Origin of the sequence: Prosthecobacter sp. (assembly GCF_044232965.1) — a bacterium.
In the GTDB taxonomy this organism is placed as follows: domain Bacteria; phylum Verrucomicrobiota; class Verrucomicrobiia; order Verrucomicrobiales; family Verrucomicrobiaceae; genus Prosthecobacter.
This window is the reverse complement of the sequence record NZ_JBIIKX010000044.1, coordinates 1-50934: the sequence shown is the minus strand read 5'-3', so window position 1 is coordinate 50934 and position 50934 is coordinate 1. Positions and strand designations below refer to the sequence as shown.

Here is a 50934-nt window from a genome sequence, read left to right as displayed (position 1 = left end):
GCATGGGGTTGGCGGGAAAGAGATCTGGGAGGTCCATGAATGGAGGCCTCGTCACCGTGACTTCGGGATTCCATCCGTTTGCATCACCAAATGATGCCGTGAGGTTTGAGTAGGTCGCAGGGTTTGGGAGGTGCCGTAGGGTGCGTCAATCGAGTTGCCACTTGTCCGCTAACTGCGTAGCTCTCCCCCATGTCCATGAAACTTCCCAAAGGGGTGACTCCTCGAAAATTCGCCCGTGCTCTCCAAGAGTGGCGTGAACGCAAGGCGTTCAGCCAGCGGGATGCGGCGGAGTTCCTCGGCATCAGCAAGCGCACGCTGGAAAACTGGGAGCAGGAGCGCGCCACGCCGCGTGGCTATGCCGTGGTGGCGCTCATTCGACTCATCGACCCGATCGCCAAACTTTCACCGTCCACGAATCGGGAAAAGCGATGAAAGTTGCATCTCGTTGCGCAACGAAGTCTCAACCCAAAATGGCATCGACGAGTTTTCTCGGACGACGGGGCATGGCTTTTGGCTTCTTGGGCTCAGGAGGACTCCATCCCTTGGCGGGCATGATGGCGAACCATTCCTTGGCTTCCGGTTCCGTGACTAATTCGCGGTAGTGCTTGAAGATGATGTCTGGCGAGTTGCCCGCTTCCAAAGCCACTTTGGCGGCATCTTTGACGACGGCCAGACGGTAACTGATGTAGGAGTGTCGAAGCGCATTTCGAGGCCATTCCATGCCGAGCGTTTCTGCCAACTTGGTGAGATCAGGCGCAGTCTTTCCAACCACCTTGCCTTCTCGCGGCAATAGCTCAATCCATGCCGCCAGATTATCACTGATCGGCACGATTCGCCGCGACGCTGTCTTGGCCTGATCCGCCCTCAACGTGATGATTCGTCGGGCCAGATCTACCGCCTGCCAGTCCAAACGCTTGATCTCGGCCATGCGCAACCCGGCAAATCCGCCAATAGCCAGAAGCGCCAACTCTTCCGATGAAGCTGCGGCAAGAAGCTTGATCATCTCCGCTGGTTGGAAGATTTCCGTCTTCGTCTCACCCTCCTTGGCAATGGGCACCAGTTCTGCCGCGGTGGCTTCCGATTGCGGTAGATAGCCGCGTGACTTGGCGAAAGAGAAGAACACCTTGATGCAGCGGTGCAGAGAATTGCGAGTCACCGGAGTGTGATTGAGGCTGCGAAGCCAGCGGTCAATGTCACCAGACTTGAGGGTCAAAATCTCGCCGGGAAAAGCGACCGCAAAGCGCTTCACACTTCCAGATAGTTGGAACCGATAGATGCGGCTGAGATTGTCTTCCGCCTTGGCCTTCACAAACTCATCAATCAGGTCCGGCACTTTCACCCCGAGTTGCACGCCCCGATTGCGCCGTACGAACTCCTGGATGGCTGCCATCAGTGGCACGTCACCGAGCAACTCTCGGCAGCGAGCGTATTCCTCCACCGCAGCCACCAGCGGCATTTTGAAGGGAGCCATCAGACGTTCGGCAGCGAGATGGTTTTCTCGCTGGGCAGAAGTCAGGTCGTTGTTGGAGGATTTACCTTCCTGAATCTGGCGGGCCATCAACTGAGCCTCAGCTTTGGCCTTTTCGAGACTGCCGAAATTGCGCCGCACGCGCTTGCCGTTCATGTGATAGGCCACGGTGTAGCAATCCCATCTGCGGACACGGCCCTTGTAGATCGGCACCACTGCGCTGCCATGCTTGATCTTCATGAAAGGCCGCCCCCGTTTCCGAGCGCCCTCCGAGCTTGTCATAATTGTGTCCTGCATACCGCCGGGTGAGGCGTCAACCTCTGGCGATATGCCCTCTATAACCCCTTGATTATGTAGGCTTTGAGAGTTTTCTTCTTCGAGAAAAAGAGGCTCGGCGGCATAAGATTGGCAATCGAATCTACTTCAGCCGCTCAATCGGAATCACCGCCATCTCGGCACTGTTGAGATTGCCCTTTCGGCCGCCGTTGTTGGAGAAGCCAACGTAGAGCTTGCCATCGTGCTCGGTGGCACAGGGATAGCTCAAGGAGGACTTCGGATTCGACTCGCCGGGACCGTTGTGCTCGGCGTGGCGGATGACGAAGACTTGGCTGAAGACCCCTTTGCCCGGCTCACTGATCGCGATTGTCAGCGGGGCACGTCGGCCACCATTGTTGGCGGCATTGGTGCAGACGAGGTAGCGGCGGCCGTTGCTCAACATGCCTGCGGCTGGCTTGCTGGTGGTCATGGGCAGGTTGCTTTCTCCCATGGTGCTCCAGGTGCGGCCGAAGTCGGCGCTCTTCGCGGTCAAGGCGAGCGGTTTGGCTCCGTAGCGGGCGATGTTGAGCACATTCGGACCGTCCACGACGATGGATGACTCACCCCACATCTTCATTCCGTCATGCACGGGGATGCTGACGAAGTCCCACTTCGTGAAGTCATCGCCATGACTGATGGCGACGGCGGCGGGAAAGGTGCCGTTGTTTGAATAAGGCCCCGCGCTGATGCCGGGCATGATCCAGCTTCCATCGCCCATCTTCACTGGCTGGTTCAGCGCCCAGAAGCCGTTGTCGAGCACGACGCCGTGTTTCACCCATTGGCCGGTGGCTTCATCGAGCGAGTAAGCACGCGTGTGGATGTGCTCCATGTGGTTGTAGTAAGCGCCGTGGAAGGCCCACAGCTTCCCGGCATGGGACAGGAACACGCCATGACTCACCGCGAGGTTCTGCTCCTCCCCTGCGTCAATGACGCGAAGCTCGCTCCACGTCATCCCGCCATCTTCGCTCACGCGATACTGCGCCTCTTCAGTCACAGTGTTCTCATTGCCTTGGTTGTGGCCGATGGAGGCGTAGAGCTTCCCCTTGTGCCAGCAAAGGCCGACGCCATGGAGAAAGGTGTAGCCGTCCGCTGCCTTGTCCCATTTCTTGATGACGTGAAACTCCACGCCATCGAGCACAGGTTGGTCCTTGGCTTCCGCGAGCTTCTGCGAGTCGTCCCACAATGGAAAATCCGCCGTTTTGGGCTTTGGCAGCTCATGCGTGGCGGTAATGGGCTGATAAGTCGCGGCGATCTCCTCCGCAGTCATCACGCGGGGCTCGAATCGCACCTCATCAAGAGCTCCGTGGAATGACTGACGCGGCCTGCCATCGTCCAAAATGCCTCCGAGCGTGATGGATGCCTGGGTGGCGGGCAGCGTCTTTTTCAACTTCACCGCGCCCACGGGCTTGCCATTCAAAAAGAGCGCCGCTTTGCCAGAATCAACCGTCAGTGTTGCCAGATGCCAATGACCGGCTTTCAATGCCTCGGAGCAGGCAATCTCACTCCACCCATCCTGCCGCAGATGTGCCTTCAATTTGCCATTCGGCTCGATGCTGATGCCCCACTGGCGTTCGCCGAGTGAGTAACGATTTTTGCCGATGAGCATCTGCTGTGAGCCTTCGAGCACATATGGATTGAACCAAAGCAAGACGGTGAAGCTGCCATTGAGCTGCGCGGTGTTCTGCAATTCGATGACGGAGCTGCCATCCAGCACGAGGCTTTGGCCGATAGCGCCTGCGGCAGTCTTGACACTGCCGTGAACTTGAATGGACTCTTTTGCGTCATCCAGTTTCCACCCTTCTGCATGGGCAGTGATGAGCGGAACCAGCGACAGCAGCAAGGCAGAAACAGATTTCATGGCTCACGAGAAACGTGGCGACTTGTGCCAATCGTGAGCCAACGGCGCAATTCGACGTGATATGTTAACATCCTGCCAACGGCTCGCCCAAGCTCTTGGAGGTGATCACACCGCCCGCTCCAGCTTCTCATCGATGCGGGCGACGAGGGTATCGAGGAGTTCGCTGTTGCCGAAGCGCTCCACCACACCGGCGAGGAAGCCTTCGATGATGAGCTTGCGGCTTTCGCTGTCGCTGATGCCGCGAGCTTTGAGGTAAAAGAGTTCTTCATCGCTGATGGGGCCGCTGGTGGCTCCGTGGCTGCACTTGACCTGGTCGGCGTTGATTTCGAGGCCGGGGAGGCTGGTGGCTTCGGCTTCGTTGCTGTTGAGCAGGTTGCGGCAGGTCTGGTAGGCGTCGGTGTAGTGGGCACCTTCATCGACGATGATGAGGCCGCTGAAAATGCTGCGGGACTGGCCGTAGAGGGCGTTTTTGTAGAGCAGGTCGCTCGTGGCGTGTGGGGCTTTGTGACGCTGAAGCGTGCGCTGATCGACGATTTGATCGCCGATGGGCAAGGAGACGCTGAGCATGTCGCTGCGAGCGCCCTGGCCGACGAGGTCGCTGACGCTTTCGCTGCGGCTGAAGGCGGCACCGAGCTGCACCTGGAAGCTTTTCACGCTGGCATCGCGTCCGGCGGTGATGCTGGAAAGATGCAGCGCCTGGGCGTCATCGGCCAGTTCCTGGCAGGCGGCATAAGTGATCTTGCTGCCGCTGCCGCCGACGAGATCGGCGATGGCGATGCTGAGGCCGCCTTCCCCTTCGAGACTGCGGTAATGATCGACGACGCTGACCTCGGCGTGATCGCCCGTGACTATCAGCGTGTGCGGAAAGATGGCCGCGTGATCACCGACGACCCAATGGAAGACCTCGACGGGCTTTTCGATGACAACGTTCTTCGGCACGATGATGACTGTGCCTGCCTTCACATGCGCAAGATGCAGCGCCGCGAATTTGCCGGACCCGAGCGCCTGCTCGCCTTTCATGAAGTGCTGCTGAAGCACGTCAGCGTGTGTTTTGAGCGCTTCCGAGAAGCTGACGCACACGACACCAGCAGGAAGGCCTGTGATATCAGACTCGACGAGCGTGTCGTTCACGAACACAAAACGTGCCGCGCGTTCTTTGAGGCCTTCGGTGGCAGCGAGAGCAGCCTGGATGTTCGCAGCAGTCGGTGAGGCGGCAGGCGAGTGATCGGCGAGTTCGATCTTCTTCGCGCTGGAGTAGCGCCAGTTTTCGTCCTTGAGGCCGGGAAGCGGCAGTGATTGGAATTCAGTCCACGCGGCTTCGCTGCGGGCATGGAACCAGCCGGGGGCGGAGGATTCGTCGCGTGTTGGAGCGATGATTTCGAGGCCGGAGGGAGCGGGAGAATCGGGAGTTTGAGACACAGTGACAGATGTGTTTTTGGAAGCAGTAACAAGTGCGGCGGACATGGCGAACAAAGTGTGCGGGTGCTCTTGATCAGCCGACGCTGCCTTCCATTTCGAGGTCGATGAGGCGTTTGAGCTCCACGCTGTATTCCATCGGGAATTCCTTCACGAGGTCGTTGATGAAGCCGTTGACGGACAAGCTCATCGCCTCGGCTTCGGTCAGGCCGCGCTGCATGAGGTAGAATATTTGGTCAGCGCTGACCTGGCTGACGCTGGCTTCGTGCTGGGTGCTGTGCTGATTGCCACGGACACTGATGGCGGGGTACGTGTCGGTGTGGCTGTTGCTGTTGATGAGCAGGGCGTCGCACTCGGTGTTGTTTTTGCAGCCTTTGAGGTGCTTCGGGATGTGGACGAGGCCGCGATAGGTCGAGCGGCCCTGGCCGATGGAGATGGATTTGCTGATGACGTTGCTGGTGGTGTCATCGGCGGCGTGGACCATTTTGGCACCGGTATCCTGATGCTGGCCGCTGTTGGCCAAGGCGATGCTGATGACCTCGCCACGGGCGCGTTTGCCTTTCATGATGACGCCGGGGTATTTCATGGTGAGGCGGCTGCCGATGTTGCAGTCGATCCAGCGTACTTCCGCGTCTTCATGCGCGATGCCGCGCTTGGTGACGAGGTTGAAGACATTGCTGCTCCAGTTTTGCACGGTGACATACTGGATCTTCGCGCCTTTCATGGCGACGAGTTCGACGACGGCGCTGTGCAGCGTGGCGGTCTCAAACTTCGGCGCGGTGCAGCCTTCCATGTACATGACCTCGCTGCCTTCATCGCAGATGATGAGCGTGCGCTCGAACTGGCCGAACTGCTCGCTGTTGATGCGGAAATAGGCCTGGAGCGGGTGTTTTACCTTCACGCCCGGTGGGACGTAGATGAATGAGCCGCCGCTGAACACGGCGCTGTTGAGCGCGGAGAATTTGTTGTCGCCAGTCGGGATGACTTTGCCGAACCACTTTTTGAAGATCTCGGGGTGTTCTTTGAGACCTTCGCTGCTGTTCACAAAGATGACGCCCTGCTCGGCGACGGCGGCTTTGATGTTCGAGTAAGCGGCTTCGCTGTCATACTGAGCTTCGACACCGGCGAGGAATTTGCGTTCCTGCTCAGGGATGCCGAGGCGATCAAAGGTCTTCTTCACGTCCTCGGGCACGTCGTCCCAGGAGCGCTTCGGCTTCTGGCCGTCGCTGAGGTAGTAGCGGAATTCGTCGAAGTGGATGTTTTCGAGGTCCTTCGTGGCCCAATGCGTGGGCATGGGTTTGTCCTGGAAGATCTTGAGCGCCTTATGACGAAACTCGCGGATCCAGTCGGGATCGCCCTTCACGTCGCTGATGTAATCGACAGTCTTCGACGTGATGCCAAAGCCGGAGTCGAATTTGTTGCGCTCGGGGAAGGTGAAATCGCCGACGCTATCGACCTTGATGTCGGAGATGTCGTTTTCGACGGGTTCTGGGGCGGTGACCATAAAGTTAAAGTTTGGCGGGTTTCAGGTTTAAAGTTTCAGGTTCCAAGTTGGGAGCGCTTTAGGGTGGCAAGGATGCAAGCCGTAGAGTGACCGCTGCTTTCTTTGATGGGTGTCATGGAAACCAGTTCCCAACCTTGAGCCCCGAGGTCGTTCAGCTTCGATCTAACGAGTTGCTCGTCGATCTGAGGGCCGCTGAAGACGCCGTTTTTGAGGTCAAAGCGAGCTGTGATGTATTCCCAATTGGATTTCATAGTCGTTACGCCGCTTTCGCCAGCATCTCCTCATGGACCCAGTCGTAGCCGCGTTCTTCGAGTTCGAGGGAGAGCTCTTTGCCGCCGGTTTTGACGATGCGGCCGTCTTTGAGGACGTGGACGATGTCGGGCTGGATGTAATTAAGGAGGCGCTGGTAGTGGGTGATGACGAGGAAGCCGCGGTTCTCGCTGCGCATGGCGTTCACGCCGCGGGAGACGATCTTGAGGGCGTCGATGTCGAGACCGGAGTCGGTTTCGTCGAGGATGGCGTATTTCGGCTCCAGCATCATGAGCTGGAGGATCTCGTTGCGCTTCTTTTCGCCGCCAGAGAAGCCTTCATTGACGCTGCGGCTGGTGAAGCTGCGGTCCATTTCGAGCTGATCCATGCGGGCGTAGAGCTGCTTGTAGAACTTCACGGCGTCGATGTCCTCGCCCTTCGGCAGGCGGGCTTTCAAGGAGGCGCGGAGGAAGTTCGCGTTGCTGACGCCGGGGATTTCGTGCGGGTATTGGAAGGCGAGGAAGAGACCCGCGCGGCTGCGGGCATCGACAGCCATGTCGAGGATGTTTTCCCCATCGAGGAGGACCTCGCCGCTGGTGACTTCATAGTCTTCGTGGCCGCAGAGGACCTTGCTCAGCGTGCTCTTGCCGCTGCCGTTCGGGCCCATGATAGCGTGGACTTCACCGGACTTGATGGTGAGGTTCAGGCCTTTGAGGATTTCGCGGCCGGGGATCTGGGCGTGGAGGTCTTTGATCTCGAGTGACATGTCGTGGGTGTTGGCGGGGGGGAATGACGAATTCAGAATGACGAATGACGAACTACTTCGCCGCGCAGGCGTCGCAGGTGCCGTGGATGGCGAGGTCGGTGCGGGTGACGCGGGTGCCTTTGGGGAGGTTCCAGAACTTGGCGGGGTCGAAGTCGGCGTTGGGATGCGCGTCGATGACCTTGCCACAGGTTTCGCAGTGGAAATGGACGTGCTCGTGCAGATTCGCGCAGTAGCGGGACTGGCCGCGCTCGAGGTGGACGAGCTTGATGAGTCCGGCCGAGGTGAGGTGGTCGAGGCAGTTGTAAACCGTGGCCAGGGAGATGTGCGGGGAGCGGCTTTTCACCCGGTCCAGGATCTCGTAGGCGGTCGGGTGGTCCGTTGAGCCCGCAAGCACGTCAAAAACCTCGCGACGGTGCGGGGTGAGCCTTACATCCGAACCCAGCACGGCGAGACGGCAGTCCAGACCAGAAGGCTTGGCAGGAGTGCGTGAGGAAGAAGGAGGCATGCGGTTTAGAATTAGAATGATTCTAACTGCATTGAAAACGTCTCTTTGGCAAGCGACGGATGCCTTTCCCTCGAAAATTCTTCCGCCACCCGCGCCAAATCGCTCCCGACATGCTACTTCTCCCGCCATGACCCGAGCCCAAGCCGACGACCTCCCCTGGACCCAGCAAAACTCCCCCAAAGGCACTTTCGGCCTCGCTCGCCGGTCACTTTCCATCGCCGCTGGCGGCCAGAAGGACATCGGCACCTGGGGCGGTGGGCACCCCTTCGACCTCGAAATCCAGCGCCTCCCGGCTGGGAAGATCAATTTTCCGCTGCATGAGCACTCCGCCCAATGGGAGGCCTATTACATCCTTAGCGGCAGCGGTAAGGTGCGTACCCCGAAGGGCAAGGAGGCGATCAAGGCCGGCGACTACCTCGTCTTCCCGCCCGGCGAGGCGCATCAGCTCATCAACACCGGCACCGAAGACCTCACCTACCTCGTCATCGCCGACCAGCCACAGGCGGACGTGATCCATTACCCCGATTCCGGTAAATGGATGGTCAAACCGCAGCGCAAGGTCTTCGAGACGGTCGAGGCGGACTACTTCAAGGGCGAGGAGTGAGCCAATCCGCGCACAAGCATTCTGATTTCACGATCACGAAATGCAGGCATGCTGCGCCATGAAAAAATCCATCCTCGCCTGCTGCGCTCTGTTAGCCACGCTCGCCAGTTGCCGCACCGCTCCCATGAACCCTGCGGAAGAGCACGCTTTCGCCCCGGTTCGTGTCGTGCTCGAAACCAACTGCGTCCACTGCCACGGGGACAACCGCCTCTCTACCATGCCGCCGATCAACGACACGCATGCGTTGACGAAGCTGGTCGGCACAAGCTGGATCGTGCCAGGTAAACCCGAAGTGAGCCGCTTCTTCCAAGTCGTCATCTTCCCAGACACCGTCCCCGGAGCCATGCCGCCCAGCGGCCATGCCATTTCCAAACGCGATGTGCAGATCCTGCGGGACTGGATCAAAGCCGGTGCCAAGGTGCCCGCGCGCAACATCACCCTGCATCCTCAGGGCCCGCTGCCGCGTTCGATCTGAGTCACGCGCTAGTCTGGCCGCGCCCACGTCCGTGTGCCAGTTCGCGCAGCAGTTCGAGCTGGATCTGCTGCACCTCCATCAGGCTCGTCACATGTTGGTGCAGCAGGTAGTCCATCTTTTCGTGTAAATGGCGGATTTCGAGCTCCGCCTTGAGATTCACCTTGTAGTCGCCCTCCGCCCGCTGCCGGTCACGCGCCTCCTGGCGGTTCTGGCTCATCATGATCACCGGGGCCTGGAGCGAGGCCAAAAAGGACAGCATCAGGTTCAAAAGGATGAAGGGATACGGGTCAAACGGCCGCGCCAGCAGCAGCCCCGCGTTCACCACGATCCACAGCGCCAGGAATCCGCAAAAGGTGAGGATGAATGTCCAGCTCCCGCCGAAATCCGCGATCTTGTCCGCCAGCCGCTGGCCGAAGGTGAGCTGCTGAATCTCCTCTGACTCCGAAAGAGGGCGCTCGCTCAGCACCTCCTGCTTGTGCAGGCTTTCCACGACTTCCTCATCCAGCTTCGTGAGGTCGCCGACCTGTTTCTCCAGCAGCGTGCGCACATACTCCAGCCGCGCCGCGTTCACCGCCTCCATGCTCAGCAGTGAGTCTTCGTTCAGGGCCGGGTGCCGCTCCCGCAGCACCTGGGCAATGCCCGGCTGCAGCTCCCACAGCTGCTTTAACTGGGAACTGGCATGCGACTTCCCGGTGACGGCGCAGGTGGCGTGCGATTGCTTGTGTGACGATTCCATCGCCAACCATACGTCACCGGCACAATCGTCATTCGGAATTCGTCATTCGCCAATTTCCGCCTACCCTCCGCGCCCGCTTCGCCCACATGCCGCACATCAGTTATCCGCCCGATCTCCCCATCACGCCTCGTCGTGAGGAAATCATCGCGGCCATTCGGCAGAATCAGGTCGTCATCCTCGCGGGAGAAACCGGCTCGGGAAAGACCACGCAGTTGCCGAAGATGTGCCTGGAGGCCCTGCACGATGTGCGCGGCCAGATCGGCTGCACGCAGCCGCGGCGTGTCGCGGCCATGAGCGTGTCGAAACGTGTCGCGGAGGAGTTGAATGTGCCGTGGGGCCGCGAAGTCGGCTGCAAGATGCGTTTCAGCGATGACACGAGCCGCGAGACTCGCGTGAAGTTCATGACGGACGGCATCCTGCTGGCCGAGATCCAGAGCGATCCCATGCTGCGGAACTATTCCGTGCTCATCCTCGACGAAGCGCACGAACGCTCGCTGAATATCGACTTCCTGCTCGGTTATCTCGTCGGTTTGCTGAAAAAGCGGCCCGATCTCAAACTGCTCGTTACCTCCGCCACCATCGACACCGAAGCCTTTTCGGCCGCGTTCGGCGGTGCGCCGATCATTGAGGTCTCGGGGCGGCTTTATCCGGTCGAGATTCGTTACGCGCCGCTCGTCACCGAGGAAGACGACTTCGGTTTCATCGACGGAGCTGTCTCCGCCGTCGAAAATGCACTCATCGAGACCGATGACGGCGATGTGCTCGTCTTCATGCCCACCGAGCGCGACATCCGCGACACACGCGATCTGCTTGATGGTCGCCTCGGCGCGGGCTTCGAAGTGCTCGCGCTTTATGGCCGCATGGCCTCCGCCGAGCAGCAGCGCATCTTCTCACCGGGGCGCAAGCGCCGCGTCGTCATCGCCACCAACGTCGCCGAAACGTCCATCACCATCCCGCGCATCCGCTACGTCGTCGATACCGGCCTCGCGCGCATCAGCCGCTACAATCCGCGCACACGCACGAAGCGTCTGCCCGTCGAGGCTGTGTCACAAAGCAGCGCGAACCAACGCGCTGGCCGCGCCGGACGTGTGCAGGACGGCATCTGCATCCGCCTTTACTCGCAGGAGGATTTTGAGAAGCGCGACCGCTTCACCATGCCGGAAATTCAGCGCGCGAATCTCGCCGAGGTCATCCTGCGCATGAAGGCCTTCAAGCTCGGCGAGATCGAAGACTTCCCTTTCATCAATCCGCCCGTCAGCGCCGCCATCCGCGCCGGTTACGAGCTGCTGCACGAACTCGGCTCGCTCAACGAAACGCACGAGCTCACGCCGCTCGGCCGCGAACTCGCCCGCCTGCCGCTCGATCCCACACTCGGCCGCATGCTGTTGCAGGCACGCACGGAGAAAGCGTTGCCCGAAATGCTCGTCATCGCCGCCGGACTCAGCATACCCGATCCACGCGAGCGCCCCGAAGAAAAGCGCGAGCTTGCCAACGCCGCGCACAAAGCGTTCGCCGCACCCGAATCCGACTTCCTCACGCTCCTCAAGATCTGGAACGCCTGCCCCGACGCCACCGGCAAGTCACGCAACGCGCTGCGCAAGTTCTGCAAATCCAACTTCCTCTCCTTCACCCGCATGCAGGAGTGGCGCGACGTTTGGAACCAGCTTTGCGATTCCTTCAGCAACGATCTCCGCACTCCCACGCCTCCGGCAAACGACGACGCCATCCACCGCTGCATCCTCGCCGCGCAGCTCGGCCACATCGCCATCAAGGAAGAGCGCAACCTCTACAAGGCCGCGGGCAATCGCGAAGTGACCGTCTTCCCTGGCTCGAATCTCTACGAGCGCCGCGAGAAGAACAGCAAAGGCAAACCTGGCCAGGACAAAGGCCGCCAGCCGCTGTGGATCGTCGCGGGCGAGATCGTGCAGACCACGCAGCTCTTCGCACGCACGCTGGCGAAGATTGATCCGAACTGGATCGCCGAACTCGGCGCGCATCTTTGCACGCACAAATACAGCGAGCCGCATTGGAACCTCAAATCCGGCCGGGTCCTCGTCACGCAGCGCACGCTCATTCACGGACTCGAAGTCAAACGCCAGCACATCGACTTCCTCAAAATTGATGCCGTCGCCGCCACGCAGATGTTCATCCGCGCCGCGCTCATCGACAGCCAGGAGGTGCCAATCACGCTACGCTTTTACGCGCACAACAACCTCCTGCGTCAGCGCATCGAGACCATGCTCACTCGCGTGCGCAACAACCGCGTCTATGCCATCGAGGAGCGCCTGTTCCGCTTCTACGACCAGCGCATCAAGAACGTCTCGTCCATTCACGACCTCAACCGCTTCGTCAAAGAGCACCTCGACGAGCAGCCGAACTTCCTCTGCGCCACCGAGGCCGATCTCACCGCCGGTGAGGACTTCGAGTGCGACCTGCAGCAATTCCCCGACAAAGTCTCGCTCGGCAACACCGCGCTGCCCGTCACCTACAACTACAAACCCGGCGAGGAGCACGACGGCGTGACCGTGCAAGTGCCCGCGCAGCTCGCCGGACATCTCACCAGCGGCCAGGTGCAGTGGATGGTGCCCGGCAACCGCGAAGAACTCGCGAACGTCATGCTGCGCGCGCTTCCCAAAGTCATCCGCCGTCAGTTGATGCCCATCGACCCCAAAGGACGCGAAATCGCCGCCGCCTTCGATCCCGGACGCGATGACTTCCTCACCGCACTCGCCGATTTCATCACGCGCCGCTACCGCATCCACGTCCGCGCCGAAGATTGGCCACCGCAAAGCCTGCCCGCGCATTTGCAGCCACGCGTTGAAGTTCTCGACCCAAAAAACAACAGCGTCATCGCCTCCAGCCGCGATCTCGATGCCATCCGCAGCAGCGTCCAAAAACAGGACCTGCGCTCCGATGCTTGGGAGAAGCTCCTCCCGCGTGTCGAACGCTTCGCCCTCAAATCCTGGTCCTTCGGCGACCTTCCCGAGACCATCCTCGTCGAAGAACTCAACGGCACGCCCATCCTCGGCTACCTCGGCCTCGTTCTACGCGACGGCGAGATCGACGTCCGCCTCTTCCGCACGCAAGCCGAAGCCACACGCTCCACGCCGGCCGCCATTCGCAAGCTCGCCGAGAACACGCTCGCCAAGGACCTCGCCTGGCTGCCCAAAGAACTCCGCAGCATCAGCGCGCCCGCTTCCAAGCCGCAGCAACCCGCCAGCTTTCAAGCCGCCCTCTCTCAGCTCGCCGCTCCCGCTGCCACGCCTGTCTCAAACCTCGCCCAACAAGCGCACGAGCACATCCTCGCTCACATGCTGCGCTTGCAGCCCTTGTTCCCGCTCACCGAGAAACGCTTCTTCACCCTCTGCGAAACCGTCCGCCGCGATCTCCCTGCCGTCACCCATCGCGTGAAGACGCTCTTCACGCAGATCCACGACCAGCGCGCCAAGCTCCTTGCGGCCACCAAACGCTACCCCGGCCTCGAACACGACCTCGCCCGCCTCATTCCCGCCGACCTCCTCGCCACCACACCCCACGAGCAGCTCCAGCACCTGCCCCGCTATTTAAAAGCCATTCAAGTCCGCAACGAGCGCTACCTCGCCAATCCCGCCAAAGACGCCGACAAATCCCTCTTCATCACCGACTTCGACCACTGGCAATCCCACGTCCCCAAATCCCAACACGAAACCTTCCGCTGGATGATGGAAGAATACCGCGTGCAGGTCTTCGCTCAGGAACTCGGCACCGCCCAGCCCGTGAGCGTGAAGCGGCTGGAGGCGTTGTGGGTGTGATTCAAGCTACTTAAAAACGAGCAAACTTTAGTAACGATAAATTCATCGAGCGTGGCACTCTCCCCACACTCCTGTTACCCGCCGCTCCCTCACCTCGCTTTCTGGAACTCCCAGAGCAGTTTCGGACCTTCCGCAGGCCAAATCCGAATCCAGCAGTTTGACGCCGAATTGCCTGCACACTCGACATGGCGCGAAACGAGGGCACTGTGCGCGCCCCTTTCCCCATGCTCTCCGTTTCCAATGTCAGCAAAACTTACGCCGGCCGCACTTTGTTCAGCCAGGTGTCGTTTCACATCAACCGTGGCGAAAAAATCGGCCTGATCGGCCCGAACGGAGCTGGCAAATCGACGTTGTTCTCGCTCTTGCTGCAGGACACCACGCCGGATGATGGTCAGGTGGTGATGGAGCGCGGCATCAGCTTCGGCTTCCTGCCGCAGGAAAGTGCGCCGATTGACGACGTGACGGTGCTGGAACTGGCGACCGGTCATGTGGATGAGGATCATCGCTGGGAAATCGAGCCGAAGGCCAAGCGCATCCTCAGCGGCCTCGCGTTTCGCGAATCCGACTTCGAGCGCAACGCTCGCACGCTCAGCGGCGGCTGGGTCATGCGCGCGCATTTGGCACGACTGCTCGTGCAGGAGCCGGATCTGCTGCTGCTGGACGAACCGACAAACCATCTCGACCTCGAATCGCTCATCTGGTTCCAAAATTACCTCCAGGGCTATCCGGGCGCCATCCTCATGATCTCGCATGACCGCGAGTTCCTCAATGCGCTCACCGACAGCATTCTCGAGATCGCCCACAGCAAGATCACCCGCTACGTCGGCAACTACGACAACTACCTGCGGGAGAAAGCAGCGCGCGCCGAGCAGCTTCAAGGTGCCTACGACAATCAGCAGCGCGAACTCGCCAAGATGCAGGCCTGGGTGGACAAGTTCAAAGCGAAGGCCAACTTCGCCTCCCGTGCGCAGGACAAGGCGAAGATGATCGACCGCATCGAAAAAGTCGATGCGCCCGTGGCCGATGCCAAAACGGTGAAGTTCCGCTTTCCGCAGCCGATTCGCAGCGGCCAGCGCGTCATCCGCGTGAAGGACGTTGATTTCGCCTATGGCACGCAGCCCGTTTACAGCGGCCTCAATCTCGAAATGGAGCGCGGCGAGCGCACCGTGCTCGTCGGCCCGAATGGCGCGGGCAAATCCACGCTGCTCAAACTGCTCGCCGGAGCCCTCACACCGCAGGCAGGTGCCTGCGAACTCGGCCACAATGTCAAACTCGGCTACTTTGCCCAGTATCGCGGTGACGTGCTCAACATGCGTCACACCGTTCTCGAGTCCGCCATGGACCTGCCGAGCCGTCCCGGCGAAAACATGTGCCGCACCTTGCTCGGCTCGTTTCTTTTCCACGGGGATGACGTCTTCAAGCCCGTCGGCGTGCTCAGCGGCGGTGAAAAGAGCCGCCTCGTGCTCGTGCGCCTGCTGCTCGATCCGCCGAACTTCCTGCTCATGGACGAGCCCACGACGCATCTCGACATGGGCAGCATCGACGCCCTCATCGGCGCATTGGAGCAATACGAAGGCACGCTCGTCTTCATCAGCCATGACGTTCACTTCATCCGCCAGATGGCCAAGCAAGTCCTGCACGTCAGCGCCGGCGTCATCACGCCTTACGCCGGGGATTACCAATACTACCTCGACAAAACCAAGTCCGGCTCCGCCCGCGAAGCCCTCACCGCCACGCTGCACAACGCCCAGCCCACCACCTGGGCCGCTCCCGCTGTGCGTGAACCGCCCAAAAGCAAACAGCAACGTCGTGCCGAGGCCGATGCACGCAATGCCTACAGCAAAGCCAAGAAGGAACTCGACCTGCGCATTTTCAAGATCGAGCAGGAACTCGCCACGCTCGACAAGCGCAAGCACGAGATCGTCAATCTCCTCCAAGAAGAAGCCACCTACGCTGACGCCGCCCAGTTCCGCGTCCTCAGCGCCGAACTGGAAGCCGTGGAGACCAATATCCCCAAATTCACCAGCGAGTGGGAAAAGGCGGCGGAAGAGCTGGAGAAGCTGGTGCCCGTGCCTGCTTGAGAGCGTCAAACTTCAGACTCTGACATTTGGGGCAGCCAAATGAAAGACCTGACCGGTTTTCTTTCATTCCTAGCCACAAAACGATAGAAACTTTCGATCTTCCGGCCCAAATTAAAGGAAACACACCATTTCTTTAATTGATGAACCGAGGACTCACCGGCCATTTCGTTCCTGTCTCCACCTTGGGGGAGGAATGTCGTGCGTTTGTGCCAGCGCCGCTCCCACCGATGCCCGCAATCGTCCTAGATGAGTCGCTGCATGAGCAGCTCCAGGACGCCTCGCTCGCCATCGGGCGGTTGGACGGCCAGATCGATGTTCTGCCGGACCGGCAGGTGTTTCTGTATTCCTATGTGCGGAAGGAGGCGGTGTTGTCCTCGCAGATCGAGGGGACACAGTCCTCGCTCAATGACCTGCTGACTCATGAGATGGATCTCGCCCCAGGAGTGCCCTTGGATGATGTGGCGGAGGTTTCCTGCTATGTCGCAGCCTTGGAGCTGGGCATGCAGCGTCTCGCCGAGGGGCTGCCGATTTCTCTGCGGCTCATCACCGAACTGCACGGCCAACTCCATTCCTCGGGACGCGGCAGCACCAAGCAACCAGGCGAGTTTCGACGCTCGCAAAACTGGATCGGCGGCACGCGGCCCGGCAACGCCCGCCATGTGCCTCCCCCGCCGGACATGGTGCTCGATTGCATGGGATCGCTGGAGAAATTCATCCACAACGATCCGGTGAAGACCGGCACGCTCATCAAAGCGGCGCTCGCGCATGTGCAGTTCGAGACGATCCACCCGTTTCTCGATGGCAACGGTCGTCTCGGACGCCTGCTCATCGCGCTGATCCTCAGCGCGGAGGGCATGCTGCGGCAGCCGATGCTCTATCTAAGCTTGTACTTCAAACAGCACCGCTCCGACTACTACGCGCACCTCCAGAACATCCGGGAGACGGGCGATTGGGAAGCGTGGCTGTCCTATTTCCTGCGCGGTGTGAAGGAAACGGCGGACGATGCTGCTCTGACCGCACGTCGCCTGTGGACGATCTTTCGTGAAGACCGTGAGAAGCTCGTGGTGCTGCCAGGAGCCACCGGTTCGCTGCTCCAGGCACACGAACAACTTCAACGCGTGCCACTGCTCTCCGCCAGCAAAGCCGCCGGAAAGATGAACGTCTCGCTGCCCACGGCGACGAAGGCGCTGCAACGCCTCCAGACCCTCGGCATCGTTCGCGAGATCACCGGCGGCAAGTACGGCCGCCTGTATGCCTACGACGCCTATCTCTCGATCTTCAGCGAGGGCACGGAGCCGCTGCGGTGAGTTGGAGACTCAGCGCCGGATTGGACAATGGAGGGAAACCATGCCGGAAATCCCAGCCCCGCTACGCTGCACTTCACGATGATTTTGAGGTCATTGGGAGGAGCAGAGGCGAATCATTCGCGAGTTCGTCACCCAAAAGTTGCGGGTAAAACACGGCCGCATAACCGCTCTTGATACCTTGAAGCTCATGAATCAGCGCATGGATCAGAAATGAATCGGACGAGATCCACGCATCAATTATGCCCTCCGCACAATCCTGAACTGCTTCATCTTCGTCGTAATTCACCTCAAGGCTGTCCATCACAGCGGATAACGAAACAGCGGCGCTCGTCACAGGCACGCTGTGTAGCGCAGCATATTGAGCTGTGTAACCTTCTTCATAGGTCAGCTCGGCAAAATGATCCGCGTCCTTCTCGTCCGAGAAAAAGAAGCGACTTCTTACGTCGGAAACAACCTTCTCCACCAAGCTGTGAAACGCTTTATCGTAGCGTCCTAGAGCCAACGACACACGCATAATTGTGTCAGCCGTAGCAGGCAAGTAATCAGAGGCCCGACGAAATAGAACGACTTTATCTGGATCGCCCAAGACCGTGCGGTTGTGAGAGATCACAACCGCTTTACGAGCACTGCGGAGCACTGATAACATTGACTGCAATTGTTCGCGGACGTCAGACGTAAGGCGCACGCCAAAGTTAAAAAGCAACACGCCATCTACCGTTTCCGCAAAACTCTCCAGATCTTCGACCAACGGTGTAAGAGCCTGTAAATCGATGTGGTCTGGATGGCACGATTTGCCCATGGCGTGGCGAATCGCTTCCCGCAAATGTGATTCCGCAACCTTGGTATCAATACGATCAACTCGATGCCTGATGTCCGACAAAACCTTTTCAACCCTCTCTTGTGATTCCTGAACTTTTTTGAGTCCTGCCGCAATTTTTCGACACTCGTCTAGTGTTTGGGCTTGGATGCCAAGCGACACAATCGAACTTGCGAGCGCTAATCCGGATACACCAAGTTCCTGTCCAAACGGAAGGTCCAGAATCTCAGATGAAACATCTCCAGGCGACAAATATGAGATGTTCGTGGGATTAAAAATGGGACCGCCCTTCCCGAGTATCTGAACAACAGTTCGCGCCAACTGACTTGGGCCAATTTTATTGAACGGTATGGACATATTCGGGCAGGTTGATAGTGGCTCTTTGAGAATGCAACCTACTAGAACAATAAGTCACAGGATTTGATCATCCCACCGTGCAGATCTGCACGCCCTGCTTGAGCGAGGCGAGCTTGTCGGGGCGATTGGGGATGAATTCCTGGCCGAGGTAGCCGGTGTAACCGGTTTCCTGGATGGCTTTGATGATGGCGGGGTAGTTCAGCTCCTGCGTCTCGTCGATCTCCGCACGGCCCGGAACGCCGCCGGTGTGGTAGTGGGCGAAGGATTCGTGATCGCGGCGGATGGTGGCGATGACATCGCCTTCCATGATCTGCATGTGGTAGATGTCGTAGAGCAGCTTGAAGTGCGGTGAGCCGAGCTTTTTGCACAGCGCGACGCCCCAGGCGCTGTGATCGCACATGTAGTCGGGGTGGTTCACCTTGCTGTTGAGCAGTTCCATCACCAGCGTGATGCCGAGCTTCTCGCAAAGCGGCAGCATGCGTTGGAGGCCCCTGGCGGAGTTTTCGAGGCCCTGTTCATCGCTCATACCATCGCGGTTGCCGCTGAAGCAGATGACTTGTTTGAATCCGGCTTCGGCAGACTCCTTCAAGAGTGGTTCGTAAGCCTGCACGAGCAAATCGTGGTGCTCGATGCGGTTCCAGCCCTTCGGGATCGGCCCGATTTTCACGCCGCCAGGGCCTTCGATGGTGGGATAGCTGACCATGGCGCAATGCAGGCCGTGTTTCTTCACCGTGGCAAAATCTTTCGGATCGAGCAGCTCGACAGACTCCAGGCCGATCTCCTTCGCGGCGAGGCAGAAATCCTCCAGCGGGATGTCCTTGTAGCACCACTTGCACGCGGAGTGACGCACCTTGCCGCCTGCGGCCTTGTCAGCGGCTTCGATCTGCGATTGCAACATCGCCGCAATGGCGCTGACACTGGCGAGAGTTCCGAACTGACGGCGGGAGAGGTTTTGCGGAGTCATGAGCGGAGCCTACACGGATGGCATGTGGGATTCCAAGCAGAGAATCGTGGGGGACGCGAATCGACGGGCAGGAGTGCCCATCGTACTTTTCAGAGGCGCACCGGCACACCGCGTGCGCCGAGATACTTCTTCACATCTCCCACGGTGTATTCGCCGAAGTGGAAGATGCTGGCGGCGAGGACAGCGTCGGCTTTGCCATCGCGAAGTACATCGACCATGTGGTCGAGATTGCCCGCACCGCCGCTGGCTATGACGGGGATGGTGACGGCTTCGCTCACGGCACGGGTCAAAGCGATGTCGTAACCGGCCTTGGTGCCGTCGGAGTCCATGCTGGTGAGCAGGATCTCGCCTGCGCCGCGTCGGCAGACTTCAGCGGCCCATTCGACGGCGTCGAGTTCGGTGGCGTTGCGGCCACCATGCGTGAAGACGGTCCACGAGCCACGGTCGTTGCGTTTGGCGTCGATGGCGACGACGAGACACTGGCAGCCGAAGGCGTTGGCGGCTTCGTCGATGACATCCGGTGTTTTGACGGCGGCGGTGTTGATGCCGACCTTGTCCGCGCCGGCGAGAAGCATCTCACGCATGTCCGCCACGGTGCGGATGCCGCCACCGACGGTCAGCGGCATGAAGCAGCTCGCAGCGGTACGGGCGACGACATCCACCATCGTTTTGCGCTCTTCATGACTCGCGGTGATGTCGAGGAAGACGAGTTCATCGGCTCCCTGAGCATTGTAAACCATGGCGCACTCCACCGGATCGCCCGCATCACGAAGCTGCAGGAATTTCGTGCCTTTGACGACACGGCCTTCCTTCACGTCGAGACAGGGGATGATGCGTTTGGTGAGCATGGGAGCAGAACAGTCAAGAAGTGGTCAAGGTATCGTCAAGAGGGTCAAGCGTCGCGCCTTGCATGGCTTGACTAGTTCTTGACCTCTTGACTCCTTGACGCTTGGGCCTCAGCCCAGAGCCGCCTTCACCATCGTTTCGAGCTTCACGATGTCCTTGGCGAAATTGCGGATGCCTTCGGCGGTCTTTTCAGTCGCCATGGCGTCTTCGTTGAACAACCAGCGGAAGGTTTTCTCATCGCTGCCGATGCGCTCGATCTTGAGGGATTTGGCGTTGGCGGCGTTGAGCTTCGGCGTGATCGGGTCTTCGCTCGCGGCGAGTTCGCCGAGCAAGCCGGGGCTGATGGTGAGGAGGTCGCAGCCGGTGAGTTCGGTGATTTCGCCCTTGTTGCGGAAGCTGGCGCCCATAACCTCGGTCGTGTAGCCGAAGTGCTTGTAGTAGTTGTAGATCTGGGTCACGGAGATCACGCCGGGATCTTCGGTCGGGGCGAAATCCTTGCCGGTGCTCTTCTTGTGCCAGTCGAGGATGCGACCGACGAACGGCGAGATGAGCTTGATGCCGCCTTCGGCGCACACAACCGCCTGAGTGAGGCTGAAGAGCAGCGTCAGGTTGCAGTTGATGCCTTCCTTTTGCAGCACTTCGGCCGCTTTGATGCCTTCCCAGGTGGAGGCGATCTTGATCAGGATGCGCTCACGGGAGATGCCAGCCTTCTCATACTGGCCGATGATCTGGCGGGCCTTGTCGATATTCGCCTGCGTGTCGAAAGACAGGCGGGCATCGACTTCCGTCGAAACGCGGCCCGGAACGATCTTCAAAATCTCGAGACCAAAAGCGACGACGAGCTTGTCCATCACCGCGTCCACACCGCCGGATTTGCCATCCGTGACGGCCTTGTCGAAAATCGCTTTGTACTCGGCCTTCTGAGCAGCCTGGAGGATGAGGGAGGGATTGGTCGTGGCGTCCTGAGGCTTGTAGGCCTTCATGGCTTCGAAATCGCCGGTGTCGGCGACCACCACGGTGTGCTGCTTGAGCTGATCGAGCTGGGTCATAGTCTTGGGGGTTTGGGGGCGGCCAGAGTAAGGGCAAAGAGGGGCTTCGCAAGCCATCAAATCCTCGCTACAAGGCCCCCTGATCTCCAAAAAATCCCACTTGGCAAATCACCCATTTTGGCCTGCGACGGGTGTGCGGTTGAACATAGGCGCCATTCTTTGTGTAATACCCGCACACAGAAACGGTCTTTGGCGCACTGCCTGCGGGTCGCGTGCAGCCATAACCTCATCTGCCGCTGCGCCTATCCGATGCAGTTGCACCCGCAGGTGACGGCGCTGCCGTGGTTTTGCGTGTGAATGAATCACTCCCCTCTCAAATCCAAACAGATCACCCGCTCCCCCGTCTTCTGCATCAGATCCTTCTGCTGCTGACGCACATAAAGCAGGCCGTGGCTGAGGGCTGGCAGGCTCCAGGTGTTCAGCGCGTAAAACGGCTGCGCTTGGGCGATCACTTTGGCTCCGGCGGGGCTAAGATCGAGCCAGTGCAGGGAACCGATCTCACCGAGGCAGAGGAAGTCTCCATCGACCTTGAGGAGGCTCGCGCGGAGGATGCTGAGGCGGGTGGGATTGGCGCGGCCGGTTTGTTTGCTGAATTCGGCGTCGTCCCATTCGATTTTTTGCTCCCACACTTCCGCGCCGGTGTCGGCGTTCACGCAGACGAGGCGGGACTTTGGCTCCGTCTCGCCGTCGATGGCGTAGAGATGGCCTTCGTGATACACCGGGTTCATCCAGTGCACGCCGAGCTTTTTGGACTGCCACACCTCCTTCGGCTGAAACTCGGCGTCATACTCCACCATCACGCCGCCGAGCGGCCGACCCTTCGGATACGCGGTGGTGATGAAGGCGCGGTTCTTCTCCGGAATGACCACCGGTGAGGTGCCGATGGCCTGGATGTATTCATCGTCACGCCAGGCGAACTTGGAATGCAGCTTTCCACTCGTTGGATCGATGCACATGAGGCCGCCGGTGGCTGGATCGCTCTCGCCGCCGGCATAAACGAGTACTTTGAGCTGACCGTGCATCCTGGCAGGAATGGGAGACGCGTAACTCGCGCCCCACGCGTCCTCGACCTTCCAAACCACCTCGCCGCTCTTCAGATCAAAGGCCGCCACGCTCACGCCCGCCTCGGCGAGGCGTTCTTTACGATCGCGCAGGCCTTCCGAGTCCTCAATTGACGCCTTTTTGCCGCCCACGTTCACAATGACGCGTCCATCGAGAATCAGCGGCGTGCCGCCTGCGCCGAAGAAATCCTGCGGCACATGCATTTCGGCCCGCAGATCGCGCTTCCACAGCAGCTTGCCCGTTTTCAGCTCCAACGCCCGCAATTCACATGTCACGCCATAAGTCACCACCACGCCATCGGCGATCACGGGGCTGCCGCGCGGCCCGTTGCCGAATCCGTAGCGATCCTGATACGAGATCGGGTAATCATGCGACCAGAAGCGTTTTCCATTCTCGCGCTGCAGGCACTCGATGATCTCCTTCCCCTCCAGCGCGTGGAAGATCACGCAGGAGTCGCCGCTGATCGCAGGCGAGTTGTAGCCTTCGCCCATCGCCACTTCCCACACGGTTTTCGGCTCGCCTGCGGCCCACTTTTTCGACAAATGCGTCTCCGGCGAGATCGCGTCGTCCGTGGGGCCTAGCACGCGCGGCCAGTCGCTCGTCTTCGCGTCCTTCGCGAGTGGTTTCGGTGCCGCCTGGAAGGTCAGGCGGTCAAACACCTCCTGCGCGGAGCATGCGGTGAAGGCGAAAAGGAGCAGAAACAGTCTCGACGGATTTTTCATGTTGTGTCAGGCTACTGAACGCCATGAAGAACGCCACTCTCATCCTCACCGCCGCTGTTTCGCTGTTTTTGAGTTCCTGCACCACCTGCCCGTTTGGCTGCAAGACGACGCCCAAGGGCAAGGTCGAGCACATCGTGCTCGTCTGGCTGAAACGTCCCGGCAACGCCGCTGACCGCGCCACGCTCATCGCCTGTGCGAAAAGGTTCCAGGCGGAGATCAAAGAGATCCAGCACCTCAGCGTCGGCCCAGCTGTGCCGAGCGAGCGCCCGATCGTGGATGACAGCTTCGACGTAGGTTTTGTGATGCGCTTTGCCAGCAAGGCCGACATGGACGCTTATGAAAGGCATCCTGTGCACCAAAAGGCCGTGAAGGAGACGCTCATGCCGCTGGCCAAGAAGGTGCAGGTGTATGACATCGGCTGTGAGTGAATGATCATCCCGGCGGGATTTCAGTCCGGCCAGCGATACGCGGGGAGGGCAGCAGGGCGGCTACTTTTTCGCCTCTGCTTCCACCCCGAACAGCGGCAGGGATTTTTTCACGGACTGGGTGACACCCCAAAGGAGCGGGGTGGAGACAATGATCCAGATGAGGACGGCTTTCATGGCGTGAAATCAGGCGGAGGGCGTGTCTTTGACGTGGTATTTGGGATCAACCGGGCGGACGAGTAGGTTTGCGATGAGACCGATGCCGAGCAGGCCGCACATGAGGTAAAAGGTGCCGTTGTAGGCCTGCGCCTTCGGCACACCGGCGGCGACGCGGCTGTCGTAAAATCCATTGATGAGCGAGGGGCCGATGACGGCGGCCATGCTCCAGGCGGTGATGAGGCGGCCATGAATCGCGCCGACCTGGTAGGTGCCGAACATGTCCTTCAAGTAAGCCGGGATCGTAGCGAAGCCACCGCCATACATGCTGATGATGAGCGCGGTGCAGATGACGAAGAGCGTGCGGTTCTGCGTCTCCTGCGTGTAGGGCAGGATGGCGTAGAGCGCGGCGCCGAGGATGAAGTAGATGCAATAGACCGCCTTCCGCCCGATGAGGTCGGAGGTGGAGGACCAGACAAAACGTCCGCCCATGTTGAAAATGCTCAGCAGGCCGGTGAAACCCGCGCCGATGGCGACGCTGACGCCAAACATGTCCATGCACATGTCCGCCGCGCGACCGAGCACGCCGATGCCGGCGCTGACGTTCATGCACAGCACGGTCCAGAGCAGCCAGAACTGCGGAGTCTTCCACGCGGTATCGACCGAGACGCTGGCGGTGGTGATCATGCCATGCGAGGCGGCCACTTTCGGCTCGTAGCCTTCCGGTTTCCATCCTGGGGCGGGAACACGGACAATGAAGGCACCAAACAGCATGAAGCAGGCATAAATCCCCGCCATGGTGATGAGCGCCTGCATCGCCCCCGTGTTGGTGCCGGAGGCCAACGCATTGAGCGGCTCTTTCAAAGGCCCGATGAGACTGGCGAACAAGCGCTGATCAAAACTGGGAGCGATACCTGCGGCGGCACCTGCGCCTGCGGTGAACAATTTCATCAACTCCTGCGCCAGTGGCGAACCGATGAGCGCCCCGCCGCCAAAGCCCATGATCGCCATTCCAGTCGCCATGCCGGGACGGTCGGGGAACCATTTCACCAGAGTCGAAACGGGCGCGATGTAGCCGAGTCCCAGGCCGATGCCGCCGACGAAGCCGTAGCCAAACCAAATCAACCAGAGCATTTTCAGCTTCACCCCGAGCGCGGCGAGCAACAGGCCGCCGCAGAAGCAGCAGCACGAGGCCAGCATGGTTTTGCGCGGGCCGTTGCGTTCCACCCATTTGCCGAAAGTCGCCGCAGAAAGGCCCAGCATGACCAGTGCGATCATGTAGGCCACATTCACCTGCGACACCGTCGCGCCGAGTTCCGTGCTGAGCGGCTTGTTGAACACGCTGAAGGCATACACCTGCCCGATGCACATGTGGACCGCGACGGCGGCGGGAGGGACAAGCCAGCGGCTGAATCCAGGCTGGGCGACGGTGGCTTCGCGGGAGAGGAAACTCATGGTGGGTCGGGACTATCGGTTAAGCCGCGTGTTTTAGGGGGTTCGTGGGCGGAATGGCAAGTAAAAGATAAGAATCGACAACAAACGCGGGATTTCATACGTTCATCCACCTGCCTGGCAATCCTGCCGGGCTCTTAACCAAACACACATACCTAACTCAATTGATGAAAACTCTGCTCTCCATCATTGCCCTCTCCTTCGCATCCGCCGGTCTGGCGGCCGCGGCTGACAAATGCCCCATCAGCGGCAAGCCCGCTGATTCCAGCATCACCAGCAAAGGCAAAGACGGCAAAACCGTCGCCTTCTGCTGCGAGAAGTGCAAAGCCAAGTTCGACGCCAAGAACAAGTAACGGCCACGCGCTGAATCATTCAGCGTTTGAAAGGCGGAACCGGGAAACCGGTTCCGCTTTTTTCATCGCTTCTTGCCGGCGCGTTCCTGGAGGAACTTCTGGAAACCGATTTTCACAAACTCAGGGTCACGAGCCCGGATCATCGCATCATCCAGGCTGATGAAGCCGTAGCTGGCCAGATGCATGAGACTGTCATCAATCGTGTGCATGCCGTCGATGCCGCCGATTTGGATCAGGTTGCCGAGCTGCGACAGACGGCGTGAGCGGATGCTGGAGGCGATGCCCTGGTTGACTACCATGATCTCAGAGGCCATCACGCGACCGGGCTGATCATGGCGGCCGATAAGCGACTGGCAGATCACGCCTTTGAGCGAACTGGCGAGCTGTGAGGCCACGAAGTCCTGCTGCTCGTCCGGGAAAGCGTCGAGGATGCGCAGCACGGTGCTGGGCGCGTCATGGGTGTGCAGGGTGCTGATGACGAGATGGCCCGTCTCGGCGGCGGTGAGCGCGGTGCGCATGGTCTCCAGATCGCGCAATTCGCTGACGACGATGACATCCGCGTCCTGGCGCAGGGCGCTTTTGATGGCGGCGGCAAAGTTGTGCGTGTCCGCGCCGACCTGACGCTGGCGCACGAGGCTTTTCTCATGGGAGAACAAATACTCAATGGGATCCTCAATGCTGACGATGTTCACCTGCCGAGTGCGGGTGATGTGCTGCGTCAACGAGGCAAGCGTGGTCGTCTTGCCGCTGTTGCTGGTGCCGGTGACGAGGATCAGCCCGTCACGCAACTCGGTGAAGCCCTCAACAGCGGGACCGTGCCCCAGATCGCGCAGCTCCGGGATCTGCGCCGGGATGTAGCGGAAGGAGGCTTCAATGCGGCCCAGGACATAGCAGGCGTTGCCACGGAAGCGGCCCAGATTCTCCACCTGGATGGCAAAGTCGAGCTCCCACTTCTGCTCCAGCTCCGCGCGCTGGTTTTCCTTCAGTACGCCAAAGATCAGCTCTCGCAGGTCGTTGATTTCCAAAACTTCATCGGCCACCGGCGTGAGCACGCCGTTGATACGGCCCATCGGCGGCGAGTTCGCGCTGATGTGCAAGTCAGAGCCGCCACGCTCGATGACCATGAAGAGATATTCGATAAGATCGTGGTTACGCATGGCTGGGGAAGTTGACGGTGGTTGGCAGTTGTTTGCAGTCGTTGGCGGTAGTTTTCAGAAAGCGGAGAGCTGTTTTTGGATTGGAAACCATGGCAAAAAATCGTCAACCACCGCAAACAATCGCAAACTCCTCACGAAATGCCCCGTGCCGCACGGCGGAACTCGGCCTCGTTGCCGGCGGCGGCGATGGCGGTCACCTCGTCGATGACACCGGCTCCGAAGGCGGCCACGATGGACTGTAGGAAAGTGCGGCAGTTGGGGTCACCGGCGCGGGTCATGTACTCCGCGATGTCGGACACAGCGCGTCGTGCGATCCAGTCGCGCACCGCGCCCCCATTTTGCAGATGCTCCACCATCAGGGTGAGCCTGCCCGTCACATCCGGCACCAGTTTCTGGCACAGCACACCGAGGAGCTGGTGGGAGAGCAGATGCAGGCCGATGCCGACCTGGTCGGCGGGGAAGAGGTTCACAAAGCGTTCCATCGTGTCCGCCACGGTGGCGGAGTGCATGGAGGCGATGACGAGATGCCCCGTCTCGCAGGCTTGCAGCGCGGTGAAGGCGGTGTCGTGGTCACGAATTTCCCCCACGAAAATCACATCCGGCGCCTGACGCATGGCGGCGCGCAGGCCGCGGGTGAAGCTCGGCGTGTCGCGCCCCACCTCGCGTTGGGTGAACATGCTGCGGTTATTGGTGAAGATGTACTCCACCGGATCTTCGATCGTCACGATGTGGCGGGCCACGTTCGTGTTCATCCAGTGCAGCAGCCCGGCCAGCGTGGTGGATTTCCCCTGGCCGGTGGAGCCCGTGACCAGCACCATGCCGTGCTCCTGCTGCCCCCAGCGCGTCAGCAGCCACTCGGGCGCGCCGAGCGCGCCCAGGGACGGCATGTCCGTGCGGATGCGCCGCAGCGTGGCGGCCAGCCTGCCCAGCACCTTGTGCAGATTCACACGGAAGCGGATGCCGGAGCGCGAGACCATGCCCGTGTCCACATCCATGTCCTTCAACGTGTCTCCGCCGCAGGCCTGCCAGAGCCCGGCCACATGCGGCAGCAGCAGAGGCTCGTCGCCGAAGATCATGAGCTGCTCGTTGATCTTCATGCGCGGCACCTCGCCTTCTTGGATGAAAATGTCGCTCGCCTGATGCTCTTCGGCGGCTTGCAGGATGTCATCAACGGAAATAGCCATGGGAGAAAACGCTAGCGGTGGCTTGCACGCGCCTCAACCCCGCAGTGCGTTTTTCGTTACTCGAAATCTGGCTGCGCCGGTCAAGCAGTCGTCAAAGAGTCAAGGAATGGTCAAGTGTCGTGCCGTGACGTGCTTGACCACCCTTTGACAATCTTGACCGGCGCAGCCTTGACCTTTCAACCACTCACTCACCCGCCAGCAACTGCCCGCAATACCACAGCATGCGCGGCAGATGAAACGGCCCCTTCCATAGGTTGCCCTTCAAAGTCACCGATGGCGTGCCGTCGCGGTGCAAATAACCAAACCACTCGCCGTGCTCCGGGTCCGGGAAGTGCGCGAAGCTCCAGTCATGCACCTGCTTGTGCCACTGCGCATACTTGGCGTCTCCCGTGATGTGCCAGGCCAGCAGCGTGGCGATGATGGCCTCGTTGTGCGGCCACCAGAATTTCATGTCGTGCCAGTATTCCTGCACCGGTTTGTGGAAGACATCGCGGAAGTAGAAAATGCCGCCGTGCTCCGTGTCCCAGCCGCGCTGCCACATGCCGTCGAGGATCGACAGACCGAGCTTGATGTAACTCTGCTCCCCGCGCCAGCGGCCCTCATGCAGGATGAACCACGCGCATTCCAGCGCATGACCCGGATTCAGCGTGCGACCGTCAAAATGGTCGATCATTGATCCATCGGGCGAAACGACCTCCATCAGCGCCCCGAGGTCTGGTTTGAAGAAAAACCGCTGAATCTCCAAAATGAAGCGATCCGCCCACTCCGAACACGAATGACCGGAGATTTTCACATCGCCGAGGTTCACGCGCAGTTCCTGCGCGGTCGCGATGCCGATCATCAGCGCGCCGATGCCCATCATCGGTCGCGTGTTCGGCTCGATCTTCGGCTGCATCATCCCTTTCTCGAAGGAGTGCTTCAAATACGTCGCGAAGTCCTTCTTAGCCCCTTCCGCATAGCTTTCATCCCCAGTCGCCTTCGCATACGCCGCATGCGCGATGGCGGAGAACGCCTCGCTGAACACATAACGCCGCATCCGCAGCGGCTTCCCTTCCCGTGTCACGCTGAAGAAGAGCTTCCCATCCGTCGCGTAGCCGTGCCGCTGGAGGAAGGCCAGACACGATCCCGCCGCCTCGATCCAGTCGCTGCGTTGCTCCACCGTGTTGTAGAGCGTCGCGAAGGTCCAGGCCGCCCGGCCCTGGAACCAGAGGCTCTTGTCCGTGTCCAAAATCGACCCATCGCGGTCCAGCGACGTGATGATGCCGTCAAACTCACGGTCCATGCCGTGCTTCAGCCAGAACGGCATCACATCGTGGAGCAACGTGTCGCGGTAGAGCTTCCGCAGTTCCTCTCGATACCCTGGGGCGGTCAGATCGTGGTTCATCGTCAGACTTTTGAACCACTCATGCCCACTAATCCAACACTGATGGATCTGATTCAGGCATCAGTGTTCCATGGGAGTAAAAATCAGGAATTCGCCCATACTGGTCGCTACGCCTCAAAGGGCATGCGTTCCTTCATCAAGTTATCCATAGTACGTCTAGCTCATCCACGGCGGGCGGGAAGCCGAATTCAAAGAAGGACGTTGCACGCCGTTGGATGCAGCGTCTTGATAGGCTTCTGGATTACCACGCGACTGCATCGAAATAGACGAAACCGTCCTCCCATCCAACCAAAATCCGGTAGCCTTGCTCCTGATGAAAATACAGCGGTGGTGCCTTTGGTGACCACCAGTCAGGTCCTCCCGTCCACGATAAGTAGTCCTTCCCCGCGTTGCCCTGTTCCTCGTTGGAAGCTCCCACCCTCAATGCGTAAGGCTGGACCTGATCTCTCGGAATTCGGGCCTTGAGTAAGCGAGAAAAGTCCCCAGTGATACCAAAGTCCTTGTAATATTCATGGATCTCAGTCGCACCATCAGGAAGATCTCGGACAGCCTTCGATGGAACGATCTTGTCGATCACGAGAATAACAAGAATGGCAGTGCACAGCACTCCAAGTATCCAAAGGCAGCCTCGCGATGGTTTCTTCATTCTATGCCTATCGTTTTTTGTGGTTTTCGGCCTCGGTTCAACCGGCATGCGCCCACGCGGGCCGCTCGGCCTCGAATGTCACGCATTCCTTCGTCAAAGGATGCTGGAACGTGATCTTCCAGGCATGTAGGCACAATGGCGGATCGTCCACGGCGAGGGTTTGCGTTTCACCGATCTCGCCATCAGCCAGATAGGCGGCGTCACCGATGATCGGGTAGCCGAGATGCCAGAGGTGGATGCGGATTTGATTGGTGCGGCCGGTGATGGGCCTTGCTTCGATCAAGGCGGTGCCGTCGGCATCGCGCTGGAGCACGCGGAACTCGGTGCGTGCCTCCAAACCGGCCGCATCGACGTTACGTCCGCCGAGTTTGCCTGCTTCGGCGCTGACGGGGGCATCGCAGACAAATTCATCCTGCGGCGGATGGCCTTTCACTCGGGCTAGATAGAGCTTTTCGACCTCGCCACGCTCAAACTGCGGCTGCACGAGGCGGGCGAAGTGCCGCGTCTTGCACAGCACCATCACGCCGGTCGTGTTCGCGTCCAGCCGATGCACCGTGCGTGGCCGCAGCGGATGCCAGACGACATCGACGATGAATTGCAGCGTGTTGCGATTGAAGCGACCGCCGACATGCACGGGCAGCGGCGCGGGTTTGTTCACCACGAGGATGGCCTCGTCTTCAAACAGCACGCGGATGTCCGCGTTCACGTCCGGCTCGCGCTGCGCGGGCGTGAGGTGCAGATAGTGCTCGCCGGCGCGGACGATTTGATCCGCCGTGACGCGCTGACCGTCTTTGTCAGCGAGACGGCCCGCTTCGGCGGCCGCGAGCCAGGTTTCGCGACCGATGTGCGGCATCACATGGCAGAGCGTGTCGAGCAAGGTTTGGTGATCGCAGGCTGCCGGGACATGCAGTGGGCGTTCGTGCTCGTAGGGCACGCTGCCGGGAAGTGGAGTCGCGGCGGCACGAATAGCCGCATGGCGTTTCTCGATCTGCTCGCGCTGCTGCTGCTCGGTGGTTTTGAAGCAGTAGGGGCAGGAGACATGCTCCACATAGCGCGGATCGGCCTGCTCCTCGGCTGTCAGTGGCGTCTGGCAGGCGAAACACTGCGAGGAGGCCGTCTCATGCAGCCCAGGGTCCACGCCCACACGCTGATCGAACACAAACAGCTCGCCGTCATAATGCGCGCTGCCGCATTCCTCAAAGTACTTCAAAATGCCGCCCTCAAGCTGCCACACATGCTCAAAGCCCTCGCGCTCCATGAACGGCGCCGCCTTCTCACAGCGAATGCCGCCGGTGCAGAAGGACACGATCTCGGCTTTCTTCATCTCCGCAGGCAATCGGGCCACCGCCGCAGGGAAATCGCGGAAGGAATCAATCCCCGCCACCACCGCGCCTTTGAAGGTGCCGAGCTTCACCTCGTAGTCGTTGCGGGTGTCGTAGAGAATGACGGGGCGGCCTTCGTCGAGCCATTGCTTCAGCTCTTTCGGCTCCAATCGCGGCGAGGTGTACTTTGCGGGCTCGATGCCCTCCACGCCAAAGGCGATGATCTCCTTCTTGATGCGCACCAGCATGCGCCGGAACGGCTGCTCGGCGCTTTCGCTGTACTTCGGCCTGAGGCCCTCCAGCCCCGGAATGCCGCGCAATTCATCCACGAGCGCGTCCACATCTTCGCGAAGGCCGGCGATGAACATGTTGATGCCCTCCGTGCTCAGCAAGATCGTGCCCTTCAGTCCGCGCTCCTTGCAGAGGTCCAACAACCGCTGGCGCAGCTCTTTCAAGCCGGAGAGCGCGGCGAATTGATAGCAGGAGATGTTGGTGATCGTGGCGGTGGCGGACATTGGGAGGCGGGCAAAAAGCACATGAAGCCGGTGACGGCGAGTGCAATTCATCACCCTCCTTTGCCGTTCGTTTCTCATGCGCCTCATACTTACCTTCCTCCTGATCTCCACCTTCGTCCAAGCCCAGCAGCCCGCCGCGCCGAAACCGAAGGCTTACACGGACCCGGCTCACACGGACGACGATTTTGCGATTCAGGGCGAGTACACCGGCCAGCTCGATGGCAAAAGCTACGGCGTGCAGATCTGGGCGCAAGGCGACGGGAAATTTGAGGCGGTGAGTTATCCGGGCGGACTTCCTGGGGCCGGTTGGGATGGTGATCGCTCCACGGTGACGAAAACTCCCGGTCAGCGTGGCGAACGGGAAAAAACAGCGCTCTTCACGGTTAAAGACGGCACTTTGAAGGCCGAAGTGAACGGTCAGAACATTCTCGTGAGCAACACGGACGGCGTGCGTGTGATGGAACTCAACCGCACCGACCGCAGTTCGCCCACGTTGGGGGCGCAGCCGCCGGAAAATGCCGTCGTGCTCTTCGATGGCAAAGGCGTGAACCGGTTTCCGAATTCCCGTGTCGATGCAGCCATCGGTGCGCTCATGGAGGGCATCACGAGCGAGGACACCTTTGGCGATTGCAGCCTGCATGTGGAATTCCTGCTGCCCTACATGCCCGAAGCACGCGGCCAAGGCCGCGGCAACAGCGGTCTTTACCTGCAAGGCCGCTACGAAGTCCAGATGCTCGACAGCTTCGCGCTTGACGGGAAGGACAACGAGTGCGGCGGCCTTTACAGGATCGCTTCTCCGAAGGTGAATATGTGCCTGCCGCCGCTCACCTGGCAGACCTACGATGTCGATTTCACCGCCGCGAAATACGATGCCGAAGGTAAGAAGACTGCGAACCCTCGAATCACCGTGAGGCACAATGGCGTCGTGATTCACGAGAACCAAGAACTGCCGGGTTCGACCACTTCCGCGCCGAAAAAGGAGGAGAACACGCCGGGACCGATCTACCTCCAGAACCATGGCAACCCGGTGCGCTACCGGAACATCTGGGTGGTACGGAAGTAGTGGAGAAGGATCAGCACCCCTCAGGGATGTGAACAACCGCCCCGGTTGTGAATATAGCCCCCGCAATTTTCCGCGAATAATTATGGCAATCGGACTGGCAATCCATTATTTAAGGCCCATTAAATACCGCGATTCGCCAGCCTGTGCCGCTGGTTGCTGTGTCCTCCCGCCATGTCCGCCGCGAAGAAAGGTTCCAAAAAGACCGCCAAGCGCTCCACCCGGAAGCGCCGGGATTCGGACACGCATGTCATCGACTACCAGCCGGAATCCCCGGTGATCCGTGAGCATGAGGCCGTGGAGCGCCGCCGTCGTGGCTTCCGCACCGCCATGTGGATGATCGCCGCGATGATCATCATCGGCCTCGGCTGGGTGACGTGGCATGAGGCGCTGGAAAAGAATTCCCAATTTCTGCTCAAGGCGGTGGAGGTGAACACCGAGGGCACGCTTACGCGCGAGCAGATCGTCGCCGCCACCGGACTGACCACGGCCACAAACCTGCTCACGATGAACCTGCGCGAGGTGCGTGCCAGGATCGAACGCCTGCCGCAGGTGAAGTCCGCCGTGATCCACCGCGACTACCACGGCCAACTGACGCTCGATGTGGTGCAGCGCCTGCCGGTCGCTTGGATTGAGTGTGCGAAATGGAAGCTGATGGAGCCACTGAGCGGCAAAGGCTGCCTGATGGATGCCGAGGGCGCACCGGTGCCGTGCGATGTGATCACGAAGCAAAGCCTCGCGATGCCGCGCATCCAGTTTCCCGCTCTCAGCGAGGCGGTGCCGGGCAAGGCGGTGCCGGATTTGCAGGTCCACGCGGCGCTGCGCCTGATGCAGGAACTGCAAAAGCGCGACGAAGGTGGCCGCGCCAAACTGGAACGCATCGAGATCCCGAACGCGTGGTCGCTCGTCGCTCATTTTGCCGGCGAGGCCAAAATCATCTTCGGTGTGGACGATCTGGAGCCCCAGCTCGCCCGCTTTGACCGTTTCATCCACGAAGCTCGTGCCAGAAAGTGGCGCGTGGCCACGCTGAACCTCCTCGCGCGGGTGAACACGCCCGCCACCTTTCACGAGCCGCCGGATGTCACCGGGCTGAACCTGGCGGACACAGCCGCCACCACCCCAACCGCACGCTGAACCCCATGGCCAAAAGCACGATCTACGCAGGACTCGAAATCGGAACGCACAAAATCTGTGTCGTCGTCGGCGAGGCGAAGCGTGACGGGGCCATCAAAATTCTCGGCGTTGGCCAGGCGCCCTCGCGTGGCGTGCGCAAAGGCGAGATCGTCGATTTTGAAAAGGTGCAGACCTGCGTGAACGACGCGCTCGTACGAGCTGAAGACCGCAGCGATGTGATGATCCGCAATGTCTTCCTCGGCGTGACCGGCGCGCACATCGAGAGCCTGAACAATCGTGGCCGCCACCGCCTCGCGGACGATCAAACTGAGATCACCGAAGATGATGTCGAGGAGGCGAAGGAGATCGCCCGCAGCGTGTCCATCCCGCAGTCGAACGTGTTCCTGCACAGCGTCACGCGGCAGTACATCGTTGACGGTGTTGAGGCCGTGCGGCAGCCAATCGGCCGAGAGGGCCGCGTGCTGGAGGCAGACTATCACATCATCCACGGCATCCGTGGCCGGGTGCAAAACGCCATCCGCTGCGTGCGTGAGATTCCGCTGGAGGTGGAGGACGTGGTTTTCAATCCCGTCGCCGCGGCGCAGGTCGTGCTGACGCGTGAGGCGAAAATGCAAGGCGCGCTCATGATCGACTTTGGCGCAGGCACCTGTGACTACGTTTTGTACGAGGACGGCATGATCACCGCCTCCGGCTGCGTGCCGCTGGGCGGCGACCACATCACGAACGACGTGGCGATGGCCCTGCAAATCCCGAACGGCCGCGCTGAGCGGCTGAAAGTCGAGGAGGGCAGTGTTTTGTATGATGAGGTGCCTGATGGCGAGATGCTCAGCATTGAGGACGACACCGGTTTGGTCCTCGGCGAGGTCGAGCGGGCTTTCCTCAACGAGGTCATGAACCTGCGCACGAAGGAAATTCTCATCCAGGTACGCGTGCGCGTGGAGGAGCATCTCGGTCGCCTCGGCGCGGGCATTTACCTCACCGGCGGCGTGAGCCTGATGAAAGGCGTTGACGCCGTGGCGCGTGAGGTGTTTGGCATCAAGGTCACACGCGCTGGCTCCGCTCCCGTCAGCGGCATCACCGCCACCTTCGAGAACCCGCAGTATTCCGCGCCCATCGGCCTCATTCGCTATGCGCAGATCCTCGACAGCGAAAAACCTTTTCTCTCGCCCTTGAAGCGCCTCGGCAGGCGCATGCAGGAGCTTCTTTCCTCCGTCACTCTTTAAACCAGCAGCCAGTTCATCCTCAACCACCCACGATTATGGTAGAATATGACCGTTCCCAGTCACGCGAAGGCACCAGCCAGACTGGGCCTCGGATCTGCATCGTCGGCATCGGCGGCGCCGGCTCCAACGTCGTTGATCGCATCACTCTCGACCGCATCGTCGAAGCCACGCTCATCTGCGCCCACACCGATGTGCGTGTGCTCGGCCACTCGATGGCCCCGGTGAAGATTCAGCTTGGCGCGGAGCTGATGAAAGGCATCGGTGCCGGTGGCGATCCCGATCTCGGGCGCGAGGCCGCATTGTTCTCCCGCGAGCAGATTCGTCAGGCGGTCGAAAACCACGACATCATCTTCATCAGCGCCGGTCTCGGCGGCGGCACCGGCAGCGGCGCGGCCCCCGTCATCGCCGAAATCGCGAAAGGCACCGGGGCGCTCGTTTTGGTCGTCGCCACCATGCCATTCAGCTTTGAGGGCCGCCGCCGCCTCGCCCAGGCGGAAGAAGCGCTCGAACTGCTGCAAAAACGCGCCGACGCGCTCGTGCTGTTTGAGAACAATCGCATGGGCGAGCTCATCCTGCCGAAGGATGGCATCCAAAAAGCCTTCAACCAGGCCGATCAGCTCATCGCGCAGAGTCTGCGCGCCGTTTCCACCATCACCACCACGCCTGGGCTGGTGAAACTCGGCCTGGATGACCTCACCGCAGCGCTCGCCACCGCGAACGGTCGCTGCCTGTTCGGCTTTGGCGAGGCTCGTGGGCAAAACCGTGGCACCGAAGCACTCAAAAAGGCGCTCAAGAGCCCGCTCATCGACCAGGGCCGTCTGCTGCATCAAACGCAGACGCTGCTTGTCCACGTTGCTGGCGGCGAATCGCTCACACTGGTCGAAGTCGAGGGCGTCATGAAGCAGCTCGGCCGCCATGTGCCCGACCAGACGCACATTCTCTTTGGCCTCGGTGTCGATGCAAAACTCGGCGATGCGGTCGCCATCACGCTCATCAGTTCTCTCGGCCTGAGCCAGCTCAACGCTCATGCCACCGCCGCGCCACCGTCGGAAATGCTCCAGCCGCGCTCCGAAGCGCCACCTGAGCCAAGGCGCGAAGTCCCGGTGAGAAAAGCCGTGATACCACCGCCGCCGCCCGTGTTTGCGGAGCCTGTGGCGGATCTGCTCTTCAAAACCGAGGAAATCATCACCTCTGCTCCAGCCCCCGCTGCTGTCGAAACCGCGAAGGAAAGCGCGCCTGTGGAAGTCGAAGAACCGGAGTTCATGGATGAACCGGAGCCGGTGGTGGCCGAAGAGCCTTCCGCCCCCGTCATCGAAGCCTCGCCGGAAACAGCCCGCATCCCCGTGCGCACTCCCGCCGCCAAGGAACTCGCAGATGCCGCTCGTTCCAAAGAATCCACTCTGGCCACCGTCGTCGCCCGCAGCGTCACGCTGCAAACCGAATCTGCTGCGCCGCAGGATGACCTGATCACTTTCGACAACACACCGCCTCCAACCACGACGATTCACGCCACCACCGTCGTCTCCCGCAAGCCTGTCGGCGATCCCCAGCAAACCTTCAGCCTCGGTGAAGAAGATCGCGGCCGCTTCAAGGACACCGAACCCTCCATCGTCCAGGGCGAGGATCTCGACGTGCCGACGTGGATGCGCTTGAAGAAAAAGCTGCGGAGATAATCCACACTCCGCAGCCTGTTTTCAGATGATCGTGGGGCTTACTCCTTGAGCTTCGCGATCAGGTATTCAGTCGTGGATTTGGCCTTCACGTCGGTCACGCCCGGATAAAACAGCTCGCAGGCCACGCCGTTGGCCTTGCAGTGCTCCTGCAACTTCACGCCGAAGTTCGCCGTGTGCGTGGGGTCTTTCTGTACCTGTCCCATCGCAGGCGGAGCGCCAAAGGAGAGGTAAACCGGCGGATCATCCGACGAAACAAGCGCATAGGGCGAGTACTCGGCGATCCAGGGCAGGATTTTCTCCCGGGCGGCCAGGAAGGCGTCGAATTTGGGGCGCTCCTTGCCAGGAATGAAGGCATGCCCGCCATAGCTGCTGTTCGGCGTCCATTCCTTCATCTGCTGCGGGTCCAGAGTGGTCTGCGCACCGTTCACCGCCGCGCAGAAGAGCCGTGTGGACTCGCGGGCGACAGGATCGCTGCTCTTCGGATCGGCCATGTCGGGATGGAAAGCCAGCCACAGGCTTGAACACGCGCCCGCCGAGCCGCCGCTGGCTCCGATGCGTGTCTTGTCGATGTTCCACTCCGCCGCCTTGCTGCGCACGGTCTGCAAGGCGAGCGCCGCGTCATGCAGCGGGGCCTTCACCGGCGGCACCACCTCCTGCGCCTGCGAGATGTAGCGGTAGTTGATCGAAACGACAGAGATGCCTTCCTTCAAAAACGGTTCCACGGCGATCCCGGCCTTGTCCCCGCCCATCCAGCCACCGCCATGAATGAAAAACAGCAGCGGCGTCGGCTTGTCCGACTTCGCCTGCCAGAAATCGAGCACGTTCCGCTCGTGCGGCCCATATTTGAAATCAGCCACCGTCTTCGGCGGGTTCTGTGGATAAACTTTTTTGGCCGGAGCCTTCTTGGCGGGCGCTTCAGCCTTCTTGGCCGGAGTTTCGGCGGCGAAAGCGAAGCTGGTGAGCAGGAGGAGGGAGAGAGCGAGTTTCATGGTTGGGTTCAGGTTGTGGTTATTGTTTGAGTTTGGCGATCAAAAACTCCGAGATCGTCTTGTGCTTCATGTTCGGCGCACCGGGATAGACGAGTTCGCACTCGGTGCCGATGGCTTTGCAGTGCTCCTGAAGTTTGACGCCGTAGTTGGAGGTGTGGGTGGGATCTTTTTGCGGCTGGCCGATGGCGGGAACACTGCTGTAGAAAAGATAGACGGGTGGGTCGTCCTTGGAGACGAGTTCATAAGGTGAGTACATCTTGATCCACTTCAGCACGGACTCGCGTTTCTCCAGGAACTCAGCGAAGCGCGTGTCGCGGGTTTTGCGGTCGTTCGGGTCCATGAAGCCGAAGGCGTGGCCGCCGTAGCGGCTGTTCGGCGTCCATTCGATGAGCTGTTTCGGGTCGAGCGAGGTCTGCGCACCGGTCACCGCAGCGCACCAGAGGCGCGTGGATTCGCGGGCGATGGGATCGCTGCTCTTCGGATCGGCCATGTCGTCGTGAAAGGCGAGGTAGAGGCTGCTGCAAGCGCCTGCGGAGCCGCCGCTGGCGCCGATGCGCTGCTTGTCGATGTTCCACTCACCCGCCTTGCTGCGCACGAACTGCAAGGCACGCGCCGCACCCTCCAGCGGCCATTGCACAGGCGGCATCACGCCAGCGAGCTGCGCCTGCCAGGAGTAGCGATAATTGATCGAGACGACGGAGATACCGGCGGCGAGGCAGGCTTCGAGTTCGCCGACGCCGGATTTGTCCCCATTCACCCATCCGCCGCCGTGGATGAAGAACAGCAGCGGCGTGGGCTTGGCGGACTCCGCCTTGTAAAAGTCGAGCATCTGCCGCTCATGCGTGCCGTAGGCCACATTCGCGATGGTAGGGGCGCGTTTGGGCAAGGGAGCCGGTTTAGCGGCGGGCACGGGTGTTTGCGCGTGAAGAGACGCGGCGAGCAGGAACGGGAGAAGCGCAAGTTTCATGGCTGGAGCGCCATTCAACGTTCGCGAGACGCGGGTTTGTTCCAAAGAGTGATCTTGATCATGCTGTGAGCGGATACACGTGCACATCCACGCCAGGAGAGCCGATGACGTGATCGGGCGGCCGCCGAGGATCACTGAAACCGGCTTGAAGCAGCGGCTTCACGTCCCAGGCATCCAGCTTCGCCTCCGCGAGCGAATACGGAACGTGATGCACCTGACCGCAGCGGATGCCACGCGGGCTTGGCGAGAAGAGCAGGTAGCGCTCAGCGAGGAAGAATTCGAGCGTGCCGGGGGCGGCAGTGCGTGTTTCGTCAGAGAGTTGATAGCGAAAGAACGACTGCGCTGGTTCTCCACGACGCTGACAGGTGTAGTCGATCCAGCCGTCTGCCATCGGTGCCTGCATGCGGGCGTGCTGATACGGCAGGTGGAAAAACGTGCGCGCGGTCCACACGGCGAGCGGTTGATCGCAGTCCAGTGAGTAAAACCACACGCCGGGGCGGCCTTGTTCGTCATGTACATAGGTGCGCACGTTGAGTTCGAGGAAGTTGCTGATGCCCGGCACGGGCGGGCAGAAACGCGGACGAATGCCGCGCATGTAAAACGGCACGATGGCGAGCCAGGCATCGCCTTGAAACGTGTCCACGAACAAACCCGGCGGCAGCGTGCGCTGGATATCTGACGCATCCCAGCGCCAGTGCAGGAAGACCAGCTTCTCCCAACGCTGAAGCATCACATGCGGGCGCGAAGGTCGCTCGCGGACGGCGAGTCGGGATTCAAGCGTGGGTGTGACAGGCATGTGAAGATGATACGCCTGAATTCGCGCCCATGCGTCTTCTGGATTCGTTCATCAAGCATGCGCTTTCGATCATCCACCCTCGGCCTTCTGCTGCTTTCGCTGCTCAGCCTCGCCTCCTGCACTCCCATGAAACCCGCCCCGCTGCAAACCGTGCCCCACGTCGATCTGAACCGCTATGTGGGCGACTGGTTCGTCTTTGCCCACATCCCTTACTCGTTGGAGAAGGGCAAGGTGGGCACGCTGGACCGCTACGCGCTTCGCCCCGATGGCAAAATGGACAACATCTTCCTGTTCCGACGCGGCAGCCTCGACGCGCCGCTGGAGCAGTGGAAGGGCGTGGCCTGGGTTCACAACAAGGCCACCAACTCCGAATGGCGTGTGCAGTTCATCTGGCCGCTGCGGGTGCCCTATCTGATCATCGACCTCGACCCGGACTACCAGTGGAGCGTGATCGGCTATCCCAACCGCAAACTGGCCTGGGTGCTCAGCCGTAAGCCCGTGCTCGATGAGGCAACGTATCGCGGCATCCTGGAGCGGATGGCGAAGCAAGGCTACGACACGCGCCTGCTGGCGAAGGTGCCGCAGCGGTCAGAGTAACAAAAAGAGGCAGGACTTTCGTCCTGCCTCTTTGTTTACGATTAGATCAAGCAAACAGCTTCGTCACAGGCTTGGCCTTCACCAGCTCACGCGGCTGGTTGAGGTGATTGTAAACGATCGTCTCGGGGTCGATGCCGACGCTGTGGTAGATGGTGGCGAGCAGTTCCATCGGATGCACGGCATCTTCGGTCGGCGCGGAGCCGGTGGCATCGGATTTGCCGTGGACGTAGCCGCGCTTGATGCCAGCGCCGCCGACGATGGCGGTGTAGCAGTAAGGCCAGTGGTCGCGACCGTCGGCGCTGTTGCCGTTGCCGCTGGTGGACACGCCTTTTTCGGGGCTGCGACCGAATTCGCCGAGGGCGACGACGAGTGTCTCGTCGAGCAGGCCGGAGGCGTCGAGATCGTCAAACAAAGCGCTGAGGCCCTGATCGAGCATGGGGCCACTCTGGTTCTTCATGCGCTGCGTAAGGCCGACGTGATGGTCCCAGGAGTGATTATCGGAGTTGGCGACCTTGGGCCAGATGACCTCGACGACGCGAGTACCGGCTTCGAGCAGGCGACGGGCGAGGAGGCAGCTTTGGCCGAAAGTGTTGCGGCCGTAGCGGTCGCGGAGTTTTTCAGGCTCGCGGTCGAGTGCGAAGGCGTCGCGAGCACGACCGCTGGAGATGAGGTTCAAAGCTTGGCTGTAATAGCTGTCGAGGCTGAGATCCTTCGTTGCGGCCTCGATGGTCGGCATCTGGTCGTTGATGGCATCGCGCAGCTTGGCACGGCGTTCCAGACGCACGCTGAAAAGGTCGGGGCGCAGTTGCAGGTCTTCGATCTTGATGCGGTCCATCTTGCCCATGTCGAGGTCGTCGCCATCGGGGAAGAGCGTGTAAGGATCGTAGGCCTTGCCGAGGAAACCGGCGCCGCCGCCTTTGCCGACGACGTTGGATTCCTGGAGCGGACGCGGAAGCTGCACGAAGGGGAGCATCGGCTCGGTCGGGGGCTTCAGGCGGATGATGTTCGAGCCGAAGTTCGGGAAGTCCTTCGCATTCGGCGGCTCGAGCTGGCCGGAGGGGCTGACCTTGTCCGTCGTGTAGCCAGTCATGATTTGGTAGATCGCCGCCGTGTGGTTGAAGAGCCCGTTCGGCGTGTAGCTCATCGAATTGATCATGGTGAACTTGTCGTTCACCTTCGCCAGGCCGGGCAGGATCTCGGTGAAGTGCTTGCCGGGCACCTTGGTCGGGATGGTTTTGAAGGCGGAGCGCACCTTGTCCGGCACGTTTTCCTTCGGGTCCCAGAGATCGAGATGCGAGGGGCCGCCCTGGAGATAGATCATGAGCACATGCTTCGCCTTGCCCCAGCCAGCGCGGCCTGCATTCGGAGAACTCGCCGCCATGGCCTGGCCACGCAGCACATTGTTGAGCGTGAGGCCCATGATTCCCGCGCCACCGACGCGGAGAATGTCGCGGCGCGTGCTGCCGAGATGGTTGTCACAGAGGTCTTTACCGGGGACTCCAGGAATGCGGAACATGGTGTGCGTTGGGTGCGTGTTGGAAGGGCAATATCAGCGGCATGTACGACAAGAAGGGGCTGATCTTGCCTTTTCGGGACAGATCGTCAGGGCCGGGCAGGAAAGTCCATGCCCCGGGCAGGGATCATGCCGCGTCCTTTTTATGGCGGCGAAACGGATGCCAGAGCTGGCCGAGGTAGTGCTTCGAGATGGGTTCGTGGATGCCAAAGGCCTCGGGCTCGTGATCGGGACAGCGGTAAGTACCGAAGAGAATGTCCATGAGCGGTGAAATGTTCGCGTAGTTGCCGGCATCGCGGGCTTTGTCGTGATGCCAGTGATGCAGTTCCGGTGCGCCGATGATCATGCGCAGCGGACCGATGGGCAGACGCACGTTCGAGTGGATGAAGATGGCCCACAGACCGCGGAAGGCGAGAAATCCGGCCAGCGTCTCCAATGGAAAACCGAGGATGAACGCGGGCAGATTGATGATGCCAACGGTGTAGATCGTGTCGAGCGGATGCTCGCGATGCGCCGCCAGCCAGTCGAGATGCTCCGCGCTGTGATGAATCGAATGGAAGCGCCACAGGAACGGCACCTTGTGCTGCAAACGATGCGCCCAGTAGATGATGAAATCGCTCAGCACGATCATTTCGATGGCCTGCAACCACCACGACTGTGCCGCGACGGCTGCGCGGAAATTTGGCGGCACGAAGCCATCGAGCCAGCCACGAAAATGACTCAGCGCCCAGAACACAAGGCCGCTCCACAGCAGATATTGGCCGAGCAGGAAGAACAAATCGGTCCAGAAGGCCGGACGCAGAAACTTCTGCCCCTCACGCGCCGGAAACAGTTTTTCCAGCGGACGAAACAGCACCACGAGAAACAGGATGCTCAGGCCGGTAGAGAGGATGACGGCTGGGAGGGTCATGGTCTGAGCGGGATGTCCGTTTTTAGCAGCGGCCGCTGGAAATTGAAAAGTGAGGGCAGTAAGACACGTCCCGACTTCGAGCCGGACATCATTGTCATTTGTACATGGAAGTTCTCCCACAGTTTTTCGGGCGTCATCATCCGTTCGTTCCTGGCAGCGCTGTCGTTATCAAACATGATGCGCTTGATGGCTTCTGGCTGTTCCAGCGAATCGGCCTGACGTTTCAACAAAAAGCCCGCGGACTGTGGCGCGGTGGTGACAATGCCAGGGTCGACCTCCAAATCTTTGACCATTTGAAGTCCCAGCAACTTGAAGTCCGCAGTCACGACGCGGAATTCTGGCGTCTCTGGCTCCAGCTTTCTGACGCTGAAGATCGGTTGATTGATGACCTTCGAACTGATGATGCGCAGGTCATTCGCTGGTCGTTTACCGGTTGGCGTTGGACTGCCGTGATTGATGAAACCCTCGAATTTGGCGACCTCCGGCTGCTGCTCCAATTCGACAGTGCTGAGGCCGAGCGGGTCGGGAGGCGGCGTGTTCGGCGTGACGTGCGAATGCCAGACATAAGCCACCAGCAGTGTCAGCGAAAACAGCACCACGGCAATTCGTGCAAGTTTGGATGCCATGTTCATGGCTTCATCGCTTGAGGCGGGGTCTGGCCGGTTTGCAGCTTCAAGGCCTCGGAGCTGACCGTGGGGCCACCAGTGAAGGATTTGCTGCCCGGCATGATCGTTTTAGACGGAGACTGCTGCGTGGGAATGATCAGCGTTCCGCTTTTGGAGCCTGGCATGACGGTAGGATTGGCCTTCTTCTGCGCGAACCAGACACAGCCGATGAGCAGAGCGAGTGACGATATGACGGCGGCGATGCGAATGATCGACTTCATGAGCCGCATGATACCGAACCGCATGATGTGGTGTCGATAGCAAAGTGGTCCGCACAGTCCCCTGTGCGGCGCGTGGTAGTCGGGTGATAACCTTTGTGTGTTTATGCGCAGCAGACCAGAGCGCTGTCTGGATGATAAGATGCTGTAGGTGATTGCGGAGCGCCGCACAGAGGACTGTGCGGACCACTTTAATCCACAAACATGAACTCGTTGCTGATCATGAGCACCTGCGCGAGCTGGCTGAGGGGCTGCTGGGGCTTCTGGCGGCCGAAGGGCCAGCGGTTGGCGTCGCAGAAGTCGTTTTTGGCGTTGGTGAGGAATTCGCCGTTGTCAGCGCGGGTGATTTGCGGCTGCCAGTCGAAGCTGTCGCTGTCGGTGCTGGCTTCGTTGTGAACGATGAAGCTCACGATGTCTCCACGCTTCACCTCGATGGTGACTTGGGTGGGCACTTTTTTGTTCTGCGGGGTGCAGAAGTATTCGGAGACGACGCCGGTGCGGCTGTTGTGAATCCAGGCGCGGACACCGTCGCCACGATCGCTGCTGCGGCTCAAAACGGCGTCGATGCTGACTTTCATGTCCGTGGGCACATGCCAGCAGGCGGTGACAGCGAGGTCTTTGGGCGCGGCATGGCCGCCGTAGTTGGCCCAGAAGGCGTGGCCCCATTTCGGATCGGGATCAGGGATCTTTGCACCGGGACTCCAGAGCTTCTGCCCGCCACCGCCGCGCTCGGTGAGGTGGGCAAAGGGCTGAAACTCGGCGAAGGCGGGTTTGCCATCGGGTGTGCGAGTGAGCTTCATCGAGCCGTAGCTCCAGCGGAAGGGTTTTTCACCATTGAGCGCATCGGCATCCGCCGCGAAGCGCTGGGCCAGCTCGACTTCATCGGGCTTCGGATCGCGGCCGAGGATGCGCTGATACATCGCGCGAATGGCTTCGGAATCGAGCGTGCTGCCTTTCAGCGGCGTGGCCTTCGCTATGGCATCGGCACGGGCGCGCATGAAGGGGCTGTTCATCAAAAAGAGCGCCTGCTGCGGCACGGTGGTGTTGAAGCGCTGCGGGCTGTGGCTGTCGGGATTGGCGAAGTCAAACATCGCGGGCACGCTGGCCTGGTCGTAGCGGTCCACTTTGAGATAAAGCGTGCGGCGGGCTTCGGCCTCCTTCGCGTTCAGTTCAATGGCGCGTCCGCCGAGGGTTTTCGCGTCAAGTTCACCGGTTGTGGCGAGGATGGCATCGCGCATGGTTTCATAATCGAGGCGCTGGCGGTTGAAGCGGCTGAGCAGTTCGTTGTCGGCATCCTTGGTGAGCTTCTCCGGCGTGGCGTGGCTGCTCTGCTGCCAGGTGCGGCTGCTGAGGATGAGCGTGTGCAGCTTTTTGAGGCTCCAGCCGTTTTCCATGAGGCTGGCGGCCAGATAGTCGAGCAGTTCAGCCTGGGCAGGTTTGGGCGTCTGCACCCCGAAGTCGCTGGTCTGCGAGACAAGCGGCCTGCCGAAATGCTGCATCCACACACGGTTCACGATGACACGCGCGGTGAGCGGATTGTCTTTGCTGGAGATTTGCCGGGCGAGTTCCAGGCGGCCGCTGCCGTCGGTGAACTTCTGGCCGCCAAACATCGTGAGCCAGGCGCGCGGGGCCACTTCGCCCTGCCGTGCAGGATTGCCACGGATGTAAACACGCACGTCGTTCGGCTTCGGCTTGTCGAGCAGCACCATCGCGCGCGGTGGTGCGCCGGGATGTGTGGCATCAATTTTTGCCCGCTCATTGCTCAGGCGCACGGTCATTTCGAGATCCTTGCGGGTAAAGAAGGCATCCGCGCCTTCGACCGGCACGGACATGGGCGAGAGCTTGTCCTGCATGAGCTGGCGCATCGGCTCCGTCTTGTCGGCGAGAATGATCTGCGCGTAGGCGCTGGCCACGTCCTTCAGTGACTTCGGCGGCGCTTTGGCAAAGGTGGCGGCAATCTCCGGCGAGCAGCCGCTTTCAGGTTTGGCGAGTTCTTGCGTGATGGCAGGCGCCTTGGCGGCGAATTCACCCGCAGGCAGGCCGGCAAAACGCTTCCAGGCGACCATGACCGGATGCGGCTTGGCCTGGAGCGCGTAACGCTTCAGGAAGTCGCGCCACTTGTCGGCCACCTTGTCGCGCAGCTTCATCTGGCCGGCTTTGCCGCGGAAGACGGTGTTGTCCGTGATGCTGACAGTCTCCTGCGCAAAAATGAGGTAGTCGGCGAGGCGTTCCTGCTGGCGCAGCTCGTCATAAACCGTGCGCTTGAAGTCGAGTTCCTTCTTGTGAATCTCCGCGACCTTGACGTCGTAGTCCTGGCCATCTTTTTCATTCGCGGCCTTGCCGATGATGGGCATCGCGGGCTCGTCCGGCTCGTCGCTGCTGTTGAGGATGCTGAACATCGCATAGTAATCACGGCTCGGAATGGGATCGAATTTGTGATCGTGGCAGCGGGCGCAGCCAACCGTGAGACCGAGCAGGCCACGGCCGATGACATCAATGCGGTCGTCGGTGATGAGCACGCGGTCATTGATGAACCTCTCGCCGACATTGTAGAAACCCAGCGCCGCAAGGTCGGGGGCGTTTGGAGTGGCGGCGGTCAGACGGTCTGCCGCGAGCTGGTAGCTCACGAACTTGTCATACGGCATGTCCTCGTTGAGCGACTTCACAATCCAGTCACGGTAGGCGTAGGCATAGGGATAGAAATTGCTGCGGCCCGCGACCTGGTAGCCGTTGGTGTCCGCGTAGCGCACCACATCGAGCCAGACACGCGCCCAGCGCTCGCCGTAAGCGGGTTTGGCGAGCAACTCGCTGATCAGAGACTGGGGATCGCGCTTCTTCTGCAAATCATCGAAAGTCGGCGGCAGGCCGGTGAGGCTGAGGAAGAGGCGGCGGGTGAGCGTGGCGGGCTCGGCAGGAGGCGCGAAATCAAGCCCAGCGGCTTTCAGTTTGGCTCCAACCAAGGCATCAATCGGATTGCCGGTGAAACCGGCGGGCAAAGCGGGCTTTTGCACCGGCTTGAAGGCCCAATGCTGCATCGGATCGGCCTTCGGAGCTGCATGATCGACCACTTCCGGTTCCGCAGGCCAAGGCAGGCCCAGGCTGACCCATTTCTCCAGCGCGGCGATCTGCGGCGCGGGCAGTTTGTCGCCCTTCTTCGGCATCGCCTCGACACCCGCGGCATGATTGATGGCCTTGATCAGCTTGCTCGCGCTCGGATTGCCAGGCTCGACGACCTTGCCGTAATCACTGCCGCGCACGACGGCGGCACGGGAGTCGAGGCGCAGTCCGTTTTGATGCTTGTGCGCCCCGTGACACTCGTAGCAGCGCTCCGCGAGCACCGGGCGGACGTTTTTCTCGAAGAACTCGATCTGGTCCGGCGGAAATGTGTCCGCCGCCGTGGCGAAAGAGCAGGCGACGGCAAAGCCGCCCAAAACGAGAGAGGGAAACTGGAAACGCGGGGTCATCTGGGGGTTTTGGAGCTCGACAGTTTAGCGCCGAACTCCAAAAAACCAAACGCGCAGCGAACGTGCCACCTTGCAGGTGGGATTGGGCGGCTTGATGCAGAGATTGCGCAGAGCCGCCGCTCCTTCACCCCGGGACCGCACTTCATTCCTCACTTTCTCCTCGAATCCCGCCCGCACAGCGCTTTGATGCGCCGCCATGCTTTCGAACGTCACCCTCTTCCTCGCCCGACGCTATCTGCGTGCGAAGCGTTCGTTCGTCTCGGTGATCACGGTCATCTCCATCCTCGGCGTCGCGGTGGGCGTGCTGATGATGATCGTCGTCAGTTCGGTGATGAAGGGCTTTGAAGGCGAGTTTCGCAAGGTCTTGATCGGCTCGGAGCCGCACATCCTGCTGCATCCGCAGGGCCAGAAGCCTGCTTCAACCAAAGCGACAGCGGAATTGCTCGCCCAAGTGCGTGCGCAGCCGGACGTGCTCTCCGCCAGCAGCTACCTTCGCGGTGTCATGTATGCGGAGCGTGAGGGCATGCAGTCCGGCATGGATGTGATCGGCCTGCCGGAGGACGGCGCGAAGTTTTACATGGCCAAGATCGCGCCGCACCGCCTCGAAGGCTCCCTGGAGCTGCGCCACGGCGGCGTGGTCGCTGCGGATTATATCGCCGGCCAGCTCGATGCGCATCCGAGCGACAAAATCAGCGTCTATGCCTCCACGAATGTCACCAGCGCCGTGCAGCGCTTCCGTGTCGCCTCCGACGAGCAGGACGAGGCCAAACGCCACGCCGCTTACAAGAACATCAAGCTGCATGCGCGGGAGCTCATCCTCCAGGGCTACACCCGTTCCGAGACCGCCGGGCAATACGGCTACACCACGCTCGAAACCGCCCAGCAGGTCTTCGACTACGGCGATCAAGTCAGCGGCGTGCTGATCGAACTGAAGCAACCCGGCGAGGTGAAGGACGTGATGAAGCGCTTCACCGCCGCCGGAATCATTCCCGCAGGCTGGAGCGCCTCGCTGTGGACGGATGCAGGCGATGCGCGTCTCGCCGCCATGAGCAACGAGCGCGTGATGATGTGGATCGTGCTCCTGATCATCGCCGTCGTGGCCGCGTTCTCGGTCATGAACACCACGATCACCGTCACCACGCAGAAACGGCGTGAAATCGGCGTGCTCACCGCGCTGGGATCGCGGCAGAGCCAGATCATCGGCATCTTCGTCGCGCAGGCGGCCTTTGTGGGCACGCTCGGCACGCTGACCGGCCTCACCCTGAGCGGCCTGGTGCTCTGGTTGCGCGATGACATTCGCATGGGCATCGCGATCCTCAGCGGCGGCAACGCCGATGCGTCCTCCGGCATGTTTTTGGCGACGATTCCCGCGCAAATCGAGCCCTGGTTCATCCTCGCCACCTGCCTCGGCTCCATCACCCTCTGCCTCCTCGCCGCCCTGCCACCCGCATGGCTCGCCGCCCGCGTCGATCCCGCCGTCGCGCTACGCGATTGATTTCAAATCCTACTCGTCCTCCTACTCCTACTCGTCCTCGATTCTGCCACTCCGCCAACACTCATACCCTTCAAAACCAAGCCAACACACCTCTCCTAACTCGTAACCCCTAACTCTTATCGCCAACGAAATGATCGAGGACGAGTTCGAGTAGGAGGACGAGAACGATCCCCGCCCCACCATTCGTCATTCCGCATTCGTCATTCGCCCTTCCCTTCCTCTCTTGAACTCCGCCCCTCTCTTCCTCGCCCTGCGCTACCTGCGGCCCACGCGTTCGTTTATCTCGGTCATCACCGTGATCTCGATGCTTGGCGTCATGCTCGGCGTCGGCGTGCTGGTGTTTGTGATGTCGGTGTTCAGCGGCTGGCAGCGCGAGTTCCGGCAGATGCTCATCGGCTTCGAGCCGCATGCGATGGTGCAGCCGATGAACTCGCGTGACGACGCACCCAAATCACCCGACTGGCGTGAACTGCGCAAAACCCTCGCCGCGCGTCCCGAGGTCGTTTCCGCCGTGCCGGTGGCGGAAGGCGTCGTCGTCGTCGAGAACGAGGGCAATCTGCAAGGCGTCAGCGTCATCGGCATGGCGGATGAGGCGGACAACGGCCTGCTGCAAAAGCTCCGCAAGCACCTCAAGGAGGGCAAATTCGACCTCCAGGGCGATTCCATCGTCCTCAGCGACAAATTCGCCCGCGAGATCGGCGCGAAGATCGGCGACACGCTCGTCGTGCACGCGGCGGACAGTGTGAACCAGTTCATCCGTCAGGTGCGCGAGATCCCCGAGGACACCGAGGAGAAGAAGCGCGCCGAAGCGCTCGACAATGTCACCGTGCTGTCCAAAGACCTCACCCTCGTCGCCACGCTGAGGGCAGACACCGCCGGGCTGCGTGGCTACGTGCCGCTGCACATCGCGCAGGAGTTCTTCAACCTCGAAAGCAACGTCAGCGGCATCGAGCTGGAGTTGAAGGACCCCGACAACGCCGAACCGCTGATGGACGCGATTTACCGCTCCAGCGGCATTCCCGAGACCTGGGGCTGGCGCACCTGGGTGCAGGAGCATGGCATGATGCTCGAGTCCGTCGAAAACCAGCGCACCATGATGTGGTTCCTGCTGCTTTTCATCATGCTCGTCGCCGCCATCTGCGTGATGAACACCACCATCACCGTCACCGTGAAAAAACGTCGCGAGATCGGCATCCTCACCGCCCTGGGCACGCGTGCGTGGCAGATCATCGCCATCTTCGTCTCACAAGCCGGTATCGTCGCCCTCTTCGGCGTCGTGGCCGGCCTCGGCGGCGGTTTCTTCTTCCTCGGCATTCGCAACTGGCTGCGCGATCAAATCGCCACACTCACCGGCCGCGACATCTTCCCGCAAGACATCTACTTCCTCTCCAGCATCCCCGCCCACACCAACCTCGGCGACCTCCTCACCATCTGCACCACCGCCGTCGCCCTCTGCCTCATGGCCGCGCTGGTGCCCGCGTGGTTCGCGGCGCGTGTTGATCCAGCGGTGGCGTTGAGGGATGGGGGATAGGCTTACCTGACTTGGCCTCAGGGAAGTTCATCGCCTGGATCAGGCGGCACATTGGGAATCTCCGCCATGATGCGATCAAACTCCGCAAAGTCAGCCCTCGCGGCACGCTCACGAAGATAATCCATGGTGGCAAACGAGGACAGTTTTTCCGCCGCCGCGCAAACCAGGAACTGGTTCAATGAATAGCCGTCCTTGCTGGTCAGCTCCTGGATGCCATTTCGGAGTGAGTCTGGAATGTCGATGGAGAGTGTGGCCATAAATCAGGGGCGAATAAGAGTTAAAGCCACTGCTGGAGTGATCGCCCGGATGCCGAGCGAATCACAGCCTTTGAAGTGGCGAATGTTGTTGGTGATAATGTAAGGCGTGCGAGCGGCCAGGGCAAGTTCCAGCACCATGTCATCTCCTGGGTCAACGAGGCAGGGCCGCCAAGTGAAATAGACTTTCTGCTGCACTGCCAGGGCACAAAGGACATCGACGATTACGCCAACACGCCGCGCATCAAGCGTCGGCACCATGCCCGGCCTGGTGGCGACATCCTCATACTCAAGCGCCAGCCCGACTGACAATGCAATCTTGATCCGCTTTGATCGAATGGCCTGGAGCACCGCATGGCTTGCTCCTGCGCTGGAACGCAGGGCGGAGATGAGCACGCTGGTGTCAAGGACTGCATACATCTGGTGCTAATCATCAATGGCGCATTCACCAGCGCAACGACTTTGTGGCCGCGCGGCCTGATCTCCCGGCCGCGACATCTTCCCGCAAGACATCTACTTCCTCTCCAGCATCCCCGCCCACACAAACCTCGGCGACCTCCTCACCATCTGCACCACCGCCGTCGCCCTCTGCCTCATGGCCGCGCTGGTTCCCGCATGGTTCGCAGCGCGGGTCGATCCGGCGGTGGCGTTGCGGGATGGAGGCTAACATGACTACGTCGAGTCGGATTTTGCTTCGGCTCGCTTAGCCTTGTCAGGGAGGTGGAAAATCTTGATGCGCAATACGAGCACCAATTCTCCGATATAAAGAAGAACATCGGGAAGGATGGCAACGAGATAAAAGATAGGGGATTCAATCCAGCCGAAATGCTCTCTAGCAGCCTGTTGAAAAACCTCTCCTCCTGGGTGATGAGAACAACCCTGCATGTTTGAGCAACGCCAAACCAAGCAACGCCAGCAGGAACTCTGGATAGTCGCCGGAGAACTTCCCGCAGCCACCC

General features: G+C 60.5%; 45 protein-coding genes. 15 read left to right on the top strand and 30 right to left on the bottom strand.

From position 1 onward, the window contains the following. Positions 1-195: 195 nt before the first annotated feature. Positions 196-432: a helix-turn-helix domain-containing protein gene (locus ACILSI_RS17305; RefSeq protein WP_395723158.1), complete on the top strand. Its 237-nt coding sequence runs from the start codon at positions 196-198 to the stop codon at positions 430-432. A 28-nt stretch (positions 433-460) separates the two neighbouring features. On the opposite strand, the gene ACILSI_RS17300 is transcribed toward ACILSI_RS17305, so the two are convergent. From ACILSI_RS17300 to ACILSI_RS17270, 7 genes are all read right to left on the bottom strand, one after another. Next, complete coding sequence (locus tag ACILSI_RS17300) at positions 461-1708, bottom strand: tyrosine-type recombinase/integrase (RefSeq protein WP_395723157.1); 1248 nt, start codon at positions 1706-1708, stop codon at positions 461-463. 178 nt (positions 1709-1886) lie between these two features. Continuing rightward, positions 1887-3641, bottom strand: a complete 1755-nt coding sequence (locus tag ACILSI_RS17295) for an exo-alpha-sialidase (RefSeq protein ID WP_395723156.1) — start codon at positions 3639-3641, stop codon at positions 1887-1889. A 105-nt stretch (positions 3642-3746) separates the two neighbouring features. After that, entirely contained in the window at positions 3747-5105 is a 1359-nt protein-coding gene (gene sufD / locus ACILSI_RS17290) for a Fe-S cluster assembly protein SufD (protein ID WP_395723155.1), read from the bottom strand. Between the two features lie 28 nt (positions 5106-5133). Continuing rightward, positions 5134-6561: a Fe-S cluster assembly protein SufB gene (gene sufB, locus ACILSI_RS17285; protein ID WP_395723154.1), complete on the bottom strand. Its 1428-nt coding sequence runs from the start codon at positions 6559-6561 to the stop codon at positions 5134-5136. Positions 6562-6596: 35 nt separating this feature from the next. Then, entirely contained in the window at positions 6597-6812 is a 216-nt protein-coding gene (locus ACILSI_RS17280; RefSeq protein WP_395723153.1) for a DUF4177 domain-containing protein, read from the bottom strand. A gap of 5 nt (positions 6813-6817) precedes the next feature. Beyond that, the gene (gene sufC / locus ACILSI_RS17275; protein WP_395723152.1) at positions 6818-7576 is read right to left on the bottom strand and encodes a Fe-S cluster assembly ATPase SufC; all 759 of its coding nucleotides are present in this window, start codon (positions 7574-7576) and stop codon (positions 6818-6820) included. Positions 7577-7628: 52 nt separating this feature from the next. Continuing rightward, positions 7629-8081: a Fur family transcriptional regulator gene (locus ACILSI_RS17270; protein WP_395723151.1), complete on the bottom strand. Its 453-nt coding sequence runs from the start codon at positions 8079-8081 to the stop codon at positions 7629-7631. Positions 8082-8208: 127 nt separating this feature from the next. Here ACILSI_RS17270 and ACILSI_RS17265 point away from each other — a divergent pair, with 127 nt between their 5' ends. Together ACILSI_RS17265 and ACILSI_RS17260 are read left to right on the top strand one after the other, a co-directional pair. Next, a complete protein-coding gene (locus ACILSI_RS17265; RefSeq protein WP_395723150.1) occupies positions 8209-8685 on the top strand; it encodes a cupin domain-containing protein in 477 nt (158 codons plus the stop codon). Between the two features lie 58 nt (positions 8686-8743). Then, positions 8744-9160: a c-type cytochrome gene (locus ACILSI_RS17260; RefSeq protein WP_395723149.1), complete on the top strand. Its 417-nt coding sequence runs from the start codon at positions 8744-8746 to the stop codon at positions 9158-9160. Position 9161: 1 nt separating this feature from the next. Here ACILSI_RS17260 and ACILSI_RS17255 read toward each other — a convergent pair whose 3' ends face one another. Beyond that, complete coding sequence (locus ACILSI_RS17255; protein WP_395723148.1) at positions 9162-9896, bottom strand: DUF1003 domain-containing protein; 735 nt, start codon at positions 9894-9896, stop codon at positions 9162-9164. On the opposite strand from ACILSI_RS17255, the gene hrpA reads away from it, so the two are divergent. From hrpA to ACILSI_RS17240, 3 genes are all read left to right on the top strand, one after another. Next, positions 9884-13687, top strand: coding sequence for an ATP-dependent RNA helicase HrpA (hrpA, locus tag ACILSI_RS17250; RefSeq protein ID WP_395723147.1), 3804 nt, complete (start codon positions 9884-9886; stop codon positions 13685-13687). The two genes, ACILSI_RS17255 and hrpA, sit on opposite strands and share 13 nt — an antisense overlap. A 224-nt stretch (positions 13688-13911) precedes the next feature. Continuing rightward, a complete protein-coding gene (locus tag ACILSI_RS17245; protein WP_395723146.1) occupies positions 13912-15768 on the top strand; it encodes an ABC-F family ATP-binding cassette domain-containing protein in 1857 nt (618 codons plus the stop codon). A 227-nt stretch (positions 15769-15995) separates the two neighbouring features. Next, entirely contained in the window at positions 15996-17075 is a 1080-nt protein-coding gene (locus ACILSI_RS17240; protein WP_395723145.1) for a Fic family protein, read from the top strand. Between the two features lie 73 nt (positions 17076-17148). Here the strand turns inward: ACILSI_RS17240 and ACILSI_RS17235 are convergent, their stop codons facing one another. The 5 genes from ACILSI_RS17235 to ACILSI_RS17215 form a co-directional block, all read right to left on the bottom strand. Further along, complete coding sequence (locus tag ACILSI_RS17235; RefSeq protein WP_395723144.1) at positions 17149-18249, bottom strand: hypothetical protein; 1101 nt, start codon at positions 18247-18249, stop codon at positions 17149-17151. Positions 18250-18316: 67 nt separating this feature from the next. Further along, positions 18317-19213, bottom strand: a complete 897-nt coding sequence (locus tag ACILSI_RS17230) for a hydroxypyruvate isomerase family protein (RefSeq protein ID WP_395723143.1) — start codon at positions 19211-19213, stop codon at positions 18317-18319. Between the two features lie 89 nt (positions 19214-19302). Beyond that, the gene (gene hisF, locus ACILSI_RS17225) at positions 19303-20061 is read right to left on the bottom strand and encodes an imidazole glycerol phosphate synthase subunit HisF (RefSeq protein ID WP_395723142.1); all 759 of its coding nucleotides are present in this window, start codon (positions 20059-20061) and stop codon (positions 19303-19305) included. 108 nt (positions 20062-20169) lie between these two features. Next, positions 20170-21108 (bottom strand): transaldolase, encoded by a 939-nt coding sequence (tal, locus tag ACILSI_RS17220; protein WP_395723141.1) that lies wholly within the window; start codon positions 21106-21108, stop codon positions 20170-20172. Positions 21109-21410: 302 nt separating this feature from the next. Then, a complete protein-coding gene (locus tag ACILSI_RS17215; protein ID WP_395723140.1) occupies positions 21411-22892 on the bottom strand; it encodes a PQQ-binding-like beta-propeller repeat protein in 1482 nt (493 codons plus the stop codon). A gap of 23 nt (positions 22893-22915) precedes the next feature. Here ACILSI_RS17215 and ACILSI_RS17210 point away from each other — a divergent pair, with 23 nt between their 5' ends. Further along, positions 22916-23320 (top strand): Dabb family protein, encoded by a 405-nt coding sequence (locus tag ACILSI_RS17210; RefSeq protein WP_395723139.1) that lies wholly within the window; start codon positions 22916-22918, stop codon positions 23318-23320. Positions 23321-23503: 183 nt separating this feature from the next. Here ACILSI_RS17210 and ACILSI_RS17205 read toward each other — a convergent pair whose 3' ends face one another. After that, complete coding sequence (locus tag ACILSI_RS17205) at positions 23504-24928, bottom strand: OFA family MFS transporter (protein WP_395723138.1); 1425 nt, start codon at positions 24926-24928, stop codon at positions 23504-23506. 164 nt (positions 24929-25092) lie between these two features. Here ACILSI_RS17205 and ACILSI_RS17200 point away from each other — a divergent pair, with 164 nt between their 5' ends. Next, on the top strand, positions 25093-25278 hold the full coding sequence (locus ACILSI_RS17200) for a hypothetical protein (RefSeq protein WP_395723137.1): 186 nt from the start codon (positions 25093-25095) through the stop codon (positions 25276-25278). Between the two features lie 62 nt (positions 25279-25340). On the opposite strand, the gene ACILSI_RS17195 is transcribed toward ACILSI_RS17200, so the two are convergent. From ACILSI_RS17195 to ACILSI_RS17175, 5 genes are all read right to left on the bottom strand, one after another. Continuing rightward, positions 25341-26435, bottom strand: coding sequence for a type IV pilus twitching motility protein PilT (locus ACILSI_RS17195; RefSeq protein ID WP_395723136.1), 1095 nt, complete (start codon positions 26433-26435; stop codon positions 25341-25343). A gap of 131 nt (positions 26436-26566) precedes the next feature. Further along, positions 26567-27619, bottom strand: a complete 1053-nt coding sequence (locus ACILSI_RS17190) for a type IV pilus twitching motility protein PilT (protein ID WP_395723135.1) — start codon at positions 27617-27619, stop codon at positions 26567-26569. Positions 27620-27803: 184 nt separating this feature from the next. Then, on the bottom strand, positions 27804-29003 hold the full coding sequence (locus ACILSI_RS17185; protein WP_395723134.1) for an AGE family epimerase/isomerase: 1200 nt from the start codon (positions 29001-29003) through the stop codon (positions 27804-27806). A 241-nt stretch (positions 29004-29244) separates the two neighbouring features. Continuing rightward, positions 29245-29580, bottom strand: coding sequence for a hypothetical protein (locus tag ACILSI_RS17180; protein ID WP_395723133.1), 336 nt, complete (start codon positions 29578-29580; stop codon positions 29245-29247). A gap of 106 nt (positions 29581-29686) precedes the next feature. After that, on the bottom strand, positions 29687-31486 hold the full coding sequence (locus tag ACILSI_RS17175; protein ID WP_395723132.1) for an RluA family pseudouridine synthase: 1800 nt from the start codon (positions 31484-31486) through the stop codon (positions 29687-29689). Between the two features lie 76 nt (positions 31487-31562). On the opposite strand from ACILSI_RS17175, the gene ACILSI_RS17170 reads away from it, so the two are divergent. From ACILSI_RS17170 to ACILSI_RS17155, 4 genes are all read left to right on the top strand, one after another. Further along, the gene (locus ACILSI_RS17170; RefSeq protein ID WP_395723131.1) at positions 31563-32549 is read left to right on the top strand and encodes a DUF1080 domain-containing protein; all 987 of its coding nucleotides are present in this window, start codon (positions 31563-31565) and stop codon (positions 32547-32549) included. A gap of 171 nt (positions 32550-32720) precedes the next feature. Further along, positions 32721-33680: a cell division protein FtsQ/DivIB gene (locus ACILSI_RS17165; RefSeq protein WP_395723130.1), complete on the top strand. Its 960-nt coding sequence runs from the start codon at positions 32721-32723 to the stop codon at positions 33678-33680. Positions 33681-33685: 5 nt separating this feature from the next. Then, positions 33686-34903 carry a cell division protein FtsA gene (ftsA, locus tag ACILSI_RS17160; RefSeq protein ID WP_395723129.1) on the top strand — a complete coding sequence of 406 codons (1218 nt, stop codon included), beginning with the start codon at positions 33686-33688 and terminating at the stop codon, positions 34901-34903. 35 nt (positions 34904-34938) lie between these two features. Next, the gene (locus ACILSI_RS17155; protein ID WP_395723128.1) at positions 34939-36576 is read left to right on the top strand and encodes a hypothetical protein; all 1638 of its coding nucleotides are present in this window, start codon (positions 34939-34941) and stop codon (positions 36574-36576) included. 38 nt (positions 36577-36614) lie between these two features. Here the strand turns inward: ACILSI_RS17155 and ACILSI_RS17150 are convergent, their stop codons facing one another. The 3 genes from ACILSI_RS17150 to ACILSI_RS17140 are packed head-to-tail and all read right to left on the bottom strand — an operon-like array spanning position 36615 to position 39328. After that, a complete protein-coding gene (locus tag ACILSI_RS17150; protein WP_395723127.1) occupies positions 36615-37565 on the bottom strand; it encodes a carboxylesterase family protein in 951 nt (316 codons plus the stop codon). 19 nt (positions 37566-37584) lie between these two features. Continuing rightward, on the bottom strand, positions 37585-38532 hold the full coding sequence (locus ACILSI_RS17145; RefSeq protein WP_395723126.1) for an alpha/beta hydrolase fold domain-containing protein: 948 nt from the start codon (positions 38530-38532) through the stop codon (positions 37585-37587). 58 nt (positions 38533-38590) lie between these two features. Next, positions 38591-39328 (bottom strand): YqjF family protein, encoded by a 738-nt coding sequence (locus ACILSI_RS17140; RefSeq protein WP_395723125.1) that lies wholly within the window; start codon positions 39326-39328, stop codon positions 38591-38593. Between the two features lie 57 nt (positions 39329-39385). Here ACILSI_RS17140 and ACILSI_RS17135 point away from each other — a divergent pair, with 57 nt between their 5' ends. Beyond that, the gene (locus tag ACILSI_RS17135) at positions 39386-39925 is read left to right on the top strand and encodes a lipocalin family protein (protein ID WP_395723124.1); all 540 of its coding nucleotides are present in this window, start codon (positions 39386-39388) and stop codon (positions 39923-39925) included. A 46-nt stretch (positions 39926-39971) separates the two neighbouring features. On the opposite strand, the gene ACILSI_RS17130 is transcribed toward ACILSI_RS17135, so the two are convergent. The 5 genes from ACILSI_RS17130 to ACILSI_RS17110 all read right to left on the bottom strand — a co-directional run bounded on the left by ACILSI_RS17130 (position 39972) and on the right by ACILSI_RS17110 (position 46695). Further along, complete coding sequence (locus ACILSI_RS17130; protein ID WP_395723123.1) at positions 39972-41441, bottom strand: DUF1501 domain-containing protein; 1470 nt, start codon at positions 41439-41441, stop codon at positions 39972-39974. A gap of 124 nt (positions 41442-41565) precedes the next feature. Beyond that, positions 41566-42348 (bottom strand): sterol desaturase family protein, encoded by a 783-nt coding sequence (locus tag ACILSI_RS17125; RefSeq protein ID WP_395723122.1) that lies wholly within the window; start codon positions 42346-42348, stop codon positions 41566-41568. Then, positions 42345-42974 carry a hypothetical protein gene (locus ACILSI_RS17120; RefSeq protein WP_395723121.1) on the bottom strand — a complete coding sequence of 210 codons (630 nt, stop codon included), beginning with the start codon at positions 42972-42974 and terminating at the stop codon, positions 42345-42347. Before ACILSI_RS17120 ends, ACILSI_RS17125 begins: the two co-directional genes overlap by 4 nt. Before the next feature lie 2 nt (positions 42975-42976). Continuing rightward, on the bottom strand, positions 42977-43234 hold the full coding sequence (locus ACILSI_RS17115) for a hypothetical protein (RefSeq protein WP_395723120.1): 258 nt from the start codon (positions 43232-43234) through the stop codon (positions 42977-42979). 188 nt (positions 43235-43422) lie between these two features. After that, positions 43423-46695, bottom strand: a complete 3273-nt coding sequence (locus ACILSI_RS17110) for a PSD1 and planctomycete cytochrome C domain-containing protein (protein ID WP_395723119.1) — start codon at positions 46693-46695, stop codon at positions 43423-43425. Between the two features lie 196 nt (positions 46696-46891). Here ACILSI_RS17110 and ACILSI_RS17105 point away from each other — a divergent pair, with 196 nt between their 5' ends. Both ACILSI_RS17105 and ACILSI_RS17100 read left to right on the top strand, forming a co-directional pair. Further along, complete coding sequence (locus tag ACILSI_RS17105; RefSeq protein WP_395723118.1) at positions 46892-48190, top strand: FtsX-like permease family protein; 1299 nt, start codon at positions 46892-46894, stop codon at positions 48188-48190. 223 nt (positions 48191-48413) lie between these two features. Continuing rightward, positions 48414-49721, top strand: coding sequence for an FtsX-like permease family protein (locus tag ACILSI_RS17100; protein ID WP_395723117.1), 1308 nt, complete (start codon positions 48414-48416; stop codon positions 49719-49721). Between the two features lie 17 nt (positions 49722-49738). On the opposite strand, the gene ACILSI_RS17095 is transcribed toward ACILSI_RS17100, so the two are convergent. From ACILSI_RS17095 to ACILSI_RS17085, 3 genes are all read right to left on the bottom strand, one after another. Continuing rightward, complete coding sequence (locus tag ACILSI_RS17095) at positions 49739-49978, bottom strand: toxin-antitoxin system HicB family antitoxin (RefSeq protein WP_395723116.1); 240 nt, start codon at positions 49976-49978, stop codon at positions 49739-49741. Between the two features lie 3 nt (positions 49979-49981). Beyond that, a complete protein-coding gene (locus ACILSI_RS17090; RefSeq protein ID WP_395723115.1) occupies positions 49982-50395 on the bottom strand; it encodes a putative toxin-antitoxin system toxin component, PIN family in 414 nt (137 codons plus the stop codon). Between the two features lie 252 nt (positions 50396-50647). Beyond that, positions 50648-50934, bottom strand: a 287-nt coding sequence (locus ACILSI_RS17085) for a hypothetical protein (protein WP_395723114.1), incomplete at its 5' end; no start/stop codon positions are given.

Bases quoted from the DNA above. Each gene is read 5' to 3' on its own strand.
- ACILSI_RS17185 (WP_395723134.1), bottom strand. From the start codon at position 29,003: ATGAACCACGATCTGACCGCCCCAGGGTATCGAGAGGAACTGCGGAAG.
- ACILSI_RS17105 (WP_395723118.1), top strand. From the start codon at position 46,892: ATGCTTTCGAACGTCACCCTCTTCCTCGCCCGACGCTATCTGCGTGCG.
- ACILSI_RS17175 (WP_395723132.1), bottom strand. From the start codon at position 31,486: ATGTCCGCCACCGCCACGATCACCAACATCTCCTGCTATCAATTCGCC.
- ACILSI_RS17090 (WP_395723115.1), bottom strand. From the start codon at position 50,395: ATGTATGCAGTCCTTGACACCAGCGTGCTCATCTCCGCCCTGCGTTCC.
- ACILSI_RS17280 (WP_395723153.1), bottom strand. From the start codon at position 6,812: ATGAAATCCAATTGGGAATACATCACAGCTCGCTTTGACCTCAAAAAC.
- hisF (WP_395723142.1), bottom strand. From the start codon at position 20,061: ATGCTCACCAAACGCATCATCCCCTGTCTCGACGTGAAGGAAGGCCGT.
- ACILSI_RS17235 (WP_395723144.1), bottom strand. From the start codon at position 18,249: ATGTCCATACCGTTCAATAAAATTGGCCCAAGTCAGTTGGCGCGAACT.
- ACILSI_RS17195 (WP_395723136.1), bottom strand. From the start codon at position 26,435: ATGCGTAACCACGATCTTATCGAATATCTCTTCATGGTCATCGAGCGT.
- ACILSI_RS17140 (WP_395723125.1), bottom strand. From the start codon at position 39,328: ATGCCTGTCACACCCACGCTTGAATCCCGACTCGCCGTCCGCGAGCGA.
- ACILSI_RS17170 (WP_395723131.1), top strand. From the start codon at position 31,563: ATGCGCCTCATACTTACCTTCCTCCTGATCTCCACCTTCGTCCAAGCC.
- ACILSI_RS17230 (WP_395723143.1), bottom strand. From the start codon at position 19,213: ATGACTCCGCAAAACCTCTCCCGCCGTCAGTTCGGAACTCTCGCCAGT.
- ACILSI_RS17155 (WP_395723128.1), top strand. From the start codon at position 34,939: ATGGTAGAATATGACCGTTCCCAGTCACGCGAAGGCACCAGCCAGACT.
- ACILSI_RS17260 (WP_395723149.1), top strand. From the start codon at position 8,744: ATGAAAAAATCCATCCTCGCCTGCTGCGCTCTGTTAGCCACGCTCGCC.
- ACILSI_RS17300 (WP_395723157.1), bottom strand. From the start codon at position 1,708: ATGAAGATCAAGCATGGCAGCGCAGTGGTGCCGATCTACAAGGGCCGT.
- ACILSI_RS17240 (WP_395723145.1), top strand. From the start codon at position 15,996: ATGCCCGCAATCGTCCTAGATGAGTCGCTGCATGAGCAGCTCCAGGAC.
- ACILSI_RS17210 (WP_395723139.1), top strand. From the start codon at position 22,916: ATGAAGAACGCCACTCTCATCCTCACCGCCGCTGTTTCGCTGTTTTTG.
- sufD (WP_395723155.1), bottom strand. From the start codon at position 5,105: ATGTCCGCCGCACTTGTTACTGCTTCCAAAAACACATCTGTCACTGTG.
- ACILSI_RS17130 (WP_395723123.1), bottom strand. From the start codon at position 41,441: ATGTTCCGCATTCCTGGAGTCCCCGGTAAAGACCTCTGTGACAACCAT.
- ACILSI_RS17115 (WP_395723120.1), bottom strand. From the start codon at position 43,234: ATGAAGTCGATCATTCGCATCGCCGCCGTCATATCGTCACTCGCTCTG.
- ACILSI_RS17125 (WP_395723122.1), bottom strand. From the start codon at position 42,348: ATGACCCTCCCAGCCGTCATCCTCTCTACCGGCCTGAGCATCCTGTTT.
- ACILSI_RS17215 (WP_395723140.1), bottom strand. From the start codon at position 22,892: ATGAAAAATCCGTCGAGACTGTTTCTGCTCCTTTTCGCCTTCACCGCA.
- ACILSI_RS17120 (WP_395723121.1), bottom strand. From the start codon at position 42,974: ATGGCATCCAAACTTGCACGAATTGCCGTGGTGCTGTTTTCGCTGACA.
- tal (WP_395723141.1), bottom strand. From the start codon at position 21,108: ATGACCCAGCTCGATCAGCTCAAGCAGCACACCGTGGTGGTCGCCGAC.
- ACILSI_RS17200 (WP_395723137.1), top strand. From the start codon at position 25,093: ATGAAAACTCTGCTCTCCATCATTGCCCTCTCCTTCGCATCCGCCGGT.
- ftsA (WP_395723129.1), top strand. From the start codon at position 33,686: ATGGCCAAAAGCACGATCTACGCAGGACTCGAAATCGGAACGCACAAA.
- ACILSI_RS17190 (WP_395723135.1), bottom strand. From the start codon at position 27,619: ATGGCTATTTCCGTTGATGACATCCTGCAAGCCGCCGAAGAGCATCAG.
- ACILSI_RS17110 (WP_395723119.1), bottom strand. From the start codon at position 46,695: ATGACCCCGCGTTTCCAGTTTCCCTCTCTCGTTTTGGGCGGCTTTGCC.
- sufC (WP_395723152.1), bottom strand. From the start codon at position 7,576: ATGTCACTCGAGATCAAAGACCTCCACGCCCAGATCCCCGGCCGCGAA.
- sufB (WP_395723154.1), bottom strand. From the start codon at position 6,561: ATGGTCACCGCCCCAGAACCCGTCGAAAACGACATCTCCGACATCAAG.
- ACILSI_RS17265 (WP_395723150.1), top strand. From the start codon at position 8,209: ATGACCCGAGCCCAAGCCGACGACCTCCCCTGGACCCAGCAAAACTCC.
- ACILSI_RS17095 (WP_395723116.1), bottom strand. From the start codon at position 49,978: ATGGCCACACTCTCCATCGACATTCCAGACTCACTCCGAAATGGCATC.
- ACILSI_RS17205 (WP_395723138.1), bottom strand. From the start codon at position 24,928: ATGAGTTTCCTCTCCCGCGAAGCCACCGTCGCCCAGCCTGGATTCAGC.
- ACILSI_RS17305 (WP_395723158.1), top strand. From the start codon at position 196: ATGAAACTTCCCAAAGGGGTGACTCCTCGAAAATTCGCCCGTGCTCTC.
- ACILSI_RS17255 (WP_395723148.1), bottom strand. From the start codon at position 9,896: ATGGAATCGTCACACAAGCAATCGCACGCCACCTGCGCCGTCACCGGG.
- ACILSI_RS17295 (WP_395723156.1), bottom strand. From the start codon at position 3,641: ATGAAATCTGTTTCTGCCTTGCTGCTGTCGCTGGTTCCGCTCATCACT.
- ACILSI_RS17135 (WP_395723124.1), top strand. From the start codon at position 39,386: ATGCGCTTTCGATCATCCACCCTCGGCCTTCTGCTGCTTTCGCTGCTC.
- ACILSI_RS17150 (WP_395723127.1), bottom strand. From the start codon at position 37,565: ATGAAACTCGCTCTCTCCCTCCTCCTGCTCACCAGCTTCGCTTTCGCC.
- ACILSI_RS17165 (WP_395723130.1), top strand. From the start codon at position 32,721: ATGTCCGCCGCGAAGAAAGGTTCCAAAAAGACCGCCAAGCGCTCCACC.
- ACILSI_RS17245 (WP_395723146.1), top strand. From the start codon at position 13,912: ATGCTCTCCGTTTCCAATGTCAGCAAAACTTACGCCGGCCGCACTTTG.
- ACILSI_RS17270 (WP_395723151.1), bottom strand. From the start codon at position 8,081: ATGCCTCCTTCTTCCTCACGCACTCCTGCCAAGCCTTCTGGTCTGGAC.
- ACILSI_RS17145 (WP_395723126.1), bottom strand. From the start codon at position 38,532: ATGAAACTTGCGCTTCTCCCGTTCCTGCTCGCCGCGTCTCTTCACGCG.